Annotated in this window: 48 protein-coding genes; 25 read left to right on the top strand and 23 right to left on the bottom strand. The window is 41.4% G+C overall.

The window, feature by feature from the left end; all coding sequences use genetic code 11:
• The first annotated feature begins 982 nt into the window (after nt 1–982).
• The 6 genes from V7L31_RS11120 to V7L31_RS11095 all read left to right on the top strand — a co-directional run bounded on the left by V7L31_RS11120 (nt 983) and on the right by V7L31_RS11095 (nt 7,705).
• Nucleotides 983–1,762: a helix-turn-helix domain-containing protein gene (locus V7L31_RS11120; protein ID WP_334696268.1), complete on the top strand. Its 780-nt coding sequence runs from the start codon at nt 983–985 to the stop codon at nt 1,760–1,762.
• Complete coding sequence (locus V7L31_RS11115) at nt 1,656–4,376, top strand: peptidase domain-containing ABC transporter (protein WP_334696267.1); 2,721 nt, start codon at nt 1,656–1,658, stop codon at nt 4,374–4,376. The genes V7L31_RS11120 and V7L31_RS11115 overlap by 107 nt, the downstream gene beginning before the upstream one ends.
• Nucleotides 4,377–4,448: 72 nt before the next feature.
• Complete coding sequence (locus V7L31_RS11110) at nt 4,449–5,972, top strand: HlyD family efflux transporter periplasmic adaptor subunit (RefSeq protein ID WP_334696266.1); 1,524 nt, start codon at nt 4,449–4,451, stop codon at nt 5,970–5,972.
• Between the two features lie 137 nt (nt 5,973–6,109).
• Nucleotides 6,110–6,847, top strand: coding sequence for a peptidylprolyl isomerase (locus tag V7L31_RS11105; RefSeq protein WP_334696265.1), 738 nt, complete (start codon nt 6,110–6,112; stop codon nt 6,845–6,847).
• 375 nt (nt 6,848–7,222) lie between these two features.
• Nucleotides 7,223–7,468 carry a hypothetical protein gene (locus V7L31_RS11100; protein WP_179066982.1) on the top strand — a complete coding sequence of 82 codons (246 nt, stop codon included), beginning with the start codon at nt 7,223–7,225 and terminating at the stop codon, nt 7,466–7,468.
• Nucleotides 7,469–7,507: 39 nt separating this feature from the next.
• Nucleotides 7,508–7,705: a hypothetical protein gene (locus tag V7L31_RS11095; protein ID WP_179066981.1), complete on the top strand. Its 198-nt coding sequence runs from the start codon at nt 7,508–7,510 to the stop codon at nt 7,703–7,705.
• Nucleotides 7,706–7,741: 36 nt separating this feature from the next.
• Here the strand turns inward: V7L31_RS11095 and V7L31_RS11090 are convergent, their stop codons facing one another.
• Nucleotides 7,742–7,969, bottom strand: a complete 228-nt coding sequence (locus V7L31_RS11090; RefSeq protein ID WP_334696264.1) for a hypothetical protein — start codon at nt 7,967–7,969, stop codon at nt 7,742–7,744.
• A 182-nt stretch (nt 7,970–8,151) separates the two neighbouring features.
• Here V7L31_RS11090 and V7L31_RS11085 point away from each other — a divergent pair, with 182 nt between their 5' ends.
• Both V7L31_RS11085 and V7L31_RS11080 read left to right on the top strand, forming a co-directional pair.
• Nucleotides 8,152–9,336 (top strand): aminoglycoside phosphotransferase family protein, encoded by a 1,185-nt coding sequence (locus V7L31_RS11085; RefSeq protein WP_334696263.1) that lies wholly within the window; start codon nt 8,152–8,154, stop codon nt 9,334–9,336.
• Nucleotides 9,337–9,370: 34 nt separating this feature from the next.
• Complete coding sequence (locus V7L31_RS11080; RefSeq protein WP_334696262.1) at nt 9,371–10,492, top strand: T3SS effector HopA1 family protein; 1,122 nt, start codon at nt 9,371–9,373, stop codon at nt 10,490–10,492.
• A gap of 119 nt (nt 10,493–10,611) precedes the next feature.
• On the opposite strand, the gene V7L31_RS11075 is transcribed toward V7L31_RS11080, so the two are convergent.
• The 7 genes from V7L31_RS11075 to trmB all read right to left on the bottom strand — a co-directional run bounded on the left by V7L31_RS11075 (nt 10,612) and on the right by trmB (nt 14,787).
• Nucleotides 10,612–10,815, bottom strand: coding sequence for a hypothetical protein (locus V7L31_RS11075; protein WP_334696261.1), 204 nt, complete (start codon nt 10,813–10,815; stop codon nt 10,612–10,614).
• A gap of 26 nt (nt 10,816–10,841) precedes the next feature.
• Nucleotides 10,842–12,101, bottom strand: a complete 1,260-nt coding sequence (locus tag V7L31_RS11070) for a nif11-class peptide radical SAM maturase 3 (RefSeq protein ID WP_334696260.1) — start codon at nt 12,099–12,101, stop codon at nt 10,842–10,844.
• 104 nt (nt 12,102–12,205) lie between these two features.
• The gene (locus V7L31_RS11065; protein WP_334696259.1) at nt 12,206–12,514 is read right to left on the bottom strand and encodes a Nif11-like leader peptide family natural product precursor; all 309 of its coding nucleotides are present in this window, start codon (nt 12,512–12,514) and stop codon (nt 12,206–12,208) included.
• A gap of 140 nt (nt 12,515–12,654) precedes the next feature.
• Nucleotides 12,655–12,987, bottom strand: coding sequence for a Nif11-like leader peptide family natural product precursor (locus V7L31_RS11060; RefSeq protein ID WP_334696258.1), 333 nt, complete (start codon nt 12,985–12,987; stop codon nt 12,655–12,657).
• A gap of 22 nt (nt 12,988–13,009) precedes the next feature.
• Complete coding sequence (locus V7L31_RS11055; protein ID WP_334696257.1) at nt 13,010–13,447, bottom strand: nitrogen fixation protein; 438 nt, start codon at nt 13,445–13,447, stop codon at nt 13,010–13,012.
• A gap of 27 nt (nt 13,448–13,474) precedes the next feature.
• A complete protein-coding gene (locus tag V7L31_RS11050; protein ID WP_334696256.1) occupies nt 13,475–13,723 on the bottom strand; it encodes a hypothetical protein in 249 nt (82 codons plus the stop codon).
• A gap of 404 nt (nt 13,724–14,127) precedes the next feature.
• Nucleotides 14,128–14,787, bottom strand: a complete 660-nt coding sequence (trmB, locus tag V7L31_RS11045) for a tRNA (guanosine(46)-N7)-methyltransferase TrmB (RefSeq protein ID WP_334696255.1) — start codon at nt 14,785–14,787, stop codon at nt 14,128–14,130.
• Nucleotides 14,788–15,049: 262 nt separating this feature from the next.
• Here trmB and V7L31_RS11040 point away from each other — a divergent pair, with 262 nt between their 5' ends.
• The 3 genes from V7L31_RS11040 (at nt 15,050) to V7L31_RS11030 (ending at nt 17,139) form a co-directional block, all read left to right on the top strand.
• Nucleotides 15,050–15,778, top strand: coding sequence for a MotA/TolQ/ExbB proton channel family protein (locus tag V7L31_RS11040; protein WP_334696254.1), 729 nt, complete (start codon nt 15,050–15,052; stop codon nt 15,776–15,778).
• Nucleotides 15,779–15,820: 42 nt separating this feature from the next.
• A complete protein-coding gene (locus tag V7L31_RS11035; RefSeq protein ID WP_334696253.1) occupies nt 15,821–16,501 on the top strand; it encodes an ExbD/TolR family protein in 681 nt (226 codons plus the stop codon).
• Nucleotides 16,502–16,776: 275 nt separating this feature from the next.
• A complete protein-coding gene (locus V7L31_RS11030; RefSeq protein ID WP_179066968.1) occupies nt 16,777–17,139 on the top strand; it encodes a phage holin family protein in 363 nt (120 codons plus the stop codon).
• 139 nt (nt 17,140–17,278) lie between these two features.
• Here V7L31_RS11030 and psb29 read toward each other — a convergent pair whose 3' ends face one another.
• Nucleotides 17,279–17,986 carry a photosystem II biogenesis protein Psp29 gene (gene psb29, locus V7L31_RS11025; RefSeq protein WP_334696252.1) on the bottom strand — a complete coding sequence of 236 codons (708 nt, stop codon included), beginning with the start codon at nt 17,984–17,986 and terminating at the stop codon, nt 17,279–17,281.
• A 209-nt stretch (nt 17,987–18,195) separates the two neighbouring features.
• Here psb29 and V7L31_RS11020 point away from each other — a divergent pair, with 209 nt between their 5' ends.
• Nucleotides 18,196–18,792 carry a chromophore lyase CpcT/CpeT gene (locus V7L31_RS11020; RefSeq protein WP_334696251.1) on the top strand — a complete coding sequence of 199 codons (597 nt, stop codon included), beginning with the start codon at nt 18,196–18,198 and terminating at the stop codon, nt 18,790–18,792.
• Nucleotides 18,793–18,863: 71 nt separating this feature from the next.
• Here V7L31_RS11020 and V7L31_RS11015 read toward each other — a convergent pair whose 3' ends face one another.
• Both V7L31_RS11015 and hemF read right to left on the bottom strand, forming a co-directional pair.
• Complete coding sequence (locus V7L31_RS11015; RefSeq protein ID WP_179066965.1) at nt 18,864–19,232, bottom strand: STAS domain-containing protein; 369 nt, start codon at nt 19,230–19,232, stop codon at nt 18,864–18,866.
• A 236-nt stretch (nt 19,233–19,468) separates the two neighbouring features.
• Nucleotides 19,469–20,503: an oxygen-dependent coproporphyrinogen oxidase gene (gene hemF, locus V7L31_RS11010; protein WP_334696250.1), complete on the bottom strand. Its 1,035-nt coding sequence runs from the start codon at nt 20,501–20,503 to the stop codon at nt 19,469–19,471.
• Between the two features lie 425 nt (nt 20,504–20,928).
• Between hemF and V7L31_RS11005 the strand changes: the two genes are divergently transcribed.
• The 8 genes from V7L31_RS11005 to V7L31_RS10970 all read left to right on the top strand — a co-directional run bounded on the left by V7L31_RS11005 (nt 20,929) and on the right by V7L31_RS10970 (nt 30,665).
• A complete protein-coding gene (locus V7L31_RS11005) occupies nt 20,929–21,453 on the top strand; it encodes an SRPBCC family protein (protein ID WP_334696249.1) in 525 nt (174 codons plus the stop codon).
• A gap of 277 nt (nt 21,454–21,730) precedes the next feature.
• A complete protein-coding gene (locus tag V7L31_RS11000; protein ID WP_334696248.1) occupies nt 21,731–22,801 on the top strand; it encodes an Mrp/NBP35 family ATP-binding protein in 1,071 nt (356 codons plus the stop codon).
• A 246-nt stretch (nt 22,802–23,047) separates the two neighbouring features.
• Nucleotides 23,048–24,361 (top strand): rod shape-determining protein RodA, encoded by a 1,314-nt coding sequence (gene rodA / locus V7L31_RS10995; protein WP_334696247.1) that lies wholly within the window; start codon nt 23,048–23,050, stop codon nt 24,359–24,361.
• A gap of 248 nt (nt 24,362–24,609) precedes the next feature.
• Nucleotides 24,610–24,807 carry an NAD(P)H dehydrogenase subunit NdhS gene (locus V7L31_RS10990; protein ID WP_179066960.1) on the top strand — a complete coding sequence of 66 codons (198 nt, stop codon included), beginning with the start codon at nt 24,610–24,612 and terminating at the stop codon, nt 24,805–24,807.
• Between the two features lie 80 nt (nt 24,808–24,887).
• Nucleotides 24,888–25,544: an HAS-barrel domain-containing protein gene (locus V7L31_RS10985; RefSeq protein ID WP_069070956.1), complete on the top strand. Its 657-nt coding sequence runs from the start codon at nt 24,888–24,890 to the stop codon at nt 25,542–25,544.
• A gap of 140 nt (nt 25,545–25,684) precedes the next feature.
• On the top strand, nt 25,685–27,820 hold the full coding sequence (locus V7L31_RS10980) for a cation:proton antiporter domain-containing protein (RefSeq protein WP_334696246.1): 2,136 nt from the start codon (nt 25,685–25,687) through the stop codon (nt 27,818–27,820).
• A 341-nt stretch (nt 27,821–28,161) separates the two neighbouring features.
• Entirely contained in the window at nt 28,162–29,112 is a 951-nt protein-coding gene (locus V7L31_RS10975; protein ID WP_334696245.1) for a UDP-glucuronic acid decarboxylase family protein, read from the top strand.
• Nucleotides 29,113–29,273: 161 nt separating this feature from the next.
• On the top strand, nt 29,274–30,665 hold the full coding sequence (locus tag V7L31_RS10970) for a UDP-glucose dehydrogenase family protein (RefSeq protein ID WP_334696244.1): 1,392 nt from the start codon (nt 29,274–29,276) through the stop codon (nt 30,663–30,665).
• A gap of 154 nt (nt 30,666–30,819) precedes the next feature.
• On the opposite strand, the gene V7L31_RS10965 is transcribed toward V7L31_RS10970, so the two are convergent.
• From V7L31_RS10965 to glyA, 4 genes are all read right to left on the bottom strand, one after another.
• Nucleotides 30,820–31,614 carry an LmeA family phospholipid-binding protein gene (locus tag V7L31_RS10965; protein ID WP_334696243.1) on the bottom strand — a complete coding sequence of 265 codons (795 nt, stop codon included), beginning with the start codon at nt 31,612–31,614 and terminating at the stop codon, nt 30,820–30,822.
• Between the two features lie 239 nt (nt 31,615–31,853).
• On the bottom strand, nt 31,854–32,465 hold the full coding sequence (locus V7L31_RS10960) for a hypothetical protein (protein ID WP_334696242.1): 612 nt from the start codon (nt 32,463–32,465) through the stop codon (nt 31,854–31,856).
• 383 nt (nt 32,466–32,848) lie between these two features.
• The gene (locus tag V7L31_RS10955; protein WP_334696241.1) at nt 32,849–34,099 is read right to left on the bottom strand and encodes a competence/damage-inducible protein A; all 1,251 of its coding nucleotides are present in this window, start codon (nt 34,097–34,099) and stop codon (nt 32,849–32,851) included.
• Nucleotides 34,100–34,298: 199 nt separating this feature from the next.
• Nucleotides 34,299–35,582 (bottom strand): serine hydroxymethyltransferase, encoded by a 1,284-nt coding sequence (glyA, locus tag V7L31_RS10950; RefSeq protein ID WP_334696240.1) that lies wholly within the window; start codon nt 35,580–35,582, stop codon nt 34,299–34,301.
• Nucleotides 35,583–35,716: 134 nt separating this feature from the next.
• On the opposite strand from glyA, the gene V7L31_RS10945 reads away from it, so the two are divergent.
• Complete coding sequence (locus V7L31_RS10945; RefSeq protein WP_334696239.1) at nt 35,717–35,905, top strand: hypothetical protein; 189 nt, start codon at nt 35,717–35,719, stop codon at nt 35,903–35,905.
• 110 nt (nt 35,906–36,015) lie between these two features.
• On the opposite strand, the gene V7L31_RS10940 is transcribed toward V7L31_RS10945, so the two are convergent.
• From V7L31_RS10940 to V7L31_RS10925, 4 genes are all read right to left on the bottom strand, one after another.
• Nucleotides 36,016–36,267: a hypothetical protein gene (locus V7L31_RS10940; RefSeq protein ID WP_334696238.1), complete on the bottom strand. Its 252-nt coding sequence runs from the start codon at nt 36,265–36,267 to the stop codon at nt 36,016–36,018.
• 2 nt (nt 36,268–36,269) lie between these two features.
• Nucleotides 36,270–37,112, bottom strand: coding sequence for a hypothetical protein (locus V7L31_RS10935; RefSeq protein ID WP_334696237.1), 843 nt, complete (start codon nt 37,110–37,112; stop codon nt 36,270–36,272).
• Between the two features lie 164 nt (nt 37,113–37,276).
• Nucleotides 37,277–38,053 (bottom strand): RNA polymerase sigma factor SigF, encoded by a 777-nt coding sequence (locus V7L31_RS10930; protein WP_334696236.1) that lies wholly within the window; start codon nt 38,051–38,053, stop codon nt 37,277–37,279.
• A 767-nt stretch (nt 38,054–38,820) separates the two neighbouring features.
• The gene (locus tag V7L31_RS10925) at nt 38,821–39,657 is read right to left on the bottom strand and encodes a photosystem II manganese-stabilizing polypeptide (RefSeq protein ID WP_292852254.1); all 837 of its coding nucleotides are present in this window, start codon (nt 39,655–39,657) and stop codon (nt 38,821–38,823) included.
• A gap of 761 nt (nt 39,658–40,418) precedes the next feature.
• Between V7L31_RS10925 and V7L31_RS10920 the strand changes: the two genes are divergently transcribed.
• Nucleotides 40,419–40,766: a hypothetical protein gene (locus V7L31_RS10920; RefSeq protein ID WP_334696235.1), complete on the top strand. Its 348-nt coding sequence runs from the start codon at nt 40,419–40,421 to the stop codon at nt 40,764–40,766.
• A 233-nt stretch (nt 40,767–40,999) separates the two neighbouring features.
• Here V7L31_RS10920 and V7L31_RS10915 read toward each other — a convergent pair whose 3' ends face one another.
• Together V7L31_RS10915 and V7L31_RS10910 are read right to left on the bottom strand one after the other, a co-directional pair.
• Nucleotides 41,000–46,051 (bottom strand): nSTAND1 domain-containing NTPase, encoded by a 5,052-nt coding sequence (locus V7L31_RS10915; protein ID WP_334696234.1) that lies wholly within the window; start codon nt 46,049–46,051, stop codon nt 41,000–41,002.
• 87 nt (nt 46,052–46,138) lie between these two features.
• On the bottom strand, nt 46,139–47,479 hold the full coding sequence (locus tag V7L31_RS10910; protein WP_334696269.1) for a P-loop NTPase fold protein: 1,341 nt from the start codon (nt 47,477–47,479) through the stop codon (nt 46,139–46,141).
• 675 nt (nt 47,480–48,154) lie between these two features.
• Here V7L31_RS10910 and V7L31_RS10905 point away from each other — a divergent pair.
• From V7L31_RS10905 to ftsZ, 3 genes are all read left to right on the top strand, one after another.
• A complete protein-coding gene (locus V7L31_RS10905) occupies nt 48,155–48,988 on the top strand; it encodes a cell division protein FtsQ/DivIB (protein WP_334696233.1) in 834 nt (277 codons plus the stop codon).
• 804 nt (nt 48,989–49,792) lie between these two features.
• The gene (locus tag V7L31_RS10900) at nt 49,793–50,080 is read left to right on the top strand and encodes a hypothetical protein (protein WP_334696232.1); all 288 of its coding nucleotides are present in this window, start codon (nt 49,793–49,795) and stop codon (nt 50,078–50,080) included.
• A gap of 60 nt (nt 50,081–50,140) precedes the next feature.
• Nucleotides 50,141–51,451, top strand: coding sequence for a cell division protein FtsZ (gene ftsZ / locus V7L31_RS10895; RefSeq protein ID WP_334696231.1), 1,311 nt, complete (start codon nt 50,141–50,143; stop codon nt 51,449–51,451).
• 568 nt (nt 51,452–52,019) lie between these two features.
• Here ftsZ and gshB read toward each other — a convergent pair.
• Nucleotides 52,020–52,994, bottom strand: a complete 975-nt coding sequence (gene gshB, locus V7L31_RS10890) for a glutathione synthase (RefSeq protein ID WP_334696230.1) — start codon at nt 52,992–52,994, stop codon at nt 52,020–52,022.
• A gap of 214 nt (nt 52,995–53,208) precedes the next feature.
• On the bottom strand, nt 53,209–53,481 hold the full coding sequence (grxC, locus tag V7L31_RS10885) for a glutaredoxin 3 (protein WP_334696229.1): 273 nt from the start codon (nt 53,479–53,481) through the stop codon (nt 53,209–53,211).
• Between the last annotated feature and the right edge of the window lie 190 nt (nt 53,482–53,671).

Raw genomic sequence — 53,671 nt, 5'->3', positions numbered from 1 at the left:
CTTGGCTTTCTCTATTTTCACTGCTCCTCAAATTCCTGATCGAAAATTGCCAAACCTTTTATCATACCATAGAAAACTTTTGCAAGAGTTCTAATATTGTGGGGTGGGCATCTTGCCATTGGTGTCAACTTAAGCTGGAAATAGCTTATCTGTTGGCTTTCATGCCCGCCCGGAAATAAATAAATGAGTAATGAGTAATGAGTAATGAGTAATAAGTAATACCCATTACTTATTACTTCAAAAATAAATTTCTTTGGCTTTTAGCTTAAGTCTACTGAAGTAGACTGGAGATTTTTAGTCATCTTCAGATGACTTGAGCTATGAGACGGGAATTTCAATTCCCGGCGGACAAGCGGTTTCGCGTTAAGTTGACACCAATGGCAACATGAGCGCCATCTAGACTGGGCGGGCAAGATGCCCACCCCACAGGAGTTAATTCGATATTTTTTTATTTGGATGTCCCTTAAAGAGGCAGCGATCGCCAAAAAGTGCGTAGATGCACACGGGGAGTAAATTGTAGTCAATAGTCAATTTGGGGCAATAATTATAACATTTATCCTCACCTCCCTTTGGTTAAAATCTCAATATTTAGGCTAATGCTGATTGAAGTGATATTTAATACATTTGACGGGATGTAATCAACTGTCACTCAGGAAAATACTTTTGAGTATTCAGATCCCTGTATAGAGAATTTTTTGCCTCCCTGTAAAAACTTTCAGGGAGAATTTTAATGACACTACTTGATAAAACTTACTTACAATTATTTATTTTTTATACTTAAATACCAATAATTTAGTAATTATACTTAATTAATATATTTAGCCAATATTTCATCAAAACTTATACAGAGCTTAATCTTTGGAATTTAAAAAGATGATTGGTAGCTTGGTATATCCATAAATAAAAAATACATAAAATAATGTGCGCTATTAGTGTAATAATCTGCACGTGTAAACACTCATTTGGAAACGCTTGATAAATTATGCATCAAGCACGGGGCATTTGTGGATCTATAAAACTAGCAAATTCTACGTATATGTCCGACTGCCAAGCGAAACCTGAAACCAACTACTTAAGTGCATCTGGTGGTAAGTGTTTAACACCGTTTCAGCGGAAACTGCTACTACAAAGTTTGCACAATAATTTACCTGAATCTTACCGCCAACGAATTGAAATCATGTTGTTGGCAGATGAAGGGAAAACTCAAACAGATATCTGTCAAACCTTGGGATGTTGTGCAGCAACAGTACGACATTGGACACACATAGCCAGGGCTGGGATGGCGCACCAATGGCAAGATTGCCCCATTGGTCGCCCCAAGGCTGTGAATGATCAGTATTTAGAGCGTTTGAAGCAACTAGTTAACAACAGTCCTCGCGATCATGGGTATGCTTTTCGACGCTGGACAGCAAACTGGCTGGCGAAACATCTAGCAAAAGAATTTGGGATTGAGGTAAGCGATCGCCATCTCAAGCGACTGCTCAAACAGATGGGATTATCCACACTACCAAAACCCAGCAATGCTGAACAAAGCAGTAATGAGCAGACTACGAGTTCCAAAATCTTGATTAGTGACCTAAAATCGGCAGCTATTCCTGATAATTCCGAATTTTTACCTATTAACTTTGCAAAATTAGGAAAAGATTTAGACGTTTATGGCGCAAGATATATCTGCTCGGTTAGTTTCTCTGCAACAGTTCAACAATACTCTGGGTTATTCTCTTTCGACAGAGGAATTTCAACACTGTCTTCAACAAGTTAAATTTATCAACCCAAAAGTCGGCAAATTCTGGCAAGGAACTGATGCTAAAGCTGGTATATATATTGCGATCGCAGGCAAAGTCCGGTTGCTGGATAGTGCCGATGAGTTAATTGCCACTTTAGAGGTAGGAGACTCATTTGGGGAATTTACCTTGTTTAAGGAGGGTGAATTTAGACCTTATGCTGCGAGGGCTTCAGTAAACTTGCAATTATGCTTCATTCCTGAAGAAGTGTTGTGGCCACTGATGGCTAAATACCCGCAAATTCGGGAGCATTTATGGGCTAAGGCACTATCTCGTAATCCTCAACAAGTAGATTCGGGGAACCTCCCATCTGACTCAAAACTGCTTCATGAAACGGAGATTTTGTCAACGCCAGCAGTAGAGCCACGCGAGAAAAAGATTAACAAAGCATATTTTCCCAACTCCACGCAGCGAGTCGGGCATTTATTGCAACGTGTAATTCGGCGCTATCCGTTTTTTGCCCAACAAAGTGGATCGGATTGTGGTGCAGCTTGTTTAGTGATGGTGTCTCGTTATTGGGGGAAAAACTTTAGTGTAAATCGCCTGCGGGATATCGCCAATGTTGACCGCAATGGCTCGTCATTGCGGGGGTTATCGGCGGCGGCGGAAAGTATTGGGTTTGCCACGCGACCGGTGAAAGCGAGTCTCGATCAATTGGCAAAGCAAAAATTACCTGCGATCGCTCACTGGGAGGGTAAGCACTACATTGTTGTCTATGAAATCACTCCTAAGCAGGTGATTGTGGCAGATCCTAGCATCGGTCAACGCACCCTCAGCCACCAAGAATTTAAAGCTAACTGGACAGGCTATACACTGCTGCTGCAACCCACAGCCTGGTTAAAGGATGCCAAAGAGGCTACAACCCCCTTTTGGCAATTCTTTGAGTTGATGAAGCCTCACTCTTTAGTAATGTTGGAAGTATTTGTCGCTTCCTTATTTATCCAGATTTTCGGACTCGTTACGCCCTTATTTACCCAGTTAATATTAGACCGAGTGGTGGTGCAGCGTTCTGAACTAACCTTAACAGCAGTAGGGTTAGGGTTACTAATTTTCAGTTTATTCCGTGTAGCGATGACGGGGTTGCGGCAATATCTGTTAGACCACACGGCGAATAAAGTGGATTTAGCCCTGATTGTGGGATTTATTCGCCATACCCTGCGGCTACCCTTAAGTTACTTTGAGTCTCGTTATGTGGGGGATATTATCTCTCGCGTACAGGAAAACCGTAAAATTCAACGCTTTCTCTCCGGTGAGGCGTTATCCATCCTATTGGATTTAGTCACTGTCTTTATCTATTTAGGATTGATGTTTTGGTACAGTTGGAAAATGGCGTTACTAGTATTGGTTATTGTACCGCCTTATTTCCTGCTAGCAGTGATTGCCACACCTTTTTTACAAAAGATTTCTAGGGAAATCTTTAATGCTGTTGCTAATGAAAGTAGCTATCTGATTGAAGCCCTTTCTGGTGTGCGAACAGTTAAATCTACAGCAGTAGAACAGACAGTACGTTGGCATTGGGAAGAGTTATTAAGTAAGGAAATAAAAACTAACTTTTCCGGGCAAGTTATCAGCAATCGCCTGCAAATATTCAGCAACACAATTGAAGCAGTGGTAACTACCATCTTGCTGTGGTTTGGAGCGTACCAAGTGATTCACAACCAGCTAACCATTGGGCAATTGGTAGCATTTAATATGTTGTTGGGAAATATTATTACACCCTTCCAACGGTTAACAGTTTTGTGGAATCAATTGCAAGAAGTGGTGATTGCAGTGGAACGTATTAATGATGTATTGGATACGGAACCAGAAGAGGATTTGCAGCACCAGGCACGGCAATCTTTACCACCTATTCAAGGTAACATTCGCTTTGAAAACGTGACTTTTCGCTATCACCCTGAAAGCGATATCAATGTTTTAGAAAATCTTAGTTTTGAAATACACAGCGGTCAAATGGTTGCCCTGGTGGGACGGAGTGGTTCGGGAAAAACCACAATTTCTAAACTGGTTTTGGGGTTATATCCCCCCACAGATGGCAAAGTGTTAATTGATGGTCACGATATTACCAGTCTTTCCTTGCGTTCTTTACGCGAACAAGTTGGGGTAGTTGACCAAGATACCTTTTTGTTTGGCGGAACGATTTGGGAAAATATTAGCTTGGCACATCCTGGCGCAACTTTGGCAGAAATTATTGAGGCGGCGCGATTGGCGGGTGCTGATGAGTTTATTAAAAAGTTACCTATGGGTTATGAAACCCAGATTGGTGAAGGAGGGGGGATGTTGTCTGGAGGACAGCGACAAAGAATAGCGATCGCTAAGGCGTTGTTAGGCAATCCCAAGCTATTGATTTTGGATGAGGCGACTTCCCATCTGGATGCAGAGTCAGAAAGGATTATTCAGACAAATTTAAACACAATTCTGAAGAGCAGAACCACCTTAATAATCGCTCATCGCCTTTCAACTGTGCGGAATGCAGATTTAATTTTGGTGCTAGATAGAGGCGTGTTGATTGAGAGGGGGACTCATCAAGAGTTGATGGCCAAGCGGGGACATTATTTTTATCTCAATCATCAGCAATTGGATGTTGCGGGGTGAAACCAAAGGAAAAGGAAGAGGTTTTTCTTGTCTTTGCACTCCTAAAATCCCAAATTGACATCAGGAAAAATCATGCCAAACACATTAAATGGAAAGGTTCAAACCCAAATCCATGAGGTAGAACAGCACAAGGAATTTTTCAGGGAGCAAACACCCGCTAGATCAACTGATGATTGGGCTAACGCGACCAAAGATTTACTTGATAGCTTACCCCAGGTTTGGACAAGGGGATTGCTGTATTTTTTAATAGTATTTGTGTCGATTATTTTACCTTGGGCAATGCTATCAAAGGTGGATGAAACTGGTTCGGCAAGAGGGCGACTTGAGCCGAAGGGAAAGACAGTTAGGCTAGATGCTGCGGTGGCTGGCACTGTTGCCGAAATTCGGGTAAAAGAGGGTGATTCGGTGAAAGTTGGGCAGACTTTATTGGTATTGGAATCAGAATTAGTTAAGGCAGAATTGCGGCAGGCACAAGATAAATTGGAGGGACAATTAAATCGACTTTCTCAGTTAAATTCATCTAAAAGCCAGTTAGTTGTATCGTTGACAACACAACAGCAACAAAATCAATCTCAGCAGTTAGAAAAGCAGTCTCAAATTGATCAAGCTAGACAGAATATGAATGCTCTGAGGAATTCTTATGACTTACAAAAAGACGAAAAATTAGCTCAAGTAAATCAGGCATGGCAAACTCTTGAGCATAGTCAAACAGCTAATAAATTAGTAGGCAGTAGTTTAGCGAGTACCGAGCGGGAAGTTGAACGATATCGCAGTCTTTGGCAGTCAGGGGTTGTTCCAGAAATTAATCTTGTGGATAAGCAAGATATAGCTAAAGACAAACAACAGTTATACGAACAAAATAGGTCAGATATTCAGCAGGCTAAACTACGTTTGGTAGAACAACAGAGTAGCTATAAGCGGACTATTCGGCAAGCAAATGCAGATATTGAACAAGCACAGTTGCGATTGAAAGAACAGGAAAGAAGTTATCAGACTTTGACTCGCTCCAGCAAGCTATCTCTGCTAAAAATTGATGAACAACAGAAGAGTTTAGAGACAGAAATTACTACGCTTCAGTCAGAAATTGCTCAAAGTAAGAGTCAGATTGTCTCGTTAAAGTTTCAGTTAGGGCAACGAGAGTTAAGAGCTACCGTAAATGGTAGAGTGTTTCAGTTACCCATTCAACGGGCTGGGTCTGTGGTGCAGCCTGGAACAATGATTGCAGAGATTTCGCCCCAAGGTTCGCCGCTAATAATTCGGGCACAAATAGCGACAACTGAGAGTGGTTTTTTGCGAAGAGGATTGCCAGTCAAGTTAAAGTTTGATGCTTATCCGTTTCAAGATTATGGGGTGGTGGAAGGAAAATTATTAGAGATTTCTCCTACTACCATAGAGGTAGAAACACCTAATGGAAAGATAGCAGCTTATGACTTGGAAGTTGCCCTCAACCAAAATTGTATTCCCTCAGCTAATAAGTGTATTGCCTTGCATCCTGGGGATACGGCAACAGCTGAGGTTATTGTGCGTCAACGTCGGATTATAGATTTTCTGCTTGATCCATTTAAGCAGTTGCAAGAAGGTGGGGTGAAATTGTAGAAAACCTAATCTCCTTCTTTACATCTAAAAGACATGGGAATTGAGAATGTAGAGATGTTGTATGTAATGTCTCTACATCCAGCCAATAAGTCACGATCTCATATTTTATTTTGTTAACCAAATTTATGATAAATATCATGTCACAACCTATCATCATTAACATAGAAGATATTCTTCACCAAGTTAAGTTATCTTGTCAAATTCCTGAGATAGTTGAGCAAATTATTCGCCGTAAGGTGATTATAGCGGCGGCTGAAAAAGCTGGGATAAAAGTAGAGGTTGAGGAACTTCAAAAAGCAGCAGACCAAATACGGTTAACTAATAAGCTTAATAGTGCTGCTCATACCTGGGAATGGTTAGAAAAACATGGTTTATCTATAGATGATTTTGAGGAAATCGCTTACATCACCCTGATTTCTGGAAAGTTAGTAGAACATCTATTTGCCGATAAGGTAGAACCCTATTTCTACGAAAACCAACTAGATTATGTTGGTGTCGTAATGTATGAAGTTATTCTAGATGATGAGGATTTAGCACTAGAACTTTTCTATGCGATTAAAGAAGGTGAAGTGAGTTTCTATGATGTTGTCCACAAATATACTAAGGATACCGAATTACGCAGAAAATGTGGATATCAAGGAGTAATAAACCGCAAAGATTTGAAGCCGGAAATCTCTGCTGCTATTTTTGCTGCTAAACCGCCACAGCTTCTTAAACCAATTTTTACTTCTAAGGGAGTACACCTAGTTTTAGTGGAGGAAATTATTCAACTAGAACTGGATAATAAACTACGCTCTACCATTATTCTGGAGTTATTTTCTGCATGGCTAAAAATAGAGACTGAGCTAATTGAAGTAGATTTTACTATTAAATGAGTAGAGTTCAAAGCCGATCAATTATTTTATACAAGGGGGCAAATGTAAGGGGAGTATCTAAATTTTGCAAAAATATAGAATTATAGTGAATTATTTATGTCCTTTTTTTAGGTGCATATCAAAAATCGATTTTGCTGACTTTATAGAGAAAGCTATTACCAAAGGTAGCAATAGTCTTAATTTAATGAAAATAGCTAAATTAGGCAGTTTTACACATAAACAACCAATGAAAATACTGAATCATTTAAGTCCCGAAATACAGTGTATTTTACTTGTAAAACCAATATATTTATTGATATTTATAGTGAAGGCTAAGATAAATAAGTACTTAGCTAGTTTAATGAGCCTCTAACAACACTTGTGGAGTAATTAATCATGGCATCTATCAAAATCAACGAATTGCATTTAGCAGGTGCAGACTTATTCATGGATTCTGAAAACTTTTTCAGTGACCTAGAAGATCGTGAATTAGTTGCAGCAGTCGGAGGAATAACTCCTGTGATCACATTTACCGCTGCCGCGCTTGGTAGTGTCAGCGTGTGGGGAGTTAGCTTTGGTACTGGTTTTGCTCTCGGAACTTTTGCAGCTGGTGCTACTGCTGGTTACTTCGCTTCCAGATAAAAGAAGTTTTGTCATAAGTTAAAAAACTAGGAGATACAGATGGCAATTACTATTAACGATCTCAATCCTGAATACAGTCTTTTTCTTGACAGAGAAAGCTACTTAGATGAGTTGGTTGATAATGAACTTCGTGATGCAATTGGTGGTGTCACACCCGGAGCTGCTATTCTCACCGCTCTTGTTATTTTTGGAGCGGGTGCTGGTTTTGGCGTATTAGTTTATAAATTAACTCACTAACCAGCAAATGTTCTTTTAATTGACAATAGAAAAAGGTCAGGAAATATATTGATAGCCCTGACCTTTTTGCAAGAGTAGCACAGCAAGTAAATCTAATAGTTGAGGTTCTTCAATGAATATTACACCATACTTAATTGCAATAGTTGGCATAGCACTAATTGTAGAACAAGAATACGTGATAGCAGCTACAATGCTACTCATTGCTATTAGTGAGATTACATTACCCAATTTAAATACAATAACAACCACTTCAGCTACTTTCATCCGTTTTGGACTGATAGGAGCTTTAGTTTCTCTTCTTGTTTATCGATTTTTAACATGAGAAGACGAAATTAATTTTATCTGATTGAATTGCAATTAATTCTACTTCTATTGCTTGTAGTAGTGAAGTAGTAATAATTGCTGGCAGTTAATGTAAATTATCAACAAATAATAATTGTTTAACTATGATGTTTTCATTGAGTCACAAAAATGTTAGTAAATATCTCGAACAATCAGGTATATTTTCTCAACAAGATTTATTAAATCTAAAGCTAGAATTAGGAAAACTTAATACTAAAAACTTTAGTATTGTAGTCACATTGCAAAATGGACATAAATTTATAGTTAAGCAGGAACGTCCTACGCTTTCAGGAACCTTCTCTCAAGAAATTTTTAATGAATGGCAGTTTCAAAAAGTCATCAGTGAGCTTCCTAAGTTAAATTCTCTGAAAATCTTTGTCAGAGAGATGCTTGCCTATGATGAAGATAATTTAATTGCAATTTATAGATACTTGGATAATTATCTAGAGTTACATACTGGTATTTTAGAGTCTAAGAAAATATTCCCAGTTACTATTCCTGCTTGGATAGGTTCAATACTAGGTCAAATACATCGTGCTACATTCAACGATGAAGATGCTTATATTTATGTAACTCAAAAAGGTAGTTTTTGGCAGAGTACAGGTGCGGCTTTTAGTTTATTGCAAGGTCGGATTACGCCTGAAATTTTGAGTATGATCTCTCCAGACTACATCAAATTTATTAGCCTTTATCAACGTTTTGATAGTCTTGAGCAAGCAACATTAGAGGCAATTAGTTCCTGGCAAGCGTGTTGTATTGTACATAATGACCTTAATATCGCTAATATTCTAGTTCATCAAGAATGGGAAAAAGTAAAGTCATTTACTGAAGCACAAGAACAATCTACTGTCAAAATAATAGATTGGGAGAGAAGTAGTTGGGGAGATCCTATCTTTGATTTAGGAAATTTAATAGCTAATTACATACTGATATGGCTATCAAGTATGGTGGTAGATCCTTCGATGGAGATGGAAGAATCAATAAAATCAGCTGAAATTACACTAGAAGACATCCGCCCATCTATTGTAATTATTATTCAATCTTATTTGCATAATTTTCCCGAAATTTTACAACATTTTCCTAATTTTTTTAAGAAGCTACTCCAGTTTATAGGTATAGCGATTATTATTCAAACACAAGCAAAAATTGAATATCATAAGCTATTAGTAAATAGCGATATTTACGCTCTTCAAGTTGCAAAATCTTTGCTTTGTCGTCCTGAAATTTCTCTCGTTAGTATATTTGGTATACAAGAGAAAGAATTGACTAGCATAATAGTTAATTCTTAAGAATTGCTCGGATGTTTAATTAGAGATAAAGAAAATGATCAATAGTCAATGTACACATCATTTATTGTCGGGTGTCTCAAAAGATTTACAAGAGAAATTGGAAGATATAACCAATAATATTGAGTTCGATGATGAGTTATGTGTCCGTCATCCAGCCTATCAGCTTTGGGAAACTTCGCTAGAGATTAAAAATCGCTTTCATAAACTACCTCTAGAAGTGCAGCAAAAGCATATAGCCAGACATTTAAGAAGCTTCTTATACGGTATTTACTATAATGGCTCACTACTCAAATCTCTTCAATTGAAAGTGGATTTTGAGGATTCAGTGAATCAACAGAATTTAAAAAATGATAGTTTGATTGGTATAGATGTAGGGCTTTTTCAACAATTACATGAAACTAACCAAGGGCAAGGATATTTTGATCCTGGCTGGCTGGTAAAAAAGATGGAGGTGGATGGTAGCGTAGCAGTTATCAAGGGTAAGTTAACTGTACATATTAATCCTGAACTTCACTTGATGGCTTCGCAAAGATCAGTAAATGTAGGTGAAGTGGTTTCCATAAAAATGCCTAAAAACTGTCTCCAAGAAGGATTTTATATTGCAGTAGGTAACACAGGTATTATACCTATAGATGTTATGGAGAATAAATATACAATAGTGCGAATTTATTTTAATATAATTTCAGAAGGCGCTGTCCAGATAATGAAGTCTTTAACACAACAGTTAAATGAAAATAAAATATTCTTTTCATTTAAAGCTTCTTACAGTTACTCTGGCTATGAAAGATATGATGCAGGCGTTCTTTATATTAAGAGGGATGACTACCCGTTAGTGCATTCTATTCTGCAAAATATTTATCTAGTTAACCAAGATTATTTTCGCAACGACATCCCACTATTTACAAAATATTTAGCTCCTGGTCTTGGGTTGGCAGAAGAGCCAGATGTTAAGTTTGATCACTACGAAAGCTTTGGAACAAACCGTTGTCAAATTGTTGCTAATGGCTTAGTCGAAGCTAAAATAAAAAATCAGCGATCGCCTGAAGAAAAGCTCAATGCTATAATCAACCAATTCTCTCGGCTAAATATAGATTTACAATATCCATATTTAAACAGCGATTATACAGATATTTATACCCCACTATCAGGAACATGAAAAATTAATAAGCCTAAGGGGATAGAAAAACTTAATTTATAAGAAGAATTCAGAACTCAGGATTCAGAATTCAGAATCAAGATATTCATTCTGAATTCTGAATTCTTCTTCCATTTCTCCTAACTTCTTGCAATACCTGCATTCTTCTCGATCAAGTCTAAAGCTTTCTTGGCTTTAAAAATAGCTCGTAAATAAGCTACTTGACTATTCCAAGCCGAACGAGGTAAAAGAGTTGCTTGAGAATTTAAATCAGCTGGAGATTTGCCAACAGATGATTTTGAACTATCAGCTAGAGGTACATAATCAGTGGATATATTATTCATAAAGAGTTAAATTTCTGAATTAGCTTTCAACTCAAAACAAGCAAAGATGCCGTTAACTCTGGATCTTCTTCCCAACTTTCTGGCCATTGAATGCGATCGCTAGTAAAATGAAGCGGATCGTTTTCTGGCCAAGGAGTATTTATTGGTTCTTCAATTAGCCCAAACTCCCCATTATCAAAGGGGTTTCCATCTGCACGACGTTGAAGAAATACTCGCTCCCGAATACCGCCTTTTTCCTGAGTCAGGGCGCGATGATGACAATAAGGATTATTGCCTCTTTTATCAAAGAAAACGTGAGCAGTCCAACTGCAACCACCCCGACAGAGTTCTGCAAATTCACAAGTCTTGCAAAAGCCCCATAGATGTGATGTTCCTTTGGGAGTATCAGCTCCCAAATTAAACCGTAATTCTTCAGTTTCTTCAATAATTGTCCGCAGTGAATAGTCGCGGATGTTGCCGCCAGTGTATGCCGTGGTAGGTAGTGAGGGACAACCTTTGATCGCACCATCGGCTTCAATACCTAAAGCAGACAGTCCAGCGCTACACCCCTGCCAAAATGACCAAGCGTCTCCACCCCGCAGCAGTCGTTCATAGGGCCCGTAGTAGCCGATGTTATTCCCCGGCTGCATCTGCACGCCTTCTCGTTTGGCGCGTTCGGCAACACGAGCAATCATTGGATATAGATCCAAGAGTTCGTAAGGTTGCAATAAAATATCAGTATTATCGGCAGCATTACCCATTGGTACAGTCAACTGAATTTGCCAAGCGAAGACACCAGCATCGCGGAGATGCCCGTAAATTTGGGGAAATTCTGGTGCAGACAAACGATTGATTTGCGTATTGCAGCCAAAGGGGATACCTGCTTCCTTGAGATGGCTCATAGTCTTAAATGCCCATTGCCACGAGCCTTGTTTGCCCCGCAGGCGATCGTGAGTCGCTTCTAAGCCATCAACCGACACAGAAACCACGCCAATACCAGCTTCTTTCATCCGGCGGGCTGTGTCTAAGGTGATACCATAACCCCCTGTGGTCATACCACATAACATCCCAGCTTTGGTAATTGCTTGGGCAATCTCTAGCCAGTCAGGACGGAGAAAAGCTTCACCACCAATTATGGTAACTTCTGTAATTCCCACTTCGACCATTTGTTTGACCAAATCAAGGGCTTCTGCTGTGGAAAGTTCATTTGTCCTTGTATGACCAGCGCGTGAACCGCAGTGTTGACAGGCTAGATTACACTTGAGTGTAATTTCCCAAACTGCATAACTAATTCGGCGATAAGTCATTAGAATACCCTCAATTAATTTTTCTAGAAAGGGATGAATAAATCCCTAGATATTCTTAGAAGTCTGATTTTGTGGTTAAAACTCGGTAGCATTCAAAGGGTTTTTCATAAATACCAAAAATTCCAGAGACCACCTGGCGCTCCATATATTAAAATCGAATTTCCCCACCCAGTTAATCCACCAAAAACTGCTGCGAGTTCTTTTTCACTTAAATCCTTGAGTTCATCTTCACTATCAGCAGACTCTAACAATTGAGTAGTATATTCTTCATACTCTTCTAGAGTGAAATTGTAGCCAGCAGCTTTGACTATTTGGCTACATTCTTCTTTACTATTAACGCCTTGAATTTGATTGCGGAAAGTTTCATCATTTGCTAGCTGCTCATAGAAAGCTTTTACATGTTCTAGTGACATAAAATTCTCCTGGACTCGATTAACTAAACTAAATAAATTTTTGAATGTTATACATTCTTTTGTTATCTGTTATTTCGATTTTATTTTGAATTTATGAAAGGGGACAGATCCCCATCCGTCCCTTGAAATTTAATCTGTTCTTAAACTATGTCATCTATCCGAATAACTCCATACATCAGTTGGTAGGGTGGCCATACAACTCCATATAATGGTTGAATTTTGGGCTTTCCAGTTAATCCACCAAAAACTGCTGCCAGTTCTTTTTCACTTAAATCTTTGAGTTCACCTTCACCATTGGCAGACTCTAACAATTGAGTGGTATATTCTTCATACTCTTCTAGAGTGAAATTGTAGCCAGCAGCTTTAACTATTTGGCTACATTCTTCCTTGCTATTAACGGCTTGAATTTGATTGCGGAAAGCTTCATCATTTGCTAGCTTTTCGTAAAAACCTTTAACATCTTCTAAAGACATAATCTTCTACTCCTGAAGTTACTTAACAGTTAGCTAGTTTTGACACTTGAATTGCTACTTCAGACGGATTGTAGTTATCTGTAATTACTTGTGGACAACGCATACAAGCTGCTTTCCCTTCTTGCTGCCACCACCGACAATCTCGCCGGATGGAACAGGGGGGTAGTTCTTCTGCTACTGACGGTAACTTTTCTACAATTCGTGTTGCTAAACGGCAATCTTGTCCATCAAAATGTTGACAATCTTTAGTCGCACAAGCTGCCGCCGTCCGAAAAATTTCAGCAGGTGTAATTGGACTAGCTTTTGCTATTAGTTCATCGGTGATAGGTAAGGGCTGTTTAAGATAAGTTACACGCGGTTCTGCAACTGTTCCACTGATAATTCCGAAAACCACACTATCCTCTGATTCTGCTCTAGCACTGGGGCAAAGTGTAGTTTTATCCACAGCAATATCTTTCATCAATTGAGCTTCCAGTGGAGAGAATCTTTATGAAAGTAAGGGGTCAACTGCGACGAGTCCTATAGTAATAGGAGGAATAAAAATCTTACCAAGGATTATGGGAACCAATTTTGATTCTCCACCTGCAACGCTTTTGGCTTCTTCGTCAGATATCAATAACAAAGATTCTTCGGAATTCAAAGCTTCATTCCGACGTGTCACAGCATTTTTCACAGCATCATCAATCAAATCGTTAATTTCAATTTGAATGTTATATTTTCTTTCTTTAGCTTCCATGTTGATTTTCCTCTGAATTATTGACTATTGATTATTTGTCAGGCAATTATACTAATCAGTGTAATTGCCTAATATGTCCTCTATATTAGGAAAAAAGAAGCTAATCGCTCTATATATTAAGAACTCTAAATTAGACAGAAATAAAACTTTTATGTCACGAAAAAACGATGATTTTTGAGTAATGTCTATTGTTGTGTAGAGCCATATATTCAGTTACTCAAGCTGTAAACTATCGCATATCAATTCAAATTTGATATTTGAGGTAATTTTGAACATTAACTAAAATATTTCTGTCCCGAAAATATTGTCAACTGACAGAGTATATCTAATGTCTATATTCAGATTTAAAATACATAAACTATCTAAAATGTCAAGTTAAAAAGCTATATTTGTCATTTATCGTGCTAGGTGATCGCACTATTACCGTCATCTCGTCTGACAAACAAAGCCCGATAAACAGGTTCACCCTTTTTTTGCGTGCTTATTTCCCTTTCTGTGGGAACTGGTAGGGGGTTCTCAGGCAACCATTCTCCTATACTAATTTTCTCAAAAGCTGGATTTTCTGCAAAGCGATCGCGCATTTCCACAGCGACAAATTCCATATCTGATTGCAGAAATACCAACCCCCCAACCGCAAGATACTTAGCTAAATCTGCTACTAGTTCTGGTTGCACTACACGACGTTTCGCATGGCGGGTTTTAAACCAAGGATCGGGAAATTGAATTGTAACCCGTTGTAAACTTCCTGAAGGGAGGCAAGATAAAAGTGAGTGCAATGAGTTATTCACATTGCAAAATAGATAGTGCAGGTTTGTTAAACCTAACTCAGAACGTAACTTATTCGCCTCCACCACCAGCGGTTCCCGAATTTCTAAGCCTAGATAATTCCAATTGGGTTCTATCTTGGCCATATTCAATAAAAATACTCCTTTAGCGCAGCCAATATCTAAATGTAGTGGTTGATTTGGCTTTACATAAATTTTTGACAAGTCTTGGGGACTTGCTGGTGTTTGATACTTTTTACCAAGTGGATTAACATGCTGGCGGACTCGGACTGCTGCCAAAATTTGCTCTCCTTTACGTGAAAATATTTTTTGGTGAAATCCAGGTTACAAGGAAGTCTAACAAAAGTACGCCAAAAATTATCAGCCTATCATTCAATTGCTTACCCAGCATCAAGTTTGTATAGTAGTCGCAGTCAAATACGCCTGTTTTTTGAGGTTTTCGAGAAATTTATATTTTGGAAGTCCCTCATTTTGCATTAATCTCTAGAATTAAAATGCCTCAGCACATTTGCTTTAGTCATGGAGGGAGGAAACTTAAACAGTGGATATTTTAGATTTGTTTTATAAGGGCGGGCCAGCGATGTGGCCAATGCTTGTTCTATCGATTCTGGCTGTGAGTGTGATTTTCGAGCGTTTGTGGTTCTGGTTGCGAATTTTGACTCAAGAAAAGCAAATAGTCGATCGCATCCTGGATGCTGCCCAAGATAATTGGGAATTAGCTGCGGACATCGCGAAACAAGCAAGCGATCAGCCTGTCGGGCGTTTTCTCTACGCCCCTCTACGCTTGACGAAAAACGATGCGGAAACTTTTCGACTTGCACTAGAGGCGACAGCAGAAGACGAATTAGCAGGGATGCGGCGGGGCGAAAAACTTTTAGAAGCTGTGATCGCCCTAGCGCCACTTCTAGGATTGTTGGGCACAGTTTTAGGTTTAATCCGCTCTCTGCGCTCAATTAGAATTGGCGATTTGGGAACTGAATCTACCGCTGGGGTGACTACTGGTATTGGTGAATCCTTAATTAGTACGGCAACTGGGCTAATAGTTGCGATTATTGCTTTGGTATTTTACCGCCTATTTCAAAGTTTTGTAGTTAACCAGGTCAAAGTTTTTCGGAGGGCAGGAAATGAGATGGAATTGCTCTATCGCCAGTCTCCACCGGATTTTAGTAATCGGACACCAGCAATTGTTCGGGAAAATTTCACTCCACCCCGCAAGCCAGGAAAGACTAGGCTTCCTGAACCTCCTGAACCCCCGAATACAGCTAACTAATAGTCAAAAATTCAACCCCCGAACCAGATTTTAGAGTAAGACATGAAAGTTAATCTACATACTCCAATTGAAGAAGTCCAAATTCAAATCATCCCTTTAATTGATGTCGTTTTTTGTATTCTGACGTTTTTTTTGTTAGCGGCATTACAATTTACCAGGCAACAGGCAATCAATGTTGATTTGCCTAAAGCCAGCCCTAGTAGTGTATCTGGGATAACGTCACAGACTGGAAGTGTGATTGTGACTATTGATGCTGTTGGTAATACTTACATAGAAAAGCAACCTGTAAAACAGGAAGATTTGAGACAGAGCTTAAAACAATATCTCCAACAAAATCCCAGTGCTGTTGTTGTGCTGAATGCTTCCCGGACAGCAACTTACAATGATGTAATTGAGACATTGGACTTACTGCGGCAAGTCGGGGGCGATCGCGTTTCTTTGGGAATTATCCCTGGCCCATCTCAACCACCCACAAACTCACTTAACCAGCCAACTGTCCCTGCTTTCCCAATCAATCCTGGTGCAGCACCACTTCCAGGTGTCAATCCTGAAGGAAATATTACCCCTAAATTTCCCTCAGCACCTAATTCTGTACCCTTTCCTAGCATAAGTCAGCCTCCAACTGGACGAGGCATCAGTCCTATCAATCCTGGTATTTCCAACCCACCAGCATCTCAAGCGCCTGTAGCACCCAAACAAACCCAACCTCCTCTTAAAAGATGATATAGGGTTATGGGGCATTGAAAAGAGGCAGAGGGGCAGGGTGCGGGGGGCGGAGGGGAAAATATCTGCTCCCTGCTCCCTGCTCCCTGCTCCCTGCTCCCCACTCCCATTTCTCTTCAATCTCTTTTCCAAACCTAAAGATATCTGAAATAAAATTCGGCTAGAGAAAAATTTACTGCTAATTTATAAATAATTGGTTGAGCTTTAAAGATTTTTCCACAGATAAACTGAAGTAATTTATCACCAATTGCCATTCACGTTTCAGGGGTTGTGGCATGAATATTGTGACGCTTTTAATTGTTTGGGTCGTAACAGCTATCAGCTTGTTGATAATTAGCAAATTGCCTCTGGGAGTCGAAATTGACACTCCAGGTAAAGCCTTCCTTTCTGCCGCAGTGCTTGGTATCGTAACGGCAATAGTCAGACCGATTTTAAGCCTCGTTTTTGCAGTACCAAATTTACTTACCTTAGACTTATTATCCAGCATTTTCACATTTATGATTGCTGTGGTTTGTTTTAGTATTGCTGCTTGGTTAGTCGAAGGCTTTCGCTTGCGTTACGGCATTTGGAGTGCTGTTATTGGTGCATTTGCACTGACTATAATTAACAGCTTAATCTACAAAATATTGGGCGTCTGAAGCGAAGAGTTAGAATTTAGGAGTGATGATTTATTACTAACTCCAAACTCTACTAATTTTAGATTTTGGATTTTGAATTTTGGATTGGAGTAAAAATCTAAAATCTAAAATCTAAAATCTAAAATTAAATAACTCTTAACTATTCGTTGGAACTTGGGGGAGCAACTGGGGTAGTTGATTGTTGTTTACGTTGCTCACGCTTTTTGCGATCGGCTGAGAGCATATCTGCCATGACTATCAGTGCTTGCGCCATCTTGTCTAGGTTAGAACGGTATAACTCCAAATCTTTGTTGAGTTTATCATCGGAAAGGTGCAGACCGGCTGCGATCGCTTTTAGCGCCTCAGTAAGTTGCTTTTCGTCTTTAACCAATGCGGGATCGGACTGTTCTAATAATGAAAATACACCAATTGCAAACAAACGGTTGTATTTAAAGTTAGGATTGTTGGCGATCGCTTGCAGTTGTGCTTGCAAGTCAGTATCTCTATCTAAGTAAGTAGTTTGACTCAGCCACCCAATTAAATCTTTAACTGGCAAACCTTTTGCTACAGCTTGCAGTCTTTGGGCATCCTGTCGATATTGTTGCGGATCTTTTTCTATAGCCTGACATAAGGCATTAAAAATTGATTCTTGATCCCGTTCTGGTTGATAGCCTTCCATGAAACGGTCAAAAGTAGTGACGACACCCAAGGCATAAATTGGATTGTAGCTAAAATCGATATTTACTGACAGCAGATGCATTTCCACCATCAATTCTTCTACTACCCGACGATAAATAGTGTTAATCGGACGGGTGTGAAGATTGTAGAAAGTTCGCTTTGTATCGGAGACTGTACGGACGTTATTCACAAAGAAAAAAGAAATGTTAAGGGCGACGTATCTTTATTTTGTCGCTTAAAGGCTACTTTGCCAAGTTGAGCTTTTAGCGAGTGACGGTTTCATTTACAATATATACACGTCAGAAGTATTTTATAAGCTAGTAGTCACAGGAGATAAGACCTTTGATCCTAAAAAACTAGCCCAAAATTCTTATCCTTAATGATTCGTTTATTGCATTTATGAATTTCTCGCCACAGTTAACTGCTTTAGGTGAGTACCTAACTGGTAAATTTGATAATCGGGAACAAGCCATCGCAGAACCAGTTTGGTATGTTCACCTGTGCCTCTGGCAAAGGCCAGTTAATCTGTTCACAGAAGATAGCATCACCTTGTTTGCCGAACAGGCTAACGTTATTACCCTAGATCAACCCTATCGCCAGCGAATTATCCGGTTGCGTCAGGGGAGCGACTCTGACACAACCGTGGAAGCACAATATTATATGCCTCAAGATCCAGATGCATTAAGAGGCGCAGGTGATAACCCTACTCTACTAAACACACTGACACCAGAACAATTAGATTTACTACCAGGTTGTATCCTAACGGTTACTCAAGAAAAACTAGCTGGCGATCGCTACAAGTTTACCGCTACCCCACCACCAGAGACACGTTGCAGCTTTACTTATCTTGGCAATAGCATCTATGTTTCCTTAGGTTTTGCAGCTACAGCGACAGAATTTTACAGCTACGACAAAGGAATCGATCCAGCCACCGGCAAAGCAACTTGGGGAGCGATTATGGGGCCTTATCGCTACACCAAGCGAACTCAGTATTAAATAAGATAAAGTTATGAATTATAAGTTATGAGTTATAAATTAATTCCTCACTTCTAACTCCTAACTCTTTTTTAGCTGGCAATACTACGAGGTACACCTTCTAAAGCTTCATCTTCTGTTTCAAAAATTTCAAAAACAGTATCCATCATCGTCACTTCAAACACGAGTTTGGCTTCTGGATGTACATTGCAGATGCGGAAACTGCCCTTGACTTTATCAGCATCACGCATTCCAGCTACCAAAGACGTAAGACCAGAACTATCAATAAAATTTACCTGAGCCAAATTTACGACTACATGGCGACTGAGTTTGGAAATACACTCCTGTAACTTCAGCCGAAATTGCCAAGCAGTGGTAATGTCAAGACGGCCTGCTGGTGTCAGGATAATAACGGTGTTTCCGTCTTGGGTTGTATAAGTTTTTTGGTCTATATGAATCACTAAAGTCCTCCCCGTGACATTTCTCTTAAGATTTACTACTTGCAGAATTTTCTAATGCTGTCACTTGAGATTAACAAGCTATAGCTAAAATTGTCACCTTTTTCTGCTAAGTGCTTAACTCTAGTAGTTTAACTCAGGAAAATAGTGGGGAGTGGGGAATGGGGAATGGGGATTGGGGACTGGGGGAAGATCGGGATAATTATCATAATTCCCTACTCCCTACTCCCTACTCCCCATTATTTCCAATTGATCCAATCTTGAGGTTTCAAGAATGTCTCATATAACTCGGCTTCGGGGGAATTTGGTTCCGGTTGATAGCCGTATTCCCAACGGACTAAGGGTGGTAGGGACATGAGAATTGATTCGGTGCGTCCGTTGGTTTGTAGACCAAAAATTGTGCCTCGGTCATAAACCAAGTTAAATTCTACATACCTTCCCCGGCGGTAGAGTTGAAAATTCCGTTGGCGATCGCCATACTCTATCCCATGTCGCCGTTCTACAATTGGTACGTAGGCTGGTAAAAATGCTCTACCACAGTCTTGCACAAAGCCAAACAAATCTTCCCAGTTGCGAGTTGCTGGTGTTCCTACCTCGTTGCTATAAATAGCCGCTTCCCCATTGGGATTTGGCCCGCGATATAAAGCACCCTGGCCATCTTGGTAATCAAAAAACAGACCACCTACACCCCTTGTCTCGTCACGATGCTTGAGGTAGAAATATTCATCACACCACTTCTTAAACACCGGGTAATACTCTGGGTGGTGTCGGTCACAAGCCTGCTTTAATGTCTTGTGTAAATGTGTCGCATCTTCAGCAAAGGGGTAATAAGGTGTCAAATCTAAACCGCCACCAAACCACCACACTGGCCCCGCTTCAAAGTAGCGATAATTGAGATGAACTGTGGGCACGTAAGGATTATGAGGATGTAACACCATTGAAGTGCCCGTGGCATAAAAGCCATGTCCTGCTGCTTCTGGGCGTTGGGCTAAAATTGAGGCTGGCAAATGGGAACCCCAAACTTCAGAAAAATTTACACCTGCTTGTTCAAATATTGCACCATCTCGCAGCACGCGCGATCGCCCTCCCCCTCCTTCTGGGCGTTCCCAACTATCTTCATGAAACTTAGCTACACCATCTAGTTTTGCTAATGATTCAGTAATTTCGTCTTGCAGTTGTTTCATAAACTGACTGACCCTAATTTGGGCGTCAGCTGCGGGCAAAGACTTGGATGATACTGATTCTACAGTTGGTGTTTGCGAGTTGGTCAACATAGATTCCCGAACCTAAATTACAATTTCCAGAAAGCCACAAATTTTTCATTTTAAAATTTGGGGGAAACACGCGCCAACAATCTAGCTCTATTTGCCCAACCCGCTTTTTTCTTACTGGTTAAGCATTTATACGATTGATGGGCATCACTAGAGTTATTTAGTTATTTTCCCTCAAATGCGTATAGTCTTGTGTATTGAATTAGTTTTTTTTGAAATTCTTAATTGGAATATTTTGGTATAAAGACTAGATTTTAGTCTTAAGCTTGAGGTATCAAGGGTTTCACTATCTTGGCTGTTAGGGTTTGTACCGAATCGAGGCTTGCTATGTTTAGGACATTTTTGAGAAAGTTTTAATTTAGGAGTTGAGCGTAGTTGCATACCATACCAGAGTTACCAAAAAGTGTCTAGGGAGGAGGATTAGGAAAATGCAAGGTTGGTTATCCAAATTCATCCACCGCAAACGCCGTCGTTTTTGCGCTTCTCTGGTGTGGACGTATCGAGAGATTAGTTCTGCTTCTGTAGATGAACTGTGGCAAAAAGTGGTTGACTTAACAGATGTTTCCTGGCATCCACAACTTAAGAGTACTAATGTACCCTACGGATTAGTACCCAAACCAGGATTAATTTTTCAAGCTGTAACACGCTTTTCGCCAATTCCCATCAGAATTTTTGTAGAACGCGTCAATCCTAAAGAGATGCTGAGTATCCGAGTGATGGCGATTCCTGGAATAGAAGAACGGGTAACTTACCAAGTAGAGTCAACGGTTTGTGGTACTTGTTTGTCTTATTCTGTAACGCTACGGGGTTGGTTATCGCCCTTGATTTGGTCTTTATCCCGTCCTTACGCAGACCGCGTTGCACGGTCTTTAGTCGAAGCTGTAGAAAAGACGGCATTACCAGCGGTATCCGGTAAGAAAGAATCCCTTAATGACAGTTGTTTTGATTTTTAGGGAGTGGGGATGAGGAGCAGAGGAGCAGAGGAGCAGAGAAGCAGAGGAGCAGAGGAGCAGAGGAGAATAAATAACCAATGCCCAATCCCCAATGCCCAATACCCAATCCCAATGCCCAAAGAAAGTTAAGATCCTATTAGGTAATAATGCTATTTGCTAAGTTTTATTACGGCAGTGACAGTGATAACACTAAGCTGACCTTACTTAAGAAAGCATCCAGTTAATAGCTAAGACGTTCTCCACAATTGTATTTATTCATTTTGAATTTTGAATTTTTATGTACGATGTCCTCGATTCCCGCTCTGTCTTAGAAGTTTTGCGACCAGTAGAAGACCCAGAACTCCGTAAAAGTCTGGTAGAACTAAACATGATTCGCAACGTCACAATTGACGGTGGTAAGGTTAGTTTCACTTTAGTGTTAACCACCCCTGCCTGTCCTTTACGTGAATTTATTGTCGAAGACTGTCAGAAAGCTGTCAAAAAACTCCCAGGCGTTACAGATGTCAGCATAGAAGTGACGGCAGAAACACCGCAGCAAAAAAGTTTACCTGACCGCACTGGCATTTCTGGGGTGAAAAATATCATTGCTGTTTCCAGCGGCAAAGGTGGCGTTGGTAAAAGTACGGTTGCAGTGAATGTAGCAGTGGCTCTAGCCCAAACTGGGGCGAAAGTTGGTTTGCTAGATGCTGATATTTATGGCCCCAATGACCCCACCATGCTGGGTCTATCTGATGCCCAAATTACTGTGCGTTCCACTGAAACAGGTGACATTCTGGAACCTGCTTTTAATCACGGCGTCAAATTAGTTTCGATGGGATTTTTGATTGACCGAGATCAACCAGTAATTTGGCGAGGGCCGATGCTCAATGGTGTAATTCGCCAGTTTCTCTATCAAGTTGAATGGGGAGAACTGGATTATTTAATTGTAGATATGCCACCGGGAACCGGAGATGCTCAGTTAACTTTAACTCAAGCAGTACCAATGGCAGGGGCAGTAATTGTCACCACGCCACAAACTGTAGCTCTGTTAGATTCTCGCAAGGGATTGCGGATGTTCCAGCAAATGAATGTCCCGGTATTGGGAATTGTGGAAAATATGAGCTATTTCATTCCTCCCGATCAACCAGATAAGCAATATGACATCTTTGGTTCTGGTGGTGGCTCCAAAACAGCCACAGAATTGGGAGTGCCATTGTTAGGGTGCGTACCACTAGAGATTTCCACACGAGTTGGTGGTGACAGTGGTGTACCAATAGTTGTTGGTGAGCCAGATTCAGCTTCGGCAAAAGCATTAACAGCGATCGCTCTTACGATTGCTGGTAAAGTATCAGTTGCCGCTTTGACATGATTAACGTAATTAATTTTAATTTCTATCTACTTCCTCGGCTATAGCTTGGGAATACTAGGGATTGGGCATCGGGCATGAGGAAGCAGAGGAGCAGGGGGCAGGGGCAGGGAGCAGGGAGCAGGGGAGGATGAGGGAGAAATAATCAATCTCCAATCTCCAATCCCCAATCCCCAGTCCCCAATCCCCAGTCCCCAGTCCCCAATCCCCAATCCCTAATCCCCAACAATCAAAGTCTAAACTGACACAATGTTGTTAAAAAGATCGCTCCCCAAAATTCGCTGGAAGTCTTGGGTTAAACCCTGGCAGTCTGTAGATTGGCTACTATTTTGCTTGCCTATAGCTATCAGTATTTTTGGCGGCACTATGATTCTCAGTACGGAACTGAAGCAGCCGGTAACTGATTGGTGGTGGCACTGGTTGGTAGCGGGTATTGGTGTGCTTATAGCCCTGTTTTTATCTCGTATCCGTTACGAACTCTTGATGCAGTGGCACTGGGTAACATACTCACTAACGAACTTCAGTTTAATTGCCGTGATGATTGCTGGTACTAGCGCCAAAGGGGCGCAGCGGTGGATTAGTTTCGCTGGCTTTAACGTGCAACCCTCAGAATTTGCCAAAGTCGGTATGATCATCACCTTAGCAGCCTTGTTACACAGGAACACTGCTTCTAGCCTGGAAGGTGTTTTCCGTGTTCTAGCAATCACCGCCATACCTTGGGGATTAGTATTTTTACAGCCAGATTTAGCAACATCAATGGTATTTGGTGCGATCGTCTTAGGAATGCTTTATTGGGCAAATGCTAACCCCGGTTGGTTAATTCTGATGATTTCTCCAGTAGTTGCCGCCATTTTGTTTAGTATATCTTGGCCATTTGCAGAACCGATAGTTTTACTCAAAGAACTATCTTTTGGCCCACTAGGGCTAATTTGGTCAGTGGCGATGGCGATTGTGGGCTGGCAAACTCTTCCCTGGCGTCGATTTGGTTTTGGCGCTATCAGTGCGTGGACTCTTAATATACTGGGTGGCGAATTAGGTGTTTTCGCTTGGAACCATATTTTGAAACCGTATCAAAAAAATCGGTTAACTGTATTTATGGACCCCGATCACGATCCTCTTGGTGCTGGGTATCACCTAATTCAATCTCGTATTGCTATTGGTGCTGGTGAAGTTTGGGGATGGGGTTTGTTCAAAGGGCCAATGACGCAACTAAATTTCGTCCCTGAACAGCATACAGACTTTATTTTCTCGGCAGTGGGCGAAGAATTTGGTTTTATTGGTTGTTTGGTAGTATTATTTGTTTTCTGTTTAATTTGCTGGCGTCTACTGCATGTTGCCCAAACTGCCAAAGACAACTTTGGTTCCTTGTTGGCTATTGGCGTTTTGTCGATGATTGTATTTCAGGTGATTGTGAACGTTGGCATGACTGTTGGTTTAGCGCCTGTGGCAGGAATTCCCTTACCCTGGATGAGTTATGGGCGTTCTGCTATGCTGACTAACTTCATTTCCTTGGGAATAGTAGAATCGGTAGCAAATTTTCGACAAAAGCAGAAGTATTATTGATTCGTCATTTGTCATTAGTCATTTGTAAGAACCAATGACCAAGCCCAGTTGGGACGCAACAACCTTCTTCGTCACAAGTCGTCATAAGCCCCACCAATAATGTGTAAGCGATAGCATTAGTCAGGGTTTCAAGCCTCAACCAATGCTGTATCCCCGACTCCCGACTCCCGATTCCCCACTCCCCTTTGTTGACCAATGACTATTAACAAGTATTAAGCTATTAGAAGGAAACAAGCGAGGCTAAAAACATGATTCTGCCTGGAGCAACTGTTCGCGTCAACAATCCCGCAGATACCTATTATCGCTACGAAGGACTCGTGCAACGGCTGAGTGATGGCAAAGTAGCTGTATTATTTGAAGGTGGTAACTGGGATAAATTAGTTACCTTCCGTCTGAGTGAATTGGAACTCGTAGAAACCACAGCCGGACGTAAAAAAGCCAAATAAGATTAGTCATTAGTCATTTGTCCTTTGTCATTTGGCTAAAAACTAATGACTAATGACCAATGACTAATGACTAAATTACCATGCGCCTCCCTTTACCACAGTTTGCCACTGGCGATCGCCATCCCAACCACATTGCGGAGGTGATTGAGACTACTAGTACGGAATTTTTAGCTCAGTGTTTGGAACCGGAAGATTTAAGCTTTCCCTCCATGCCACCCTTTGGTAGTTGGGTCTGTTCTGTGGATGAAGAATCTGGCAACCAAATTTATGCTGTAGTGTATTATGCCACAACGATGCCCATAGATTCCGTACACCGGGCGAGAGCTTTGGGGTTGTCCTTGCAAGACTTACGGGAGGAACAACCCCAAATTTTTGCTATGCTCCGCACAGAATTTCGGGCTGCGATCGTGGGATTTGAACTATCTTCGCAAAATCAAAGTTATAACCAAAGAGTATATCAGTATCTTCCACCGCGTCCCCCGCAAATTCATCAAGCTGTTTATCGATGTGAACCAGAAGCTATCATTAAATTTACTGAAGAATTAGATTTTTTACGGACACTACTTTGTATCAATGGTGCGCCTATAGAATCTTTGACCGCAGCTGCGATTCGAGATGTATACCAGTTACGCAAAGCTGACCGAGAATGGTTAATTAAAGCTGGACGTAACTTAAGTGTGCTACTTAAAGACGACTACGATCGCTTGCGGTTCATTTTGAGTCAAATCCACCCGTAGGTAGTTAATTCTGAGACAATTACCTAGTTAGTGTAAGTTAAGATTTTCGATTTCTCATCAGGTGGCTTCTCCATTTATATCGCTCAGGCGATCGCCCCAAGGTAATCGCAGTTTTACCATAGCCCCTTCAATTCCTATCTATGGAACTCTTATCACAAGTTCTTGTTCTGGAACCAACCTCCCAAGTTCTTGGCAAGGAACCCATTGTTCCCTTTGCTATTTTGTTGGTGGTTATCTTAGTTATACCCATCATGTTTGAGCGGCTAAGATTACCAGGATTAGTGGGTTTGGTTTTCTCAGGGCTAGTACTTGGTCCCTCAGGCTGGAATCTATTTCAGCCTGACTCACCAATGATTAACCTACTATCAGACATCGGGTTAATTTATTTGCTGTTTGTCGCAGGGCTAGAAATCGATCTCGGAAAGTTCCGCCAAAGAAAAAGTCGCGCCTTGGGGTTTGCTAGCTTGACTTTCACTGTACCTCTGGTAATGGGAACTTCACTAGGGCTAATTTTCGGCTATGGCTGGAATACTTCAATTTTAATTGGCTCTTTATTCGCTTCCTATACCCTTTTGGCATATCCGATAATCAGTCGTTTGGGAGTGGTAAACAACGAAGCTGTTACTGTCACCATTGGAGCGACAATTTTTACAGATATTGGTGCAGTGCTGATATTAGCCTTGACTGTAGCGATCGCTCATGCTGGGACATTTAGCTTTGCTAAACTACTCACCTTGTCGGGTTGGTTAACTATTTACTCTGTGGCCGTTGTGACCGGCTTTGATTGGGCCGGCAAAGAATTTTTCAAGCGTTCTGGAGACGACGAAGGAAACAAGTTTTTGTTTGTGTTGCTTTCTGTGTTTCTAGCGGCTGTGGGCGCTCAATTAATTGGGGTAGAAAAAATTGTTGGTGCTTTTTTAGCGGGTTTAGCGGTGAATGAAGCTGTGGGTGCAGGCCCAGTCAAAGAAAAGGTGGTATTTATTGGCAGTGTGCTGTTCATTCCCATTTTCTTTGTTGATCTTGGGTTACTGATCGATCTACCCGCCTTGGGGAACAACCTAGACACACTCAAGTTAACCCTGTTAATGATAGTCGGTTTGATTGTCAGTAAATTGATTGCAGCTTTGTTGACAAAACTGCTTTACCGCTACAAGTGGCAAGAAATACTAACGATGTGGTCGCTATCACTTCCCCAGGTTGGTACAACCTTAGCAGCAACGTTAGTGGGATATCGGGCTGGATTGCTGCCACTAGTAGTATTACACAGTGTCATTGTTTTAATGCTTGTGACATCAACCTTGGGGCCGTTGCTGACCAGTCGAATAGCTGTTGGTTTAAATTCTTCACCAGCCGAAGATCCAACACCACCCCTACCTGACCAAAATGCACCAGAGACAGATAGCGCTTTTACTATAGTCGTACCTGTATATAATCCTCAGACCCAGCAGTATTTGATTGAAATGGCGGCGTTATTAGCGCGTCAGTCTCAGGGGAAAATTATACCGCTAGCGATCGCTAATGCTGCTGCTCAAATGGATGCACCGCAATTAGAAACATCTCTACAACGGAGTGAGTGGTTATTGACCAAAGCTACAGCACAAAGTCAAGCTCTGGGTGTAACCGCAGAACCAGTACTGCGAATTGATGATGCCTTTGCCCAAGGAATTAGCAGAGCGGCTCGCGAACAAAAGGCTAGTTTAATTGTTATGGGTTGGGGTAAACGGACTGGGTTACGAGCGCGTTTATTTGGAAATGTGATTGATGGCGTGCTTTGGGCATCCCATTGTCCAGTAGCGGTGACACGTCTAGTAGAATCACCGAAAAAAATTCAGCGTATTCTAGTACCAATAGAAAATTTAACAGCGCCAACATTACAGCCCGTACAATTTGCCCAGATGCTAGCAGAAGCAAATCAGAGCCATATTACTGTGCTGAATGTGTGCGATCGCCGCACTAGTTCCAGTAAAATTGCTTGGAGGCGATCGCACCTTTCCCTATTAGTATCAAAATTGGCTTTGGCCAATACCCCCGAAATTCAAATCATCGCTCACGAAAATGTTGCCCAAGCAATTTTACAGGCAGCACGATTATATGATTTAGTAGTTTTACCTTTTATACGTAATCGTACTAGTCCTGGAGGGTTAGCCATTAGCGATGTCACAACCCAATTAGCCAGACAACTCACTTGCTCCATAGTCATGCTTGGAGAACCGCAACGCACTCAAACTAATGTAATTACTTCTAATACAGCTACCAGCATTACATCTGCTGTATAATATTAGCTATATGACTTGGGGTATCAACCCACTCCCGACTAACTTCTATCCAACTAAAAACATAATTAATCTTAAAAACACTTTATTTTGTTGAAGATTTGATGAAGCTCTACTAAAAAAATAACAATTTTCCAACAATGTTTGTTACTTTGCTAATTAAATTCGTCAGGATTCAGGTAAAAGTATCACAAAATTATATCCCTAAAAAAATAGGTAAGTTCAACTACACTTTTTGATTGAACCTTGTTCTTTTTATTTGTTTTGTATTTTTGTACCCAAGCTGGGTAATCTAAAAGTAAGTGCAATAGCTACTGAAAATATTTGTAAGTAACTGGGAAACTATGAGAATTTTGGTAACGGGCGGTGCTGGGTTTATTGGTTCCCATCTCATCGACCGACTAATGGCTGCTGGGCATGAATTAATATGCTTGGATAATTTTTACACTGGTCACAAACGCAACATTCTTAAGTGGTTAGGTCATCCGTACTTTGAACTAATTCGTCACGACATAACCGAACCAATTCGGTTAGAAGTGGATCAAATTTATCATTTAGCTTGTCCAGCTTCACCAGTACATTACCAGTACAACCCAGTTAAAACCGTTAAAACTAACGTGATCGGAACACTGAATATGTTGGGGCTGGCAAAACGCGTAAAAGCGAGGTTTTTCTTAGCCTCAACTAGTGAAGTATACGGAGATCCAGAAGTTCATCCCCAGACTGAAGAGTATAGAGGTAGCGTCAATCCTATTGGGATACGTTCATGCTACGACGAAGGTAAAAGGATTGCTGAGACTTTAGCATTTGATTACTACAGGCAAAATAAAGTTGATATTCGAGTTGTGCGGATATTCAACACCTACGGGCCGAGAATGTTAGAAAACGATGGTCGGGTGGTGAGCAACTTTATCGTTCAAGCCTTGCGGGGTAATCCTTTAACCGTATACGGTGATGGTTCGCAAACTCGTAGTTTCTGCTACGTTTCCGATTTGGTAGAAGGATTCATCCGCCTCATGAATAGCGACTACATTGGGCCAGTTAACTTGGGCAATCCTGGTGAATACACGATTTTACAATTAGCACAAACCGTGCAAAATATGATCAATCCAGACGCGCAAATTAAGTTCGAGGCATTACCTTCGGACGATCCCCGGCGTCGTCAGCCTGATATCACAAAGGCAAAAACTTGGTTAAATTGGGAACCTACCATTCCTCTGCAAGACGGGTTAAAACTGACAATAGAAGATTTTCGCGATCGCATTCAAAGCGATGTCAATAATTCAATCACCTGAGTGGCATCTCGTGTCACTCTGATTTTTCATGCAGGCTCATCCTCGATAACTAATATGCTTAGTGGCTGAGTTTACTGCCAGTGTGTAAGTGTCAAATTGAGAACTTTTTGTTAGAGAACTTCTTGTTGAAGACTAAGCCCAAAAAAGTGAGGAGTTAAAAAATGCGTGTTTGCGTCATTGGTACTGGTTACGTTGGTTTGGTTACAGGTGCTTGTTTGGCTCATATTGGGCATGATGTAATTTGTGTAGATAACAACGAAGAAAAAGTTAAGTTAATGAAGTCTGGGCAGTCTCCAATTTTTGAGCCGGGACTCTCAGAAATTATGCAGTCTGCCATTCAAACAGAGAAGATTCATTTTACTAGCGATCTTGCTGCTGGAGTTTCTCACGGCGAAATTCTGTTTATTGCTGTGGGAACACCACCTTTACCCACAGGTGAAAGTGATACTCGTTATGTCGAAGCTGTAGCCCGTGGGATTGGCGAAAATCTCAACGGTGGTTATAAGGTCATAGTGAATAAATCTACAGTACCCATTGGCTCAGGTGACTGGGTGCGGATGCTTGTTCTTGATGGTGTTGCAGAGCGGCAGAAAACACTAATACCCGCAGGTGGAGTGCCGAGTGATGAGAAATTACCTGAATTTGTAGCCGAGTTTGATGTAGTCAGCAATCCAGAGTTTTTACGCGAAGGTTCGGCAGTTTATGACACCTTCAACCCCGATCGCATTGTACTAGGGGGCAATAGTCAAAGGGCAGTAGCCTTGATGCAACAATTGTACTCCCCAATTGTCGAACGCAAATTCGCAGCCGATCAATCTTTACCCCCAGTGCCAATTTTGGCAACAGACCTCAGTTCGGCGGAGATGATTAAATACGCCGCTAATGCCTTTTTAGCCACTAAAATTAGTTTTATTAACGAAGTTGCTAATATTTGCGATCGCGTCGGTGCTGATGTTACCCAAGTAGCTAAAGGTATTGGTTTAGATTCCCGCATTGGCAACAAGTTTTTACAAGCTGGTATTGGTTGGGGTGGTTCATGCTTCCCCAAAGATGTCTCCGCTCTGATTCACACTGCTGACGATTATGGCTATGAAGCCCAACTACTCAAAGCTGCTGTCAGTGTCAACGAACGTCAGCGGTTGATTGCTTTAGAAAAACTCCAGCAAGTCCTAAAAATTCTCAAAGGCAAAACAGTCGGACTACTTGGACTCACCTTCAAGCCAGATACCGACGACTTGCGCGACGCCCCAGCACTTAATCTAATTGAGCAGCTAAACCGATTGGGAGCTAAAGTTAAAGCCTACGATCCCATTGTTTCTCAAACAGGTCTGCGTCATGGGCTTTCTGGGGTGTTAGTAGAAACTGATGCCGAAAGACTAGCTGATGGCTGCGATGCTTTGGTACTCGTCACGGAATGGCAGCAGTTTAACACTCTCGACTATGTGAAAATGGCAAAATTAATGGCTCACCCCGTTATTATTGATGGTCGTAACTTCCTCGACCCTGAAACACTTATACGCGCTGGGTTCCAATATGTAGGCGTGGGAAGATAGAGAGTTAGGAGTTAGGAATAATCAATAACTAACTCCGTTGAAAATTTAGAGATTTAAAGTACCGTCTATAATGATCTAGGCGGTATTTAATTTGTATAAAGCTTCACGCAAAACCGCTCAGAAAAACTTTACTTTTTTGCGTGACAAGACGATATCAACTGCTATGTGGAATACGTTCAATTTCAGCATATCCACTGAAAATAAGTTTTTGACCTTCAGTTTCTAATCGGTTGAGCCGCATTTTCACTCCATCGAGGTCAAAGCGATCGAGATCAACCATATTATCTAAAATTTCTACCAGTGCCACACTCAAGGTTTGTGAGATTTCCCGTTGTGCTTCTGGCACTTGGTCAAGCTGGATTTTTGGATCTCTGAAAGAAACTCGCCGCCGCCTTTCAATGCCTATAGCTAGGATCATACTCAGGGGTACAAGTTCGCCATTGTTTAAATCTGCTTTTGCTACAAGCTGCAAATGATTTTCAGGTAATAGCTGTATCTGAACATCCGTAAAGGAGACTGGTTCGCCGCCAGATAATGCCGTCAGTGATGGCACGGTGAGGTTAAGCAAGCGTTTTTTCACCAGTTCCGCGTTAAAGGCTTGGTTGATACCTGCTTCTGATAATATAACTTGAGCGATCGCTTGAGTAGGTTGCTTAAGGCTGAGTTTGCCACTTAAAACTGACCCGAAGTCAATAGCCACCGCATCAGTTTCAAAAGACATCTCCTCAACCGCGAAATCTTTCCGAATCACCAAGCCACGACCGCTCATTTTGAAGCTATCAATGCTGCCTTGCAACAGTTTGCTGGAGGGGTAGCAGCGCACAGAGACTTCTACTGACTCGCTTTGCGTAAACAAGTGGCGAATCGTTTGGCTGGCGACTGTGTTGAGCATCCGCTCTCCCCAATCTGTGCCTTTAGGATCTTGTAAACCAGTAAGTCCGCCGAACATGTGGTTTTGGGTCTCTAGAAGTTCTTTGTACTTTTGTAACAAACTGTGAAGAATACAGCAAGCGATCCCGTGATTATTTGTGCTGATGGATAGGAGTTAGATGGCTGATGGTTGATGAACTCATGTATTAAATATTACTCAATAGAGTAAAATAACATCCAGCACATGAGCAAATTGTCAACAGAATGGCAAATAATAAAAAAGTCATTAGAAAATATTAATGTTATGGTGCTTCATCCTTAGCCCAGTATCGCCACCAAAATCCTAAGCAATTCTTCTATATCAGCAGGAACACGATATAAATTGAGGTCTTGAGTTATTTGTTTTCTTTCTCGATTCAGTAGACCAAATTGCCAAATATCTCCTGTAGAAACAGCCCCTTGTAAATTTGCCTCCTGAGAATCAGTCCACGCATCAATAGCAATCAGTTCTACAGCAAGCTGGGTAAAACCTCTTGCCAAATCAGCATTTTTAGCCTCTACAACTAAGAGTTTATGGTCTGCATGGAGATAATAGTCAAGGGAACCTTTTAATTGTTCTGTAACTACAAGAGGATATTCAATTCTAAGTTGGGCGTGGGTGTAATGAACAACATCCAATAAAATTGGGGCAATTAGTAACTCTCTACGGGCTGCCTCACTAGTCAAACTAATATATGGCAAACTCTCCTCAATTCTAGATTTTAGATTTGCGAGTCTATCTAATTCAATGGTGGACTTTTGTTGATTGAGAGAAGAACGTTTTAAAGAATAGCCAAATTCAGCCAGTATATCTTCTGGCTCGAAGGACATCTCAAAATAACTCCTGAAAGTGTACGAGTTATTTAGTTGGAGGATGGGAATTTTGCTCATAGCTACATGATTAAGCCATTCTGCCTTACTTATCTATTTCCTTATCGTCCTCTAAATCCGGCAAACAAGTTACTTTGGACTAAATTCGGAGGTTGCTTGCGATCGCACTGATTTAATTTGCCTTTTAAACAAGCAGCATATAGGCATAGCCCACCGTAGTGGCGTGGCAAGCAAAAAAATAGTGCATTATAGACGTAGGTTGGGTGGAGCGGAGCGCAACCCAACACATATTAGGATGTTGGGTTACGCAAAGCCTCCACCCAACCTACAATTTTTTGCTACCGCTACGCTAACGTAATTCGTAATTGAGTTTTTTAACATAACATCAGATTTTCAATAGGTTCGATTGTCATACAACTTGTATGACAAACGTAATAGACCTCCTACCTACTCAACAACTTCCGCCGCAGATTATCCAACGCGGCATTCGCGCTCACATAACGAATTAAAGTTCGACCTCGCGTTGCACCAAACTGATACTCAAAACTTGCCACTTCATCCTTTGGCCCAGCTAAACCAACGTAAACTAAACCCACTGGCTTAGTATCTGTCCCTCCAGTTGGGCCAGCAATTCCAGTGATACTTAATCCCCAAGTGGTTGCAAGGCGGGTTTTGACTCCAACTGCCATTTGCTCTGCAACGATCGCACTTACCGCCCCAAATTTATCTAAATCTTCCTGGTTAACCCCCAATAGCCTAACCTTCACCGAATTGTCATAAGAAATGACTCCACCCCAAAAGTAATCAGAACTCCCAGAAATCTCAGTCAACATTTGCCCTAAACCGCCACCAGTGCAAGATTCTGCCACCGAAAGCGTTTCTTTTGATGCCCGCAATAACTCACCGACAACGGAAGCAAGAGTATCATTATTAACGCCGTAGAAATCCAGTCCGGCAATTTCTTTAAGTTGTTTCTCAATGGGCGCAATTAGTTCTTCTGCGGCTGTTTCAGAAGTGGCTTTAGCAGAGACTCGCAATCTTACTTCCCCCTTACCTGCATAAGGGGCTACTGTGGGATTTGGCAACTTCAAATAAGAAGCAACTTTTTCCGCCAAAGCCGATTCACCAATACCCCAAAATTTTAAACTCCGACTGTGAATAATTTCTTTACCCCAACCTTGACTTTTGAGAAATGGCACGGCTGTTTCTTCCCACATCGGATGCATTTCACTGGGAACACCGGGAAAAGTAAAAATTGTGATTTCTGGACGAGGTTGCCAAATAATACCGGGTGCTGTTCCAGTGGGGTTCGGGAGAATTTCTGCACCTTCGGGAATCAAAGCTTGCTTGCGGTTACTTGGTGACATCACCCGACCACGTTGGGCGAATTTTTGGGTTATGTCTTCGATAATGTCAGAACGTTCTATCAGTGGGACTTTAAAAAAATCGGCGATGGTTTCGCAGGTAAGATCATCTGGTGTCGGGCCGAGTCCACCAGTGAAAATGAGAATTTGCGCTCTAGAAATGGCAATTTCTATAACTTGCTTCAACCGCTCTGGATTATCCCCAACCACTGTTTGATAATAATGGGGAATACCTAGCTGCGCTAATTGTTGCGCCAAAAATTGAGCATTGCCGTTAAGGATATCTCCTAGCAGCAGTTCAGTACCAACACAAATAATTTCTGCGCTCATTGGATTGGGGAAGGGGAGTAGGGAGTGGGGAAGGTGGGGCCCCCTCTGGGGATAAGGGGTAATGGGGAGTGGGGGTTAAGAATTTTAGATTTTAGATTTTGGATTTTGGATTAAATTTCAATCTAAAAGACGCTCGCGGACTCGCTAACGCTGCGCTATCGTCAATCTAAAATCTAAAATTGAATTGCCCCATGCCCAATTATGCTAGTGCTGGTACAGGAATTTCCAGGTGAGGATATAAGGGGAAGCGATCGCACAATGCCGCTACCCGTTGCCGACAATCTTGGGTTACTACCTCGGAATCTGGAGAAAGTAAGCGATCGCTAATAATATTTGCAATCTCGGTAAATTCTGCGACTCCTAACCCCCGCGTAGTCATTGCTGGCGAACCTAACCTCAGACCACTGGTAACAAATGGTGATTGTGGGTCAAAGGGAATAGTATTCTTGTTAGCAGTAATATTTACGCTACTAACTAGGTTATCTGCCTGCTTCCCAGTTAGATTTACAGAGCGTAAATCTACTAGGATTAAATGATTATCAGTCCCATTAGATACTAACTTTAAACCACGGTTTTGCAGTTGTTCTGCTAAAGCACGAGCATTTTCAATCACTTGGGCAGAATAAGTTTTAAACTCAGGCTTGAGGGCTTCTCCAAAAGCTACTGCCTTACCAGCAATCACGTGTTCCAATGGCCCGCCTTGGCTGCCAGGAAAAACAGATTTATCTAGCTTTTTACCTAATTCTGCGTCGCCAGTCAAGATTAAACCACCTCTAGGACCGCGTAGAGTCTTGTGTGTAGTTGTTGTTACTACATGACAGTGAGTAATAGGATCGGGATGAAGACCACTAGCAACTAAACCAGCAATGTGAGCAATATCGGCAAGTAAGTAAGCGCCGATTTCATCAGCGATACTACGGAATTTTTCAAAATCAATTATACGTGGGTAAGCCGAATAACCACAAATCAAGAGCTTAGGACGCTCCCTCAGCGCCAGCTCTCGAATTTGGTCATAGTCAAGTTGTTCTGTTTGTTGACTAACACCGTAGTGGCTAACTTGGAACCACTTACCTGAGAAATTTACAGGGGAACCGTGGGTAAGATGTCCCCCATGAGACAAATCCATCCCCATAATTTTGTCCCCTGGTTCCAGTAGCGAGAGGAACACTGCAAAATTGGCTTGTGCGCCAGAATGGGGTTGCACATTTGCATGAGCAGCACCAAATATCTGTTTAGCGCGATTGATTGCTAGTTGCTCGATTTTGTCGATATACTCACAACCGCCATAGTAGCGTTTACCAGGTAATCCCTCGGCATATTTATTTGTCAGTACCGTACCTTGAGCCGCTAGTACAGCAGGGGAGGTAAAGTTTTCGCTAGCAATCAACTCCAAATGGTCTCGCTGACGCTGTAGTTCGTCATTGATTAACCCTGCGATCGCTGGATCGCTGGAGGCAAGAAAGTCTGAATTAGTCCTAGTCACTTCAATTATCCTTATGGAAATTTGTACAACGGCTGATTTTAGTTGGACACAGCACCTAAATAACAGTCAAGAGCAATGGTTTTTGACTGCTGTCCAGAGGCGATTAATCGTCTCCGTACTATTGAGGTTTATTTGTGCCAACTTATTTATTATTAGACCCAAGCTCAATTAATGCATTAATTATCATAACGTTGCTTGTTAAAATCCTGCGATCGCTCTTCTGTGAGATAGGGGGAAAGGCGATCGCTTCATCTGAACTGCGGAAGAAATTTAGATTTAGGAGTGAGGATGAAAACGAACTTTATTCCCCGCAAGAGGATTAAAACTAACTTCAGACACCATTGCCTTACTTAATCACTCCTGAACAACAAGATCCCCGACAACTTTTATGAAGTCGGGGATCTGCGGGTTGCAATTCTCACAAATCAAAAAATCAAATAGGGTTAATATAGCGACTTTGATAGTAAGCCAAAATCTGGTTAACTCGTTGCCGACTTTCTAAACCAGAATTTGCTGTCCACGAGAGGCTCAAACCATCAATTTGACTTTGATTGTAATCAAACTGCTGGGATGATTGGGGAATTAAATCCACTTCCACACCTTTGACTTGACGTAAATGTGCTGCTATTTCTCTATAGACAGCTAAAGGCAAACCAGCAAATTCAATTTTTTCTTTAGTTCCCATCTTTATGAAGCTCCCACTTTTAAAGAATTTGCGGGGGGCGGTGTCACTGAAACAGGATTGCCAGTGGCAGATGCAGCTGACGGCGCTGAGTTTCCGGCCCCTTCCCCTACCATTTTGGCAACTTCAATACCAAATTGTTCCAAAATCACGATGGGGTTGTAGCCCTGATTCATTTCAATACGTTTAATCAGTACGCCATTTGCTAATCGCTGTCCCGCCTGTACATAGCGACTTGTCGGCTCATCAGGTACTTTGATAATTGCCTGTGGTTCCTTATTAATTAGAACTACACCAGTCACAACCACTGCTCTTGCTAACTCAGGTTGTGCTGGCGGTGGCAATACAGAGACTAAAGTAGGGTTGGCGACAACTTGAGGCAAAACCTTAGGTAAGACTGAAGTCAAGGTAGAATTGACTTTTTTTGGTACAGATTTCTGTGGATTTAAAGCTATGTTGCGTGTTGGAAGTTTTGGTTTTACTACTAATGCAGTAGGTAGCTTAGGCAACACGGGAACTGGTTTTCCAGATGTTTGAGACATTCCGGGAGTCGTCTGCCCGAAAAGTTGTGCAAAAGGATCGCTGCGATCTTTTGATGCCGAAAATTCTCGTAGCCTCTCTGTAGCATTAGTGGATTGAATCAAGCTAGCAGATGCAGGATTAACTTGTGAAACCTGTTTGGCAGGTATCACTGGATTCTTAAAGGATTGAGCCGCTGGTGGCGACTTTTTTGCTATTTTGGGAATTGGCGCAGGATTGATGGCTTGTTGTTGTGTATCTTCAGAAGCACATCCAGCGATCGCCAAAGTTAGAATAGCTGCAATTGTAATTTTTGAAGTTCTGCCCATGAGTTGTTCTCAAAAGCCATTGGAAAATTTAAAACTGGAAATCAACATGCCTTAAATTTATATCCAAGGCAAAGTATCTTCCCTTTATAACCTAATTTTTTACATTTCAAGGGTTATTTTTAGCACTGCCTACCCAGGGTAACTGCGGTTAACTTTATTTGCAGTTAATCCTCTGCCACACCCATAAGCTCTTTCATCAAATCCAGTCCTTTCTTAACTCTGCGGGAAACCGTAACTACACTGATCCCCAAATGTTCTGCAACTTGTTTTTGTGTCAAATCTTGCAAAAATACACATTCCAACACATCGCGGGTGCGTTTTTCTAGCTGAACCAATGCTTGTTGTAAACGCAGTTGGTCTTCTTGTGCCAGTTGAAAGCTACGATAGTGAGGATCTGGAACCAATTCTCCTAAGCACGTAGAACCTTCTTCTCCGTCTTGGATTGGCACATCAAGACTTAAGGGAGCGCGATTGATCCATGCTAATTTAATTTCTTGCCATTCATTTGGAGAAATTTCTAGTGCTGCTGCTAGTTCTGAGTCGCTTGGTTGACGATTGTGTTTTTCACGCCAAGAACGTGATACTCCTATTGCTTGCTGTTGCAGCGCTAACCATCTCCGAGGAATTCGCACGGTGACACCTTTATCTCGGAGATAGTGTTGAATTTCACCCCGAATATAAGGAAGAGCGTAGGAACTGAAGGCATGTCCCTTGGAAATTTCAAATCTTTCAATAGCCCTGATTAAACCCAAACATCCAACCTGGAGCAAATCATCGTAGGTTTCATGACATTGATTTGTCCAGTAGTGAGCTTCTTTCCTCACAAGTCCAAAATTGAGTTTTACGAGTTGATTGCGAATATTTTCTGACGGAGATTGCTGATATTCTCGCAACAACTGCCAAATTTCGTGCTTTAGTTCATTGGTGACTGTGGTAGGCATAGCACCGGGTTTATTGAGCAAATAAAGAATAAATTATTCGCTTTTAAATTCAGCTGCGATCGCACGATATCAAAGACAATATCGCACTATGTTTGCTAGCAAATACTATGGTAGATAATAAAGATTTTCTATCAAAATTCCATAGCTTACTTAACTAATCGAGCAAAATTTAAATGTGCGAAATCGCTATTTAGTTGGTTGTTTATCTTTGGTATGACTTGTAGCTTTTTTAGAACTACATAGGAATAAAATATAAAATTAATCACTAAATATCAAACCGAGATTGTACTTAACTTGAATTAATTAATGATGAAGTTAATTTAGAGAAACAAAATAACAGGAGTTGAACTTTTGTTTGATAAGCAAAAGTTAGATTTACAGTAGAATTACGTGCCTATTTAACTGGGATTTATCTAATAATTAAAAACTACTAATTATTTCAATAAATACTATGTATATTTACGTAAAACTACAAAAAAAAGGGCATATTACCCTTTTTTGTACTTAAGTCTATAGTGTTTTTAATGAAAGGAAAAAGGTTAAAGGGATAAATCAAGTGACCCACAAGATTGAGGGATAGAAATTTTCCCAATTAGCCAGGGCTATTTTGCCCACAAATTTGCTCGGCTTTAACTTTTCCCCGTCTTTGTAAAAAACCTATCTACCCTCCTGAAAATAGAGGGTAAATAAGTTAACTTTTGCGATCGAGTCTGATACTTACAGAATTTTCGTTCTGAGTGCCAGTTAGTTGCCTGACTTTCAAGGGTTTAGCTACGAGTCGGTTCAACTCGTCCATAAAATAGACCACGAATCTTGACTTCTTTAGGTTCGCCAGCACCTAAATCTGTATCAGATGGCTGTTCGCTCTCGAAAGTACCAGCAATTTCACCGCTAGAACTGTCTATTTTAGCGATTTGCAGAGAAATCTTGCCATTGAGATTTTCAGCACGCTTGACGTTAGTGCGGGTAAGTTCTTCATCATCTGCTTGAGCAGGGAGTGCTACGGCATTATCGTAGCCACTAACGACACCACGACCTTTGGGATCTAGGAAAGCAGCACCACGATAGGAAGGAACTTTGAAGCTGCCTTCAAAGTCCGTAGAGGTGTTAATACTGGTCAAACTGGGTTGGGTTTGAGCAACCAAGTTTTTGATGGTGAAAAGGAAAGGTACTCGCTCACCACCAGGAAGCTGTACGGTGATGGCTTGGAAGTCAAGACCATCAGTTTCGGTAAAGGTCAGGCTATTATCTGTGTTGATTTTTAGATTACCTTGCACCTGGTCAATGGTGGAAGTGTATCTAGTCAACAATTTGCCAGCAACAAATTCTGCTTCTTGGCGTTTGTTAGCAGGTTCTTCTTTGATGAAGAAGCTAGTTGGTTCCAAGCAAAGTTCTTTGATGGCGTAAGACTGGCTAGAATCAATGGGAATGGAACCACGGCTTGTTTCTGCTAGTTGGGGGCATTTGTTAGCCAAGCCAGTGCCACGAATTTGATCGTAAGTGAGTACATCTCTACCACTACTACTAGCAGGAGCATCACTACAAGCAGTTATTAGTCCTAGGCACAAAGCCAAGAATGCAACAATTAAAGCGCGATACCTCATGGTCAACCTCAATCTCAAAAATTAATATCTAAGTTGTAAAACTGCATCGAAGCTTTGATCTCTGATGAGAAGCCGCTACTCTGCGAAAAGCTACCTTTGTATGGACACGGCTTGGCTCTGATTATAGAGAGTTGAAGCAAGTGTCCTTTGTGTTTAGGTTGTCAACCGCTGCTCAAACTTTTCTCTGCTAAACGTAGTTAAACGTGTCGCTCTCTTGAGCTTGGGGTGTAAACCCCAGACTAAGCACACTGCATCCATTTTGGATGTGTGTCACTATAGGAGCAAAAAACCAGCAGTTTTACTGTTGGTGGCATTTGTTAGAGTTGGGCGGGTGGATGAGTAAGCCTCACACAGAGCAGCATAAATGCTTACCTCGAAGAGTACGAAGCCTACTCCCCTCTTCGCACTTTGCTTTTGCTGATGGCAAAAGCGGCGTCGCCCAAGTCTTTTTGTATCATGTATGTGACGCTACTACATACAGCCCATTGTTTGATGGGTAAATCAGCCAGATCATACGATTTTTTCTAACTCAAAATCAAAGTTCTCAAAATCCCAGAAAGTCTCGTTCCGATCGCACCTAGCTACTGTGGAGGCTTTGCTAGAGGGGATTACGCTCTTTTAGAAGCGATCGCAATTGCTTCTAATAAAGATACAAATCTAGTTATATTCACCCCTGAGTCGGGCAAGTGAGGGGACAAACTAGGGAAAATTAAAAATCTCCGGTAAATTTGAGTTGACCTCATTTACACGGAAAGGATGGCATGAACGATCAGAAAAATATTGAATCAGAGAAGTTGTCCGGTAATGTGCAAGCGATCGCAGCTGTGGTGTATGATGCCGTTCAAGATTGCCAAGGCGATACTGTAGCTCTTTTGGCTTTGCTGCGCCAATTAGAGCAATTACACCGAGAAATCCGAGATGGGATTTTTCAAGAGAGTTTACCTGTTAACCGTCGGCAACTCTACTCACTGCTGAAAGATATTGAGTCTGAGGGTGGCTGGCCTTATATTGAGCGGATGAGACTACAAGCCTTTTTAGCGAATTTGCCACAAGAGACTCCCGAAGAAAAAAGCCACGAAGTTTTAGAGAGCGATCGCTCCTTTAGCTAATTAGCTAGAAATAAATTTCAAGTTCTGAATTAATAACTCCGATCGCCTCATCAACCGCTAAACTAAGAGCGGTTGCTCATTGAGGCTTTAATTTAATTCGTAATTAAGAGATTTCCAAATAAAAAGATATCCAATTAAATCTTGTGGGGTGGGCATCTTGCCCGCCCAATCTGTATGGCGGGCAAGATGCCCACCCCACCCCACAATATTGGAAATTTATTTCTTGGAGTTCCCTAAAAAGGGTTTTTACGGGTTATACCATCACAAAGAAGGCGATCGCGATCCTCAAGGTTGCGGTTGTGCTTCAGGTAATCACCCACCCAGTTGCAACCACGAACCAGCAGATCGTCGAGGTATAAATTCCACAGAATTATTGTGTTGTCATCACTAGCCGATGCTAATGTTTGACCATCTGGGCTAAAGCTAACACTTAACACCGGAGCGCGATGCCCATTGAGACTTTTAATTAATTTGCCATCACGGCTCCAAAGTTTCACTGTACTATCCCAACTGGCGGCGGCGAGGAATTCACCATTGGGACTGAAAGTCACGGCATTGACGCTATCGCTGTATCCCTTTAATAAGGTTTTTAACAACGTGCCATCCCGTTCCCACAGTCTCACAGTGTTATCCCAGCTAGCAGAAGCCAGCAACTCATCAGTGGGACTAAAGCTGACACCCAATACCCAACTGTCATGGGGCGAGAAAGTTTTCAGCAAAGTACCATCGCGCTGCCAAAGTTTCACAGTTTGATCGTCACTGGCTGAGGCTAAAACTTGACTATCAGGGCTGAAATTGACGCTATTTATCCAACCCTGATGCCCCACTAAGGTTTTGAGCAACTTGCCCTCACGGTTCCAAAGTTTCACTGTTTTATCTTTGCTAGCTGATGCCAAAAGCTGACCATCTGGGCTGAAACTGACGCTCATCACGCTATCAGTATGTCCGTGGAGAGTCATGATTAAAGTACCGTTAAGCCGCCAAAGTTTCACAGTTTTGTCATAACTTCCTGAAGCTAACATTTTACCTTTGGGGTCAAAACTGACACTAGGAACTTTATTTGTGTGCCCTACCAAAGTTTTGTAAAGTCGGGTTCTGACCTCGCCATTACTGGTGTATCGTTGCCAAAGTTTGACAGTGCGATCGCTACTCCCAGAGGCTAGCATTTGACCATCAGGACTCCAAGCAACGCTTAAAACTCGCTTCTGATGCCCATGAAGAATAGACGGTGTTGGAGCCTCTAAACTCCATAATTTTACGCTTTTGTCATAACTTCCTGAAGCCAGCAATTTGTTATTTGGACTGAAAGCAATGCTAACAACAGCATCGCTATGTCCTTTGAAGGTTTTGAGTAAAGTACCAGTGATACTCCAGAGGTTTATGGTATTATCTTCGCCTGCGGAAGCTAGCTTTTTACTGTCAGAACTAAAGCTCAAACTCCATACTGTGCTGCTATGCTGCCGTAAAGTTTTGTAAGGACGAAAATCAAAACCATCTTTAGTAGAGTTATTACTTTCCCGCTGCCAGAGTTTCACTGTCTTATCTCGACCGGCTGACGCCAAAAATTTACCGTCTGGGCTGAAAACAGCTACAGTCACACCTTGCTTATGTCCCTGCAAAGTTGTCACGAGGCTACCATCCCGTCGCCAGATTTTCACTGTCTTGTCGTCGCTAGTCGAGGCGATAAATTGACCATCGGGACTGAAGTTTACCCAGTTAACCCACCCCTGATGTCCTCTCAGTATTTTTACTAAGCTACCGTCTTTGCGCCAGAGTTTTACGGTTTTATCTTTACTGCCAGTAGCTAACAATTCGCCATCAGGACTGAAATCAACGCTATAAACCCAATCTTCATGTCCTTTGAGGGTTTTATATGGTTTGGGGTCAAATTCACCTGTAACCGGGTTTTTACGCCAGATTTGCACTGTTTTGTCGAGGCTGGCAGATGCTAGGGTTTGACCATCAGGGCTGAAACTTACACTGGTAACAGCATCAGTGTGACCTTTGAGGGTTTGGAGTAAAGTACCATCAGGATGCCAAATTTTCACCGTTTGATCTCGGCTACCTGATGCTAGCAACTGACCATCTGGGCTGAAAGTTACTCCCCAGACAATATCAGTGTGTCCATCCAAGCGGTTAGCCTCCGTTACTCCATAAACTGCCTGTTGTAGGGCTGTCACCACCCGCATTCGGGTATCTGGTTGCACTCCATCCGCCTGTTTAAGTCCTCGCCAAGCCCGCAAACTTTCTAATAAGGCATCAAATTCTTTATTAGAGGCAAACAAAGCTTCGCTAGCAGCAGTGATTGCACTAATGTTCAAGTTGGTTTCACTGCGTTCAGCCCGTAGAGTTTCGCGGACTGCGGCTCTTTTTTGTAAGTCGGCTTGCCACCATAGTGCTGCGATTGTTCCCCCCATGATTGCCAGGATTGCGCCTGCTATCCGTGCTTCTCGCAGTCGCCGTTGCAATACTAAATTAAGTTGCTCCTGACTAAGTTTTTGGGCTACTTCCGCCCGATTTTTTTCAAGTTTGATTTTTTCTAATTCGGCGAGCATACCATAGTTGTTTTTTTGGCGAATTGGTTCAACTAAATAGTCGTGAACCAATTGGTAGCGATCGCCTAATTCTTCTCTGACTCGCAACACCAAGCCGGAACCCACTAATATTTCCAAAATCAGTTCCCCAACTTTGTCAAAGCTTGATATTGTATCTATATCCTGATTATTAACTAATGCAGATGCCAAATCAGTTTTAGTTTTTAACGGTCGTGTCCCCTTTTCATCAGTTAACTCAAATAATAATTTCCAGCTTAACTCTTCATTCTCTTGACCACAGTCTTTGATAACTTCCCCAAGCCAGCGTTCTACTAATTTTGTTGAGCCACCGCAAAGCTTATATTGTCCGAGTGTGGTGATGTTTTCTATTTGTAGTTGAGCGCCGACTATTTGTAATTCAATTGGATGTACTTCGTCTAATTCTCCTGTCAAATCCTGCACTAATCGGTTAATTAATTCTTCACTCAGTTCATAATGTGAACGCTGGGTCAGACTGTGAATTATGGATTTTGCATCTTGGCTAGAAAATTTTCCTAAATAGTAGCGAATGTCTTTATCGAGAATATTTTTATTAATTACGCCTAAATCATATAATCCAGTACTATTTTTATGGCTCAAACGTTCAAACTCTAATAAATGATGTAAGTAATCTTCTCTTAATGAAAGAATAATTTTTACGAATGAAATATTTAAACATTCACTAAAAAATTTGTAAAATTCTATTCTTTGCGTGGGAGGATTACTAACAAAGAAAAATTCTTCAAACTGGTCTAATATGATAACTATAGTATAATTGCGCTCAGATGCTAACCGAATTTTTTCTAGTATTATGGTGGGTGTAGATTTAATACCGAGCGATATTTCTGTATATGCTAGGGCTTGATTGATACTGCTGATTAAGATTGCGAGCCAATCAGTATAAACAGATAAAACAATCGGGATAGGAATGCGTTCACCAATAGCTTTTCCTTTGAGGGCTGGGACTAAACCAGCTTTGAGAATTGAACTTTTTCCTACACCTGATGGGCCATAAATTACTGTGAGTTTGTAGTCAGCACGGGCAATTCTTTCAATTAAGCGATTAACATCTTGTTGCCGTCCCGAAGCAGATATTTCTTGAGCAATTTCTTCAGGAATAAATGGTATTTTGTGAGGTTCCAGGACTGGATTAATTCTGGGGCGTTGCGGCTGTAATTGACTTGCCCCAATGAAGGCTCGAAAGCCATACTGATGTTCTATTTTAATTTTTTCTTGCTTGAGCTTAAAGGCTTCTGTGTAGTTATGACGCTCAAAAAAGTAAAGCGATCGCAGTTCTTCTAAAATCTCTAAGTAAAGTAATGGCTGATGTTGTAGTTCACAAACTACCTTCGCCCATTCCAAGTTATTAATAGCTTCCTCTGCCTTACCCAGATGCCGTTGTGTACGTGCTAGCAAGAGAAGATACCAACTTTCTTGTCGTCGTCTTTGCAAAGCGTCTCGCAGAGAAACTTGTGTTGCTTCTTCAGAAATAGAAAGTGCTGTATTCGCTAATTCATGAGCCAGCACCCAATTGGACTCAGAAGCAGCTGCATTTGCCAAAAAACCATAATTTTGAGCAACTTGGGCGGAAGTTCCATAGGTTTTATGTAGATATAATGATTTTTGAGCTAATTCTTTTAACTCATCCCAGGCTTCTAAGCGTTGCAACATTTCACAAGCAGGCAAAATAAATTTAGCAACTAAGTCTTCTCTTTGTACTTCTTGCAATAGGTCTAAGCATTGTTTAAACCACGACAGAGCATGTTCGCAATAGCTACTGGTATTCTGGTATAAGTCTGCCATTCGGTGATAACAAAGCCCCAGGTGGAATAGCACTATTGCTTGCTTCAGTAAAGACGAGGTAGGGATAGGGTGAATAGATGAAAGCGGCAAAGAAGAATTACTTTCCCACTCTGCGACTCTCCTCGCTTCTTGCTGCCATAATGCAAGGCTTCTTTGATAATTGGCTAAAGCACCATTAATTTGATCGTTGGCGTATTTATCTCGCCCCAAGACAAATTCTAAACTAGCTTCTAATCCTGGTGTTAATTGAACGCCATACAAACGTAGCAAATCATTACGGGCTGATTCGATTTCGTGGCGATGTTGGGATTTAGGATCTAAATCTAGGAAGGCATTAGATAAAAATGTTTCAGCACCGGCTTCTAAGACTTTGGCAAAGAGAGATTCTGCTTCATGATGAATCAAAGCAATTAAATCTGCTTTGGCCATTTCAAATTTAATAGTGGTTGCAGCCCAGCTTTTAAAATCAGGCGCTAATCTTGAAAGCAATGATGCCACTTCATCTTGTAGCCATAATACTACTGGAAATGGAAAAGTTGCAGCATATATATCTCGTGCTTGGTTGATGCCTGTAAGTAAGTTTTCCAGATCGGTAGTTGACTCAATACCAAAAACCATCACAGCCGATGGCAAAGAATCTGTAAGGACAGCAGGATTATCTAAAGATAGTTCTGAGACTATTGTGCTGTGTAAAGAAGTAGTTGATGGATTGAGAAAAATTTCTCTGATGTTAATTTCCTGGCTGGTGGAGCGAATATTCTCTAACATTTGCTCACGTAATCGCCCATAGTTACATCGAACCAAAATTAGGGCAAATTGACCTTCGGAAAGTGCGATCGCTCTAATCAGTCTTTGTAAAGTATGCTGATTTTCTTTGGTGTAGACGTGTAGCTGTTTGTCATTAGTCATTGGATATGGGGCATTGGGTATTGGGTATTGGACATAGTGAATGGGGCATTGGGCATAGGGAAATAACTAATGACTAATGACTAATAACTAATGACTATTACTTTTTTGTTGCCAAGCCAAAACTTTTTCTGTTTCTGCCAAGGCTGGACTGATGCCAAACCAGCGCCCTACTGGATCGCGATATTCAAACAGATACATGCTTCTTAGTAAGCTTTGATAGTCAGACTCACCTTTAACTCTCTGTTGCTGCACTACTTCAAACAACAATTCCCACTGAGATTCATCAATAGCTAATAGCAGATCGTCGCGGTAGTCCTTAATTACGGCTTCTAAGCATTCCCTAGAAAAAGGCGGATCTTGTCGTTGCAGGCAGCTATAAAGTAAACCCAATAAGTTACGAATGTGACCGCCGCTAACGCGACATATACGATCTAAAGTTTCGGAGCGATCGAATAATTCTGTAACTAATAGAAACCTTTCACTCAAAGGGACTTCTGGAAAAGCTCTTGCTAAAACTAACTGGCGCACTAGTGACATCCCTGGTTCGTAGTCACTGCCATCTCTTTGCCGCACTAATACCATCGGTAGCACTTTTGGCGCAATCCCTCCCCCCAGACGATTTTTGAGTGTCTCGTACTCATTGGAGAAGATTAACGTTAGAGGAATTGTATAAACTAGGTGGCATTTAAGTCGGCGTAGCTGTTCGCCTCGATCGATGAAGAGATATTCTGGTTGCGATCGCCCGGATGCTAAGGGGCGCATATCCACTCGATCCAAATTATCTACAATTACTACTAATCCTTTTTGACCTCTTAGCTTTAGCTGTTCAACAGCCTTTTCTAAAATTTCTTCGTTAATCGCTTGCAAAATACTATTGGTACGTGGTTCCAGATATTGCCTCAGTTGATTCCGCATCTGGGTGCTATCTTTGGTTTTAGCAGTAATTTTGGCAATACCCAAAGACAACTCTGCTTGTCCAGAAAGCTCTATGGGGCTTTGCAAAAAATCGCCTACTTCTTTAAATAAATTGGTAAAGTAACCAGGTTTAAGTTTGATGCTAATTCCTTCTAAACTGGCACTGACTTGACGGGCTACACTCAGCAGAATATCGCTGATATCTATATCCGCCATATCTAAGTCTTGACTGGACTCAAAATAAACCACATGAAATCCCGCCAATTCTAGTTCTGTCTTGAGGCGCTGCAATTCCGTTGACTTACCACAACCAATATGACCTGTAAATAACTGACAGGTTGGCTCATCAGGAGAAATCCTAACGATAGTCCGTTGCAATTCTTCGACAATCTTGCAACCACGTACATCAGCAAAATCTATGTAATACTGCCGATCTAGCACGTTACTTATATTTAGCGTGTAACTGGGGTTACATGCTTTATAAAAACGTGACAAATTTAACGTCGTTTTCATGTATGTAGAGGTGTATGTAGATGCAGCTTTAGTTTTATTTTTTATACAAGTAATCCAATCCGGGATGTAGGCATAGGATTGATTCACAAGTTGGTCGTGTCTTGCAAGGGACAGAACTTGTACAGGATTACTGTCAGTAGTATGGTAGAGATTTAATTGACTCTAATAGTCTAAGCATATCTGTCCTTTTTACACCTGGTATTGAGGTTTTGACAATCTCTTGCTTTTGTTTGATCGGATAAAAAATTGTATGGCTTAGGAATTGAGTAAAAAAAACTACAAAGTTTCATGGTTCTAAGTTTGGATAACTGGCGAGGATGACTGGTATGAATTATAGCAAGGTACACAGAGATTCAGGAATACTTGTGTATCACTTCACAATCTATTTGTCAAGGAAACAGAATCCCCCACATCTCAATTAAGATTTTGTAATCTTTAGGGGAAAATATTCAAAAATAACTTGTCAAAAAGACTACAGTCAGTTAAAAATGGACACCGGAAACTTTAATAGGACTAATAACTAGCGCCATAATCTTTGTGTAGTTACTGTAAAGTGTTACTAAAAATAAAAAAAGTCTTGAGGAGAACAGCTAATAGATGCCAACAGTGTTTACTGAAATTAATAATGATACGAGCGTGTCAAGGAATTTAAATTGCAACCAGAAAGGGGTGTGAATGGCTGGCATAATATCAGTTTCCCGCACGGATCTAGCCCAGCGTCGTCAGAAATTGCGTCGGCAGCGGCAAATGAAAATTATTCAGGCTATTTGGCGAACCTTTGCCATTACTGGTTTGGCGGGTGGATTGCTGTGGGTGGCAGTCCAACCAGTGTGGATACTTAAGGCTCCCAAACAAATCGTGATGAAATCAGGCAATAAATTACTATCGGATCAAACAACTCAGTCATTGTTGGTGCTGTCTTACCCCCAGTCTTTGTGGCGGATTGAACCGTCAGCGATCGCTAACTCTTTGAAAAAACAACCAACTATTGCTCAAGCGATCGTCAGACGCCGCCTGTTTCCTCCTGGATTAATCATCGAAATTCAAGAACGAGTGCCTGTCGCAGTGACTCAAACACGTGGCAACAAAAAAGTAATAATCGGCTTACTAGATGCCAGTGGGGCCTGGATGCCTTTAGAAAAATACACATCACTCAATCCCACTAAGAAATTACCCAATCTCAGAGTCATTGGCTCGGCAAAACAATACTGCTCCTACTGGACTCAACTCCATGAAGCTGTGAGTCGGAGTCCGGTAAAAATAATGGAAATTAATTGCCAAAATCCAACGAATTTAATTTTGAAAACAGAATTAGGAAATGTGCATCTCGGCGTTCCAGGTCCCCAATTGTCTGAACAAATTAAAGTACTCGCCCAAATGCGCCCTTTAGCAACAAAATTCAATTCTGGTCAAATAGAGTATATTGATCTGAAAAATCCCGAATATCCATTAGTACAGATGAACCAAAAAGACCAGAAATTAACTCCCAAAATCCCTAAAAACATCTAACGTGTTTAATGTATTGATAACTCCTAGTAAATTAAGAAGCTTTATGCTGATAAATATATTTATTATTTTCAGTTTTCTAGCAAACCGCACGAAAATCGGCATTAACTTCTAATTAAAATGAGAAGATCAATCATAAAATCTCCATTGCGAGTAAAAGACCCTCAATTGTTACCCTAATATCTAATAGTAGGGTACAAGATGTCAGACAATCTAATGATGGTCTATGGCGTATAAAATGCCTTCTGCCCATACACTCTTTGACTAAACCCAGTGTGGAAAAGAGAAAAATGCTTGAGTTTTCCATCAAGATTCAGACTCGCTTTTCTGAGGGCACTGATGGGAACGGTATTGAGGACTGGGTACTAGGGATTGGTGACTAGAGAAAAGTTTTTTTAATACCCAATCCTCAGTACCCAATCCATTTGAATCTGTCACGAAAAATGCCGCCCAAAATTGCGTAAGCATTGCTTCTGGGTTAATAAGTTTGGACTACTCCGTGCCGTAATCCTTAATTGGGTAACGAAACCTCTTAGAAAATCTTGATTTGTTGACCGTGCCAATTTTGGATTTTGGATTTTGGATTTCAGGATCAATCCAAAATCCAAAATCTAAAATTCAAAATTGTTTGACTGCACTAGTGAGGGTTCTCATCATATAGACTACTGCTCCAACAAAGTGTCCATTAAGACCCCCCAAACAACAAGTTAATCAGGTATAGTCTGACAAGTAAATTCTTGCTCAGTTTAGCCTAAAAAATAAGTAAGTAGAAGGTAAATTTTGTGTCTAAAGTTGCAATCATACCTAATGGTGAAACCTATTAACAATATGATTATTGAGGCAGAGAAAATACCCTGTAGTGTGTCTTTACAAGTTATGCCCTCCGCTGAGAATAACGAAGAGATTAATGTCTGGTTGAAGTTATACAGGTCATTTTTAGATAAATATAGGTATACTTCTCTAGAATTAGCTGTGCGATCGGCTGCCTTAAAAGCTTATCCCATAGCAAATTTTCGCGCTGCCAATTCTGTTAGGCTTGGCAGTAGTGAAAACAATAAAGAACAATGCCATAGTATTGTGGCACTGTCAAACTAAAGTTGACTCTGAGGTGAATAACACCTGAAAAAGTCGTTTATCTACCCTTTCACAAATCCAATGACACTTGATAATAACCAAGGACTTAACTATAAAAATTCCCAATCTACGGGACAGCCGGGGTTCTCTCTGGCAGTTAACTCAACTAACCCCTTTAATAATTCTGGGATGAACTTCGGACAAAATCACGACAATAAGAAGATTTTTACGGAAAATAGCCGAATTGGCGAGATTGTTCCTGGTCGGGTCGCCAACATCAAAGTGATTGGTGTCGGTGGTGGTGGTGGCAATGCTGTTAACCGCATGATCGAGTCTGATGTATCTGGGGTAGAATTTTGGTCGATTAACACTGATGCTCAAGCTCTTACCTTAGCTGGCGCTCCCAGTCGATTGCAAATTGGACAGAAGCTAACGCGGGGTTTAGGAGCGGGTGGTAATCCTGCCATCGGTCAAAAAGCAGCTGAAGAATCGCGGGATGAGATTGCTACGGCTTTGGAGGGTGCAGACTTAGTATTTATCACTGCTGGTATGGGCGGTGGTACTGGGACGGGCGCAGCCCCGATTGTGGCAGAAGTAGCAAAAGAAATGGGCGCTTTGACTGTTGGTGTGGTTACACGTCCATTTGTTTTTGAGGGTCGCCGTCGCACCAGCCAAGCAGAACAAGGTATTGAAGGACTAAAAAGTAGAGTAGATACACTGATCATTATCCCCAACAACAAATTGCTGGAAGTGATCCCCGAACAAACGCCTGTGCAAGAAGCTTTTCGCTATGCAGATGATGTGCTGCGTCAAGGGGTGCAAGGTATCTCTGATATCATCACGATCCCCGGTCTGGTAAACGTTGACTTTGCTGATGTCCGGGCTGTGATGGCAGATGCAGGATCGGCATTAATGGGAATTGGCGTGAGTTCTGGAAAATCTAGAGCTAGAGAAGCTGCGATCGCAGCTATTTCTTCACCATTACTAGAATGTTCTATTGAAGGTGCTAGAGGAGTTGTCTTTAATATTACTGGTGGTACTGATCTCACCCTCCATGAAGTAAATGCTGCCGCAGAAGCAATTTATGAAGTTGTTGATCCCAACGCCAATATTATTTTTGGAGCTGTAATTGATGACAGACTTCAAGGTGAAGTGAGAATAACTGTAATTGCCACCGGGTTTACGGGTGAAGTGCAAGCAGCGGTACAACAAAGCGTGGCTAACGTTCGGGTAGCACCTAATACCTCGAAGCGACCAACAACCCCGCAACCCACAGTTAATCCCCCAACCTCAAGTCCAACTCCAACACCAACACCAACTCCAGAACCAAAAGAAAAACCTGGATTGGACATACCTGATTTTCTGAGAAACCGACGTACACCAAAGAATTAAAAGATTTTGGATTTGAGATTTCGTCGTGAGCGCTCAGTCGAACGATTTTAGATTAACTTAGCAGTCTCAGTTCAGGCTGAACGCTGTATAAAATCTGCTAGTTCCACCAGGAGTTTACCAAAGGTGGGGGTAAGCAACATATTGCCATCCCCAATTTTACCAATTGGAAAAAAACTCTCAACGCTACTTTATAAAATGAACTTGGGCAGGAGTCTGCTGGCTTGCATGTCTAGCTATGCTTTTTTCACAAAAAAACAGGAAGACCTGCCCAACTACAAATGCTTCATCGATAGCGAGTCTTCTCTCAAAGGAAGATGCCTGTTTACGTAGCGTCTCCTTTCGGAGAAGGGTTGTATAGTTCAGACGTTTCTAACTGGCTAACACTGCGTTATCATGCGTTAGAGCCAGTCATAGACATCACTACATCTACCCCTCGCGATCCGTTAAACTTATATTCGGTACAAGTAAATATATTTACTGAAAGCAAGTTGCGTAGACAATTCGCCTCCAGAAATATCCGAAGAAAGTCTATTTCGTGGGGGACACAAAACAAAAAAATAAATGTAAATTATTTTTTGATTTCTAGTGTCTGTTCAATCCATTGAATAACCTGATCGCCAAGGTGAGTGCCATCTAGTCGATCAATCTCACGAATTCCGGTAGGACTAGTGACGTTAACTTCAGTTAAGTAGCCACCGATAACATCAATACCCACAAAAATTAAGCCGTCTTGGCGTAAGCGTTCGGCTAATTGGTTACAGATTTCATATTCTCTTGGGGTAATTTCAGTTTGAGCGACAGTACCACCAGTTGCCATATTATTGCGAAAATCAGTTCCGCTAGAGAGGCGATTGAGCGCGCCAATGGGTTCGCCATTGAGCAAGATAATTCGCTTATCTCCTTCTTTTGCCTCTGGTAGATAGGTTTGTACCATTACTGGTACTCGACCTTGGAGCGTACTGAGTTCAACAATGGAGTTAAAATTGCGATCGCCTGATTGCAAAAACAAAATTCCTTCCCCAGCTTTATTACCCAGTGGTTTGAGAACTGTTGCCCCCTTTGCTTCGACAAATTGGCGAATAAACTGCTTATCAGCACTGACAATTGTCTCTGGAATGGCTTTGGTAAACTGGAGGGCATACATTTTTTCATTTGCCCCTCGGATACCACTGGGAGTATTAATCAACAGGGTTTTATTTTGGTCAATGTAATCGAGAATATAAGTAGCATAGAGGTAGGAATCATTGACTGGTGGATCTGTCCGCATAAATACGGCATCCATTGTCTCTAAAGAAGTTAAGTAGGAATCGCTCAACTTATACCAAAGATTCGCCGCTACCCACCGTCTATCCACCAACTGGACTGGTACAAGCTCGACTTGCTGTAGGACAGCCCAAGCTTTGCCCTCCACGACACTCAGCAGATTTGCTTGAGTTATCCAAATTTCGTGTCCCAGAATTTGCGCTGCTTCCATCAGGGCAACACTGGTATCATGACACGGATCAAGCAAATAGATGGGATCAATGATAAAAGCCAGTTTCACCCTTTGTACCTCAATCACCAAGAAATTAAATAGTTATTCAATTATTATCTCTTGACGATCTTACCAATTGACGTACATCTGTACTGCTGAGTAAAACCTGGAGGGTAAAGTCTTATGGGGATAAAAGCCAGTAGACAAGGCGGCACATAGTTTTTCAGAGTTGTAGCGACTGCCGTGTTGCAGCGGCTTGTCGCTAACGCCAAACCTTCTAAATCTAAACGCTATTACTAGAAGTTAGTAGCTCATCCAGCTTGCCTTGACTGTCTAAAGCATGGATATCATCACAACCACCAATATGAGCGTCATTGATGAAAATTTGCGGTAAAGAGCGGCGTCCATTTGCTCTTTGAGCCATTTTACTTCTGGCTGCTTCATCTCCATCAATGCTGTATTCGGTAAATTCAACGCCCTTGTTTTTCAGCAAACTTTTGGCACGAATGCAAAACGGGCAAGTCCTCCAGGTGTAAATTTCTATTTTTGCAGCCATGATATCCTCAACTTGATTTAATACTTCTTAATTTTAGAACTTTGCCACCGGCTGTAGCGGCTCTATCCTGATTTGTCTTCATCCTCAGAAGCCACTAAGAGAACTCCACAGAATGATTGATCCAAAAGCTGTCATTGCGAGCGAAACGGAGTGTAGCAAAGCAATCCCAAGATTTTGCGGTTGCTTCATT

The organism is Nostoc sp., from assembly GCF_036916655.1.
Classification (GTDB): domain Bacteria; phylum Cyanobacteriota; class Cyanobacteriia; order Cyanobacteriales; family Nostocaceae; genus Nostoc.
The sequence above is the reverse complement of the archived record's forward strand: the minus strand, read 5'-3'. Positions and strand labels throughout refer to the sequence as shown.

Bases quoted from the DNA above. Each gene is read 5' to 3' on its own strand.
- V7L31_RS11120 (WP_334696268.1), top strand. From the start codon at position 983: ATGCATCAAGCACGGGGCATTTGTGGATCTATAAAACTAGCAAATTCT.
- V7L31_RS11115 (WP_334696267.1), top strand. From the start codon at position 1,656: ATGGCGCAAGATATATCTGCTCGGTTAGTTTCTCTGCAACAGTTCAAC.
- V7L31_RS11110 (WP_334696266.1), top strand. From the start codon at position 4,449: ATGCCAAACACATTAAATGGAAAGGTTCAAACCCAAATCCATGAGGTA.
- V7L31_RS11105 (WP_334696265.1), top strand. From the start codon at position 6,110: ATGTCACAACCTATCATCATTAACATAGAAGATATTCTTCACCAAGTT.
- V7L31_RS11100 (WP_179066982.1), top strand. From the start codon at position 7,223: ATGGCATCTATCAAAATCAACGAATTGCATTTAGCAGGTGCAGACTTA.
- V7L31_RS11095 (WP_179066981.1), top strand. From the start codon at position 7,508: ATGGCAATTACTATTAACGATCTCAATCCTGAATACAGTCTTTTTCTT.
- V7L31_RS11090 (WP_334696264.1), bottom strand. From the start codon at position 7,969: ATGAAAGTAGCTGAAGTGGTTGTTATTGTATTTAAATTGGGTAATGTA.
- V7L31_RS11085 (WP_334696263.1), top strand. From the start codon at position 8,152: ATGATGTTTTCATTGAGTCACAAAAATGTTAGTAAATATCTCGAACAA.
- V7L31_RS11080 (WP_334696262.1), top strand. From the start codon at position 9,371: ATGATCAATAGTCAATGTACACATCATTTATTGTCGGGTGTCTCAAAA.
- V7L31_RS11075 (WP_334696261.1), bottom strand. From the start codon at position 10,815: ATGAATAATATATCCACTGATTATGTACCTCTAGCTGATAGTTCAAAA.
- V7L31_RS11070 (WP_334696260.1), bottom strand. From the start codon at position 12,101: ATGACTTATCGCCGAATTAGTTATGCAGTTTGGGAAATTACACTCAAG.
- V7L31_RS11065 (WP_334696259.1), bottom strand. From the start codon at position 12,514: ATGTCACTAGAACATGTAAAAGCTTTCTATGAGCAGCTAGCAAATGAT.
- V7L31_RS11060 (WP_334696258.1), bottom strand. From the start codon at position 12,987: ATGTCTTTAGAAGATGTTAAAGGTTTTTACGAAAAGCTAGCAAATGAT.
- V7L31_RS11055 (WP_334696257.1), bottom strand. From the start codon at position 13,447: ATGAAAGATATTGCTGTGGATAAAACTACACTTTGCCCCAGTGCTAGA.
- V7L31_RS11050 (WP_334696256.1), bottom strand. From the start codon at position 13,723: ATGGAAGCTAAAGAAAGAAAATATAACATTCAAATTGAAATTAACGAT.
- V7L31_RS11035 (WP_334696253.1), top strand. From the start codon at position 15,821: ATGAAAGTTAATCTACATACTCCAATTGAAGAAGTCCAAATTCAAATC.
- V7L31_RS11030 (WP_179066968.1), top strand. From the start codon at position 16,777: ATGAATATTGTGACGCTTTTAATTGTTTGGGTCGTAACAGCTATCAGC.
- V7L31_RS11020 (WP_334696251.1), top strand. From the start codon at position 18,196: ATGAATTTCTCGCCACAGTTAACTGCTTTAGGTGAGTACCTAACTGGT.
- hemF (WP_334696250.1), bottom strand. From the start codon at position 20,503: ATGTTGACCAACTCGCAAACACCAACTGTAGAATCAGTATCATCCAAG.
- V7L31_RS11005 (WP_334696249.1), top strand. From the start codon at position 20,929: ATGCAAGGTTGGTTATCCAAATTCATCCACCGCAAACGCCGTCGTTTT.
- V7L31_RS11000 (WP_334696248.1), top strand. From the start codon at position 21,731: ATGTACGATGTCCTCGATTCCCGCTCTGTCTTAGAAGTTTTGCGACCA.
- rodA (WP_334696247.1), top strand. From the start codon at position 23,048: ATGTTGTTAAAAAGATCGCTCCCCAAAATTCGCTGGAAGTCTTGGGTT.
- V7L31_RS10990 (WP_179066960.1), top strand. From the start codon at position 24,610: ATGATTCTGCCTGGAGCAACTGTTCGCGTCAACAATCCCGCAGATACC.
- V7L31_RS10985 (WP_069070956.1), top strand. From the start codon at position 24,888: ATGCGCCTCCCTTTACCACAGTTTGCCACTGGCGATCGCCATCCCAAC.
- V7L31_RS10980 (WP_334696246.1), top strand. From the start codon at position 25,685: ATGGAACTCTTATCACAAGTTCTTGTTCTGGAACCAACCTCCCAAGTT.
- V7L31_RS10975 (WP_334696245.1), top strand. From the start codon at position 28,162: ATGAGAATTTTGGTAACGGGCGGTGCTGGGTTTATTGGTTCCCATCTC.
- V7L31_RS10970 (WP_334696244.1), top strand. From the start codon at position 29,274: ATGCGTGTTTGCGTCATTGGTACTGGTTACGTTGGTTTGGTTACAGGT.
- V7L31_RS10965 (WP_334696243.1), bottom strand. From the start codon at position 31,614: ATGTTCGGCGGACTTACTGGTTTACAAGATCCTAAAGGCACAGATTGG.
- V7L31_RS10960 (WP_334696242.1), bottom strand. From the start codon at position 32,465: ATGAGCAAAATTCCCATCCTCCAACTAAATAACTCGTACACTTTCAGG.
- V7L31_RS10955 (WP_334696241.1), bottom strand. From the start codon at position 34,099: ATGAGCGCAGAAATTATTTGTGTTGGTACTGAACTGCTGCTAGGAGAT.
- V7L31_RS10940 (WP_334696238.1), bottom strand. From the start codon at position 36,267: ATGGGAACTAAAGAAAAAATTGAATTTGCTGGTTTGCCTTTAGCTGTC.
- V7L31_RS10935 (WP_334696237.1), bottom strand. From the start codon at position 37,112: ATGGGCAGAACTTCAAAAATTACAATTGCAGCTATTCTAACTTTGGCG.
- V7L31_RS10930 (WP_334696236.1), bottom strand. From the start codon at position 38,053: ATGCCTACCACAGTCACCAATGAACTAAAGCACGAAATTTGGCAGTTG.
- V7L31_RS10925 (WP_292852254.1), bottom strand. From the start codon at position 39,657: ATGAGGTATCGCGCTTTAATTGTTGCATTCTTGGCTTTGTGCCTAGGA.
- V7L31_RS10920 (WP_334696235.1), top strand. From the start codon at position 40,419: ATGAACGATCAGAAAAATATTGAATCAGAGAAGTTGTCCGGTAATGTG.
- V7L31_RS10915 (WP_334696234.1), bottom strand. From the start codon at position 46,051: ATGACTAATGACAAACAGCTACACGTCTACACCAAAGAAAATCAGCAT.
- V7L31_RS10910 (WP_334696269.1), bottom strand. From the start codon at position 47,479: ATGAAAACGACGTTAAATTTGTCACGTTTTTATAAAGCATGTAACCCC.
- V7L31_RS10905 (WP_334696233.1), top strand. From the start codon at position 48,155: ATGGCTGGCATAATATCAGTTTCCCGCACGGATCTAGCCCAGCGTCGT.
- V7L31_RS10900 (WP_334696232.1), top strand. From the start codon at position 49,793: ATGGTGAAACCTATTAACAATATGATTATTGAGGCAGAGAAAATACCC.
- ftsZ (WP_334696231.1), top strand. From the start codon at position 50,141: ATGACACTTGATAATAACCAAGGACTTAACTATAAAAATTCCCAATCT.
- grxC (WP_334696229.1), bottom strand. From the start codon at position 53,481: ATGGCTGCAAAAATAGAAATTTACACCTGGAGGACTTGCCCGTTTTGC.